The sequence below is a fragment of the Vibrio sp. D420a genome (genome assembly GCF_030248625.1).
Classification (GTDB): Bacteria; Pseudomonadota; Gammaproteobacteria; order Enterobacterales; family Vibrionaceae; genus Vibrio; species Vibrio fortis_A.
Genome location: NZ_JAHGAN010000009.1, coordinates 1 through 45,909 on the forward strand (window position 1 = coordinate 1; position 45,909 = coordinate 45,909).

The following is a 45,909-nucleotide window of genomic DNA, read 5'->3' on the forward strand; positions in this document are numbered from 1 at the left end:
TCCCTATTCTTACAAATAGTGACTGTGAATTGACTGTGCTCTAAATTGGTTTTCACTTTAAAAAGTGAAATCAAACAGCTCAAGGCTGTACCAATTCGAATTGGTCACTCAGTTCATTGAAATCATTTTGATACCTAAGTATCTGTTTGCCTTTGCTTATAAAAGCGAAAACAAACTTAGTGATATTCATCAACGAGTGCCCACACAGATTGATAGGTTTAAATTGTTAAAGAGCTTCTCTTCGTTGTGACTTACATCACTTCGGAAGAGGCGGCCATTCTAGCGACTTAATTCTCAGTGTCAAACACTTTTTGAAAATTAATTTCTACTTTCTAAAAGTAGAAGCGAAATATCGCTTTAAGCTAGTTGCCGAACTAACATTCTTCGCTGAAGCCTTGTGGCGTCTGCCGTGTCAGTGAGGCGGCATTATAGAGATGTTCCTCACATTGGCAAGCATTTATTGAAGAAAAATAGAAAAATAGAGGCTAAGAGACCAAATAACGCTCAAAGGTTTATTTGTACAAAAATATACGCACTTTTATACAAAATACTCACAACACCCTGTGGATAAGTTAAGCGTTATTATCGAAAAAGTACGTAATCCTAGCTCTTGGATTTAAGTACTCTTGTACTTGTTGTGGCAATTTACTCGGATGAACCGCACTAGAGATCTTTATATCTTTACTTGCTAGATCGATGATAGGAGCTTGAGTACTAGGTACACTCGGGTCATAAATCAAAACATTAGGGTAAAGGATATGATCTGCATTTACTGAGATAACAATACCGATAGAGTCATTGGATAACTGGACTACCGTTCCTGGAGGATACACTCCCATTAACTTAACCAAGTGATTCAAGTTCTCCTGACTATATAGGTGCTTACAACTCTTATATAGATGAGACAACGCTAAGTATGGAATTTTTTGTTCCGCTGGAATCCTATTGTGGCACAGAGAATCAAAAGCATTCGCCACAGCGACAACTTTGGCGAACTCATCGATCTCATTTTCTTTGAGCCCTTCAGGGTATCCAGAACCATCATTCATTTCGTGATGCTGAGCAATCACTTTATGAACGCTTTCAGGCATACCTTCTATAGCACCCACAATATCTACACCGTATTTGGTATGCAGCTTTAAGTAGTTTGCTTCTGGCACAGTCAGAGCTGTTTGCTTTCGAAGAATCGCCACTGGGATTTTCACTTTGCCGATATCATGGAAAAGTGCACCCAACGCCAACTCTTTTAATTGCTCACTACTATACCCTTTAGCTTTACCGATCATCAAAGCAATGACCGAGACATTAAGTGAGTGAAAATAGAGATCTTCAAATTCACCCTTACCCGTCATTAAGTGCAGTGAAACATTATCATCACTCAAAAACTTATCGACGATATCATCAACTAAAGACTTTACTTCTTCAGCGGCATCTAAAGGACGATTTCTGATTTTGGTCATAATGGCGCGCATTCGAGCGAGAGAGCGTTCAAACTCTTTTTCACAATGACTCACTTTACGACGGTAAGAGCTCAAAGTTTCGATTCGCTCACGCTTATGTTTCCACATAGCCTCAGCTTCTAACGAAACGTCTGACATTTCATCTAGAGGTTCTAAAGCGGCTTGTTCTACAGGTAGAGGGGTCGTATCGCTCTGACTAGGGTTTATATAGACGTGCTTAATACCGAGATGGCGAATGACTCGAACTTGTTCTTCATCTTTGATTTTAAAGCTATTAAATAAAAATGGGTGTTCATTCCACTTAACCGGTAATCGTATGTGTAGGCCCGGCTGAATACGGTCCACTGTAATCTTTATGCTGCCCATTTTATATATAACTTTGATTATAAAACTCTATTTATAATTCTAATCAAATGGGACAGCAATTTCATTATGCAACTTTACACATTTAACTCATTGAATCGCAATGTATCATCCAGCGAATACCAAACTTGTCTTCTACTTTGCCAAATCTGGCTCCCCAAAAGGTGTCTGCCAGTGGCATCATTACTCTGCCGCCCTGCTTCAAACTTTCAAAGATCTGCTCCTGCGTGGCAGTATCGTCCGTCACTAATGAGAGCGCGAGGTTATTGCCTTGTAATTCCTTAGCATGAACGCCATCGGACATCATTAGCTTCATACCAAAGGCTTCAAATTCTGAGTGCATAATCCAATCAGGTTCTGCCCCTTCGACCACTTGCGGTGCATCTTTAAAATATTGCTTAGATAAGATGACGCCACCAAAACATTTTCTATAAAATTCTAAAGCTTCGTCGCAGCGTCCATCAAAAAAAAGGTAAGGGGTCAGTTTCAGCATAGATATCTCCTTGTTGTCTATTTAAAACATAGACAACAGAAGACAAATTGAAAGGTAATCTTATGATTTATTTAGGATAAAATTAGTATTACTTAGGGAAATCTATTCGAAAGGGAACAAAGACGTTTGATTACGCCCAGATTGCTTCGAACGATAGAGTGCCTTATCTGCAGATTCCAACCACTCCAAATGGCTAGCAATACAAGAAGAAAGCTCACATACACCCAAGCTAACAGTAAAATTAATCGGACCAGATGAGGTGTCAACCACGTACTTTTCGACTCTTTTACGCAGTCGCTCAGCAAAATAAAGTGCCTGATCAGCCGTCGTACCAGGAAGCAGCACCGTAAACTCTTCTCCTCCATAACGACCACATAAGTCTGAGTTTCTTGCTGTTTTTTTCAGTAACCGCGCTGTTTGTCGGATAACCTCATCGCCAGCACCATGACCATAGGTATCATTAACATTCTTAAAGTGGTCGATATCAAAGATCACTAATGCAGACGGCTGAGAAAGCAACTTTGCGCTTTCATACTCTCGAGCTAAGCAAGACTCCCAATATGCTCGGTTGAATAACCCCGTTAGTCCATCTGTACGACTCATCGTTGACAAGCGCTCATTTGAATCACGTAGTTGCAGTTTGCTACTCGCCACATCCGATACATCCTGTACCATCAGACAGACGTGAGATACCCGACCATTCAACGACGTTAAAGGCGTCATCACTAGGTTTTGATACATATTGATACGTTGATGTGACAGCGGAGAGTAGTTTTTGAAATCAAAGATATGTGGTCTATCTTCCCAGTTTGAAAATATTCGACTTTTTAGTTCACTGCAGGCGGATATTTGAGCCTTAAGCCACTCTTGAGGAAGGTTAGGGACGACATCAAATAAGTTTTGATGAAGGATTCTGTCACCGTTGATGCCGCTGTAGCTCTGCATAAAGCTATTCCACAAACAAACATTATGCTCGAGATCTAGCACCACCAGCCCGACATCAATAGTATCCATGACTTGCAAAGCCCAATGTAACTCATCCATTTCGAAGGTGATTTGACTCATTACAACACCTCCATTAAACGGTATAAAGTCTCAACTGACTCACCGTCTAAAAGCAGTAGCACTTCACATTCAAAATCTAAATGCTCTGCCAGGTAGGTAAACTCCACCGTGAATGCACTTTGCTCTACATGATGGATCGACAAAAATTCATCTTGCTCATTTTTAGAAACGGTAACAGGTTGACGCAGAGAAAAGTCGACCACCAACTGGCTTGCCAAAGAGTTCAAATAAGTCGAAACCAACAAATTAGCGATGTTGAGAATCATCTCATTGTGGTTTGATTCGCTCGTCGGAAAGCCTAACGCATGCCCTAGTCCACCAATGTCTTGTCCTCGCATACATACCAAGGACTCACCATGAATACCATTACCCACAAACCGCTGAGTCACCGCATGTACCGAGTCTCTATGCAAAGCATCAGCAATGATCATATTCAGCTCACTCGCTTCAACAATCCCGACATTCGGCACTGGTAGATCGATAAATTTACCAATACGATCGGAAATCACTGCAGCACCGCGCCCAAGAGCAATATTAGTAACCTCTCGGAACTTACTGAGCGGATCGATATCTGGCTCTTCTTGAATCGAATGTTGAGATTGGACTGCGGTAGGATTTTTGAAGACGTAGCTTTGAATAAGTTGAGTCACTTCGTCTTGATTAAATGGCTTAGCGATAAACGAAGAAGCGCCAAGCTCCATGCATCGCCTTTTCGCTTCTTGCTGAACATCCCCAGAAATCACCACTACATCGGTACTTATCCCGTAATCTTGCAAATACTGGAGTACTTCATAACCGTCCATCTCTGGCATAGTTAGATCAAGAAACATCAGATCGATACTATTTTCAATGACAGTCGCAATCGCTTCACGTCCGTTTGAACACATGAAGGTAACGATGCCGAAAGCTGCTGGCGAGATACAACGCTGAAGAGACTTTCTTGCTAGAGATGAGTCGTCACAAATGACTATGTTCATGCCAATACTCGTATTTTACGCGTAAGATTGAGAGCTTGTAGCAGAACAAGACTCGCGATTGGATCTATCTGTTGTTCAAACAATGCAAATATCAGCTTCAAAAGCTATTGTTTATACAAACGCCAAACTCTCGAGCATTATTTAAAGAAGTTATGACAGCATTATTATGATACAAAGCACGAATGATACCAGTTTCACCCCTCCCCTTCTAAAGCGCACCTCTTAGTTTTCCCCTTCATTAATTATAAAACTGTCAATAATTAGCAAGATCTTGCTTCCATTTATTAAACGAATGAAGAATCAATAAAAACTCATGGGTGAAAAAAAAGTCTAAGCGACCCACGCCTAGACTTACTATTTTGATATACCGTTTAAAAACCATATTTTTGTTTGATTGGCTCGCAGACCAATTTGTATCTCGCATCGGCAGCTTCAGCCCCGGCAAACTCTACCATTGCTTCTGAATACCCCATAGCAGTGCCAAACTCTTCCATGATATATGGATCTTCTTTAACGCTCTTAGTTCGCTCTTTGGATAGCTCAACAATAAATTTTGCGTAATCTTGGTTTTTATCTAGCCCTGCCGCCCAACCAAAGCAATGCGCTGCATCTTGCTTCGGAAATTCATTGAAGTCTTCACCCTTTACTTCTGCCATAGCGGTACCAGCTGTTAGTACTGCGATTAGATAAATGCCCATAACTCGTTTTTTCATCTTGTTTGCCTCATGTCTGAATATAAAGCGATGCTATCTCCCAGCGTATGAATCCGGCCTGAACACATTTGTTATGTTTATCTTTTGCCCCCTGTACTTCCATGCTTTCCATATTGACCCTATGAATCAATTTTCAATTTGTTGGAACTGTGATGAATCTAGAGTATTTACACTTAATTTAACAAAAAATTAACAAATGGAAATGCAATTGTCATAACTAGCTTCTAAGTTAATGTTTTTTAGAGTAATTAACCAAACACCTTCAATACCTAAATTGGCTCATTATTCCGCGCTGGAAAACGCGCATCAATAAAAACACAAAAACAAAGGAAGTTACTATGTCATTGTCTCGCAGAGAATTTATAAAAGTCGTCTCTTCAGGAGCCGTTGCTACTACGCTGACTGCTTGTGGGAGTGACGATAACAACACCGCCGCTGCATCTTCATTCGAGCATGGTATTGCCAGTGGTGACCCAACTCAAACTCAAGTGATTATTTGGACTCGAGTAACCACAGCTGCCAGCTACGTAGACGTAACATGGCAGATCTCAAGATCTGAAGATTTTTCAATCATTGAGCAAAGCGGTACTTTTGCCACGGACACGAGTCGAGATTTTACGGTTAAGGTCGATGTGCAAAACCTCAACCCGAGTACTCAGTATTACTACCGCTTCATGGTGGGCGAGAACACCAGTAGCGTTGGGGTGACACAGACTCTACCTGAGGGCAGTGTAGATAAAGCTTCCATGGCTGTCGTGTCTTGCGCAAATTATCCCGCCGGTTATTTCAACGTCTATAAAGAGATTCTTAAGCAGAATCAAACAGAGTCGTTCGATGTAGTTTTGCATCTTGGTGACTACATCTACGAATATGGCGCCGGTGGTTATGCCAGTGACGATGCCGCTAAGTTGGATCGTGAGCCAAGTAAAGGCACCGAATGCATTACTATAGATGACTATCGAAAGCGCTATGCTCAATATCGCCAAGATCAAGACCTCCAGGCTTTACATGCTGCATTACCAATGATTGCGGTTTGGGATGACCATGAACTCGCGAATGACGCATGGAAAAATGGTGCAGAAAACCACCAAGATGATGAAGGCAATTTTATCGACAGACGCGCCGCCGCCGCTGCAGCGTGGACTGAGTGGTTACCAGTTCGCGAGAATACCTTCTCGAATATGTTAATTTATCGTCAGTTCTCGTTTGGTGATTTGATCAACCTAATGATGCTCGATACTCGCTTAGTTGGGCGAGATCAGCCATTGGACTACTTTTCGCTTAGCGCACCGACGATGGAGGCGATTGGCGGACTCGTTGCACAATCACGCAGTGCTGATAGGGAGTTACTTGGCACTGAACAACTGGCTTGGTTGATGAATGCGTTTAACAGCCAAGATGCCAAGTGGAACGTTCTTGGGCAACAAGTTCTTATGTCCCGTATGGAACTTCCGAGCTCGGTTATGTTAGCAATGTTTCAGCTATTCAATGCCACAGACGAGCAGAAAATGGATGCACTTCTCGCGGTGAACAATGCGATTTCAAATTACCTTGCAGATCCAAGCTCAGATACGATTAAGCTGCCATATAATCTCGATTCTTGGGATGGGTACTATGTTGAGCGAGAACGAGTGTATCAGATAGCCAAAGCGAGTGAGGGTCATTTTGTTTGCTTAGCAGGTGATACACACAATGCATGGACCAGTGAGTTAAAGGATGTGTCCAATAACTCTGTTGGTGTTGAGTTTGCGACAAGTTCGGTTAGCTCTCCAGGCTTAGAAGAATATTTAGCGCTAGACCCTGTTGCGATCGCACAAATGGAGTACACATTGCCGCATTTGGTCTCTGAGTTGCAATGGACAGACATTAAACAGCGCGGCTTTATGCGTGTAACCTTTACACCAGACAAAGCACAATCTACTTGGTACATGCTCTCTAGTGTTAAAGATAAAAACTATCAAGTGACCACAAAGACGGCATCAACAGCAGATGGTGTCACACTCACTCTTGAATAAGATCTTAACTCATTTTTCTTGAACACTTTCCATACGCCAAATACAACAAAGCCCCGACGTGCGTCGAGGCTTTGTCATTTAAATATGGTACCGGTAGGCGAATTGACTGGGCTTGCATTCAAGCCGACACGCTGGATTTCAAATTCACAAACGCCCAAAACGACGAAAGGTCGCTATAAAAGCGACCTTTCTATATATGGTACCGGTAGGCGGACTGATTGGACAGGCATTCCTGTCGCCACCGCGAAGGCAACGCTTTCTAGGCTCCAGATACAACAAAGCCCCAACTTTCGTTGAGGCTCTGTTTTAAAATATGGTACCAGTAGGTGACTTGACTGGGCTTGCACTCAAGCCGACACGCTGGATTTCAAATTCACAAACGCCCAAAACGACGAAAGGTCGCTATAAAAGCGACCTTTCTATATATGGTACCGGTTAGGCGGACTGATTGGACAGGCATTCCTGCCGCCACCACGAAGGCAACGCTTTCCAGGCTCCAGATACAACAAAGCCCCAACGTTCGTTGAGGCTCTGTCTTAAAATATGGTACCGGTAGGCGGACTTGAACCGCCACGCCCGAAGGCAACGGATTTTGAATCCGTCGTGTATACCAATTTCACCATACCGGCATTATCTGGGGGCTATTGCCCTTTCGATGCTTGGCATTATACGTATGCTTATGAATGTCGCAAGTATAAAAACTTGAAATTACGTGTGTTTGCCGATAATTTCGCCACTAAGTTATAAGCTGTGCGCAATGTCTCTTTCCACTTTTGGGCTTAGCCTATATTCTGACGCCAAATTTTTAAAAGAAGTATTGTCATGACCTCTACTAATACACTACCACCAGCTGGTATGTTTCGCCGTTTAGGTGCTCTGTTCTATGATGCGCTGATTGTCCTTGCTATTGAGATGATGGCAGGTGGCGTAGTTGTTGCTCTGCTCCACGCCCTTATGGCAATGGGGCTGTTTAGCCATGTAGGTTACGCAGACGTGAGCGACTTCTTGACTAACCATCCCGTCTGGAGCCCAGCTTATACCTTTTATCTCGTAGCCGTTTGGTGTTACTTCTTTGTATTCTTCTGGACTCGCGCAGGACAAACTCTCGGCATGCGCGCTTGGAAGCTTCGCGTACAAAACAGTGATGGCTCTGCAATTAGCGTCACTCAGGCTCTGATTCGTTTAGCTACCTCAGGATTTGGATTGGCCAACTTGTGTGTTCCGTTTGATCCTAAAAAGCGTGGCTTCCATGATATCTGGGCTAAGACCCAAGTTGTGGTACTGCCGAAAGCACAGTAAAAAAATCGCTCCAGAAACAAAAAAAAGGGAAGGCACTCGCCTTCCCTTTTTCTCATCTATAACTTTCGCCTTAGTAGCATCAAAGCAATACCAAAGAACACGATACTTGGTGCGACCGCCCCAAACACAGGAGGTATCTGGTATACCAAGCTGACAGGCCCAAAAAACTCACTGGATATATAGAAAGTAAAGCCCGCAATCACACCCGATAAGATCCTCGCGCCCATGGTGACGCTTCGCAGTGGCCCAAAGATAAACGAAAGTGCCATCAACATCATTACGGCGATCGACAGAGGCTGCGTTACCTTACGCCAGAAAGCGAGCTCATAACGCGACGCATCTTGTTCAGAAGCTTGCAAATAAGAGACGTAATCATATAAACCACTTAATGAAAGTTCTTCTGGCTTCACAGTTACAATCGCCAGTTTGTCTGGAGCAAGCGAAGTTTGCCAAGAGTAACTCGGTAGGCTCTCTTTGGTAATTTGAACATCATCCTCGAATGAGGTGATCTGCACATCCGACATTGTCCAAGTATTATTACCGTCGTAATCAACCTGCTCAGCGAAGATGGTCGACTGAAGCTCTTTGTTTTGGTCAAAGCTCCACATGTTCATGCCATAAAGTCTTTCATCATCGACCTTGGCAATAAAGATAAAGTCATTGGCGTCACGAGCCCAAACACCACTTCGCGTCGAAACAATACTACCGCCAGAGATAGAGATGGCTCTTAAATCACGAGCCATCTTCTGCGCTTGCGGTGCACCCCATTGACCAAGCAAGGTTACGATGATCATCAAAGGTACTGCTGTTTTAAGTACCGATAGACCGATATCCAACTTAGAGAAGCCTGCAGCTTGCATAACGACTAGCTCAGAACTGGCAGCTAGCATACCTAAGCCGATCAACGCCCCTAATAGCGCCGCCATTGGGAAGAACATTTCGATATCACGCGGGATACTGAGAAGAACAAAGTACAAGGCCTGAAGCAAATCGTAAGTACCGCGACCGACCTTTCTTAACTGCTCAACATATTTGATGATCCCAGATAGACCAACAAAAGTCACAAGCACCAAAGCAGTGGTAGAGATAATGGTTCTGCCAATATATAAATCGAGAATCTTAAACACGGCTTAGGCCAACCTTTTCTTCTTGAATTTTTCTTTCATGCGCCTTACTGGCACGCTATCCATAAAGTTTGCAGAGACAGCCACAATCAACAACAAGGCATTGATTGGCCACATACCAATAGTGGCTGGGATGCTGCCCTCTTCTATTGACGACTTCGTTGCACTGATCGCTAAGAAGTACGTTAGATAAATCAGAATCGCTGGCCCCATTTTGGCAAAACGACCTTGTCGCGGGTTTACCGCAGACAACGGCACAACCAACATAGTTAGCAGCGGAATACAGATAACCAAAGAGATACGCCATTGCAGCTCTGCCTTGGCATTATTGTCTGGGTGGTTAATGAGCTCCAGAGTCGGAATTGCTTCCCAGTCACGTCCTTTCTTCTTAACATCTCGCTGACCAATCAGGCCTTCGTACTCGTCGAAGTGCGTCATCATATAATCAACACGCGTCGGAACTCCCTCATAGCGCGTACCATCATACATAGCGATCACTTGTCGGCCATCACTTAGCTCTTTTACATCACCAGAGGACGAGAACATCACGCTTGGTAGAATCGAATCGCGAGGCGTAATCTGCGCAACAAAGACATTTTCCAGCTTATTACCTTTAATATCATCAATGAAGACAACTGAAGAACCGTCAGGGGTGCTTTCAAATTTGCCTTTAGGTAATAGATCGACACTATTTTCTGCCGCTACTTTTTCGTAGAGCTGCTCAACCTTGTCTTGCGACCAAGGTGATAGCCATAGCGAGTTGAATGCCGCAACGCTCGCTGTAATCAAGGCTAGGTAGAGTGCAGCCTGAATTAAAAACTTATTACCGATACCAGTGGCGTTCATCACCACAATTTCACTTTCAGCGTAAAGTCGTCCAAATGTCAGCAAGATACCGATATAAATACTCAGCGGTAACATCAACAGCCCCATCGCAGGCATGTTCAGGCCAACAATCGATAAAATGAGACTTGCGGGAATATCACCGTCCGAAGCGTCAGCCAAAACACTGATAAATTTTTGGCTAAGAAATACAAGAAAAAGGACAAAAAAGATCGCAAATTGGCTCTTGATTGTCTCGCGGATCAAATATCTAACAATAATCACGCTGAAATTACCTATACAAAACTTGTTTTTTTGATTGAATCACTATAATTTCCCGTTGAACCTTTTATTTTTTAAATTTTTAGCTAAGTGTTAGCGCTCTTCTATAAGGTTAGTTCCATTGTAGGATCCAACAAGTAAGATCGCATTATCTAACATTTAGTTCTATTTGTCTTCAGGATGTAGGAGTACGCATGGAGTTCAGTGTAAAAAGTGGCAGTCCAGAGAAACAACGCAGCGCATGTATCGTTGTCGGTGTATTCGAACCACGCCGCCTTTCTCCTGTAGCCGAACAGCTAGATAAGATCAGCGATGGCTACATCAGTTCACTACTTCGCCGTGGTGACCTAGAAGGTAAACCAGGCCAGATGCTACTACTGCATCAAGTACCAGGTGTACTTTCAGAACGAGTTCTATTAGTAGGCTGTGGTAAAGAGCGTGAACTAGGTGAGCGCCAATACAAAGAAATTATCCAAAAAACCATCAGCACGCTTAACGAAACAGGTTCTATGGAAGCAGTATGTTTCCTAACTGAACTGCACGTTAAAGGCCGCGATACTTACTGGAAAGTTCGCCAAGCGGTTGAAGCGACTAAAGATGGCCTATACACATTTGATCAGTTCAAGAGCAACAAGCCTGAGACTCGTCGCCCACTACGTAAGCTGGTATTTAACGTACCAACGCGTCGTGAACTAAGCCTAGGCGAAAAAGCGATCTCTCACGGTCTAGCTATTGCTTCAGGTGTAAAAGCGTCGAAAGACCTTGGCAACATGCCACCAAACATCGCGAACCCAGCGTACCTTGCATCTCAAGCTCGTCGCCTTGCTGACGACTTCGACACAGTGACGACTAAGATCATTGGTGAAGAAGAGATGGAAAAGCTAGGCATGACTTCTTACCTAGCGGTAGGTCGTGGCTCTAAGAACGAATCTATGATGTCTATCATGGAGTACAAGGGCGCACCAGATTCTGATGCAAAACCAATTGTACTTGTAGGTAAAGGCCTAACGTTCGATTCAGGTGGTATCTCACTGAAGCCAGGCGAAGGCATGGATGAGATGAAGTACGACATGTGTGGTGCTGCATCTGTATTCGGTACGATGAAAGCGCTCGCTAAACTGAACCTACCAATCAACGTTGTTGGTATTCTTGCTGGTTGTGAAAACATGCCAGGCAGCAATGCTTATCGTCCAGGTGACATCCTAACAACGATGTCTGGTCAAACTGTTGAAGTACTAAACACTGACGCGGAAGGCCGTTTGGTTCTTTGTGATGCACTCACTTACGTTGAGCGTTTCGAACCAGATTGCGTGGTTGACGTAGCAACGCTAACAGGCGCATGTGTTATCGCTCTAGGTCACCACATCAGTGGCGTTCTATCGAACCACAACCCACTTTCTCACGAGCTAGTTAACGCTTCTGAGCAAGCAAGTGATCGTGCATGGCGTCTACCGATGGCAGACGAGTACCACGAGCAACTAAACAGCCCATTTGCTGACATGGCAAACATCGGTGGCCGTCCAGGCGGTACTATCACTGCAGGTTGTTTCTTGTCTAAGTTCACTAAGAAATACAACTGGGCACACATCGACATCGCAGGTACTGCGTGGAAGTCTGGTGCAGCGAAAGGCTCGACTGGTCGTCCAGTCTCAATGCTAGTCCAATTCTTATTGAACCGCAGCGGCCATGAGACTGAAGAGTAATCTTCAAAATAATAAAAAGGGCCTACGGGCCCTTTTTTAGTAACTTATGATGGGAAATTAGTCCCTAGCTTTTATCGAGTTTGAGTAGCGTTATGCAGACAGCCACTTTTTACATTGTGTCGCCAGACAGCCCTCAAGCAGAGCCACAAGGTTTTGCCGAGTACGTGCTGTTTCTCGCTCATCACTTTGCTAAGCAAGGCGCAAAACTCTACCTGAACTGCAACGACAAAGCCCATGCCGAGAGCCTTGCAGAAATCTTCTGGCAAGTCGAACCCGAGCAGTTTATAGCACACAACTTGGTTGGTGAAGGTCCAAAGTATGCCACCAATATTGAAATAGGTTACGAGGGCGTTAAGCCCAATTGGAACCGTCAATTGGTAATAAATGTGGCCGATAATCATACAACCTTTGCGAACGCCTTTGCTCAGGTGATAGACTTCGTGCCTTGCGAAGAAAAAGCGAAGCAACTCGCGCGCGAAAGGTATAAAATTTACCGTCAAGCTGGGTATCAATTACAAACAATTGAGATTCAGCATCCATAGTCAAACCTCATAGTTAAAGCTATCTTTGAATTAAGGTTCAAGAAGCTTCACTTATGAAGTTTGACCAAGATTAACCATTCACAGTATCCGTAAAAGAGCACTATGGAAAAGACATATAACCCAACATCAATCGAACAAGCCCTGTATCAGGCTTGGGAAGAGAAAGGCTACTTCAAGCCACACGGTGACACATCAAAAGAAGCTTACAGCATCATGATCCCGCCACCGAACGTCACTGGTAGCCTACACATGGGTCACGCGTTCCAAGACACTATCATGGATACTCTGATCCGTGCTGAACGTATGAAGGGCAAAAACACCCTTTGGCAAGTAGGTACGGACCACGCTGGTATCGCAACTCAAATGGTTGTTGAGCGCAAGATTGCTGCTGAAGAAGGCAAAACTAAACACGACTACGGCCGTGACGCTTTCATCGACAAAATCTGGGAATGGAAAAACGAATCTGGTGGCACAATCACCAAGCAGCTACGTCGCCTAGGCGCATCGGTAGACTGGGACCGTGAGCGCTTCACAATGGATGATGGCCTATCTAACGCTGTTCAAGAAGTGTTTGTTCGTCTATACGAAGAAGACCTAATCTACCGTGGTAAGCGTCTAGTAAACTGGGATCCAAAACTGCACACTGCAATTTCTGATCTTGAAGTTGAAAACAAAGACAAAAAAGGCCACATGTGGCACTTCCGCTACCCGCTAGCAAATGGCGTGAAAACAGCTGAAGGTAAAGACTACATTGTTGTTGCGACAACTCGTCCAGAAACCATGCTTGGTGATACTGGTGTTGCTGTAAACCCAGAAGATCCACGTTACAAAGATCTTATCGGTAAAGAAATCCTACTTCCTATCGTAAACCGTTTAATCCCTATCGTAGGCGATGAGCACGCGGATATGGAAAAAGGCACAGGTTGTGTAAAGATCACTCCTGCTCACGACTTTAACGATTACGAAGTTGGTAAGCGCAACAACCTACCAATGATCAACATCCTAACGTTCAACGCAGACATCCGTGATGCGGCTGAAGTATTCACTACTAACGGTGAAGCTAGCGATGTTTACTCTACTGAGCTACCTGCTAAGTACCACGGCATGGAGCGTTTTGCTGCTCGTAAAGCGATCGTTGCTGAGTTTGAAGAGCTAGGCCTTCTAGACGAAATTAAAGATCACGACCTAACGGTTCCTTACGGCGACCGTGGTGGCGTGGTTATCGAACCAATGCTAACTGACCAATGGTACGTACGTGCGGCACCTCTTGCTGAGCCTGCAGTTAAAGCGGTTGAAGATGGCGAAATCCAATTCGTTCCTAAGCAGTACGAAAACATGTACTTCTCTTGGATGCGTGACATTCAAGACTGGTGTATCTCTCGTCAGCTTTGGTGGGGTCACCGTATCCCAGCATGGTACGACAACGACGGCAACGTATACGTAGGCCGTACTGAAGAAGAAGTACGTGCAAACAACAACCTTGCACCAGTAGTTGTTCTTCGCCAAGACGACGACGTACTAGATACATGGTTCTCTTCTGCACTATGGACTTTCGGTACTCAAGGCTGGCCTGAGCAAACTGAAGATCTGAAGACATTCCACCCTTCAGATGTTCTAGTAACAGGCTTCGACATCATCTTCTTCTGGGTTGCGCGTATGATCATGATGACCATGCACTTCAACAAAGATGAAAACGGTAAGTCGCAAGTACCATTCAAGACAGTTTACGTTACTGGCCTAATCCGTGACGAAAACGGCGACAAGATGTCTAAGTCTAAAGGTAACGTACTTGACCCTATCGACATGATCGACGGTATCGACCTTGAGTCTCTAGTAGAGAAGCGTTGTGGCAACATGATGCAACCTCAGCTAGCGAAGAAGATTGAGAAGAACACTCGTAAGACTTTCGAAAACGGTATCGAACCATACGGTACTGACGCGCTACGTTTCACACTTGCTGCTATGGCTTCAACTGGCCGTGACATCAACTGGGACATGAAGCGTCTTGAAGGTTACCGTAACTTCTGTAACAAGCTATGGAACGCAAGCCGTTACGTACTGATGAACACAGAAGAGCATGATTGTGGCATGTCACTATCTGCGGAAGATCGTGCAAACATGGAATTCTCTCTAGCAGATAAGTGGATTGAATCTCAGTTTGAGCTAGCAGCGAAAGAGTTTAATGCTCACCTAGACAACTACCGTCTGGACATGGCAGCAAACACGCTTTACGAATTCATCTGGAACCAATTCTGTGACTGGTACCTAGAGCTAACTAAGCCAGTTCTATGGAAAGGTACAGAAGCTCAGCAACAAGCGACTCGCTACATGCTGATCACTGTTCTAGAGAAGACACTACGTCTTGCTCACCCAGTACTTCCTTACATCACTGAATCTATCTGGCAGAGCGTTAAGCCGCTAGTAGACGGTGTTGAAGGCGACACTATCATGACTCAAGCGCTTCCTCAGTTTAACGAAGAGAACTTCGACGCTGAGATCGTAGAAGACATCGAATGGGTTAAGACTTTCATCACTGCTATCCGTAACCTACGTGCGGAATACGACATTGCACCTAGCAAAGGTCTAGAAGTAATGATCAAAGTTGCTAGTGAGAAAGACGCGGCACGTATCGAAGCAAACAAAGTAGTTCTAAACTCTCTTGCTAAGCTAGATAGCCTAACGGTTCTTGCAGACGACGCTGAGACGCCTGCATGTGCGACTAAGCTAGTTGGTCAATCTGAGCTGATGATCCCAATGGCAGGTCTTATCGATAAAGATGCAGAACTTGCTCGTCTTGATAAAGAAGTGAAGAAAACTCACGGCGAAATCAAGCGTATCGAAGGTAAGCTAGGTAACGAAGGTTTCGTTGCTAAAGCACCTGAAGCGGTTATCGCCAAAGAGCGTGAGAAGCTAGTAGGCTACCAAGAGACACTAGCTAAGCTTGAAGAGCAGAAAGCGACTATCGCTGCACTGTAATTGGTTAATTAACTTACCAATTCGAGCATATAAAAAGGGCAGATAATTCTGCCCTTTTTTGATCTTGTCGTTTATCGCTAATGAGCACTTTTTAGCGAATCTATACGCTCGGTTAACTCTGGATGGGTGCTTAACCACGCAGGTATTTCAGCCTCATTTTCAGAGCTCTCTCGTAACAACTCAAACATCTCAATCATAGGCTGATTGGTGCCGTGTATCTGCCACATTGAATCCGACGCAAACCTATCCGCTTCTCGTTCTGCCTGCTGCGACTGACCATTATTGGCGACGAAAACCCCGACCCCAGCTAAGTTATCGATCACACCTGAGCTCTCACCTGTCAACATTGCGACAGAGAGTGAAAGCAAGCTAGAACGAACAATCGCTTTCATGACGTGTTGTTGCTCAATATGCCCCAACTCATGCATCAGGATACTATCCAATTGCTGCTCGGTTTCCGTTAGCGCGACCAAGTCATCAAGCACGATGATGGTACTGTGGCTCAAGGCAAAAGCATTCGCACCGAGCTCAGAGGAGCGAAACAGCAAACGGACGTCCTCATCAATACCGATCGCTACCAAATGACTTTCAAAACGCTGGCGAATCATAGTTTGCTGCGACAGTGTTAAGTTCGATGGCTCAAACAATTGCTCATCCAAAGAGACTAACACCCTATCCTCTACCATCTTTGAGGCTGAGTCAGGAAGGTAAGCAACGACTTTCTCTGTTAGCCAAGGAATGCCGTGGGTAAACGTTCCAATGGTCAGCGCCAGTATGACGATACAAGATAGCAGAATCGCCGTAACATTCTTTTCTAGCTTGCCCATCCAATCATGCTGACCATGCTGTTTTAAAAACGCCGTCAGTTCATCACTCGGTTGCGCCACAAACAGCCAACCGTCAGGAAATGCGATCTTACTTGGCGTTGAACCAATACCGACACTGATTTTCACGTCAGCAACGTTGGCCGAACTGCGTTGATTGCAGGCATTAATCACCAACATACCGTCGAGCGATATCTCTAATGTTGCCTCACAGCGTTCAGAGCTGCGAGGCGGATGAGCGACACCAGATAACATTAGCCAATACCAAGATCGACATCAAAGGCTTGTGCAACCTCATCAGAAACCGCTGACTTCACATCAGAGTCTTGGTCAGTAGCGACCAGTAAGTCGAGATCGCCGTACACAGAAGTATTGTCTGCTAAATAGTTCATCGTTCTTACCATAACCCAAGGACGAGCAAGACCTAGCGTGACGACTTGCAGTAAGAAGTTAACCACAACCAAGCTGACGTAACCCTTAACCGTTAGAGTCGAAGCAAAAGTAAACTTAGGCTCACTCTCAGCTTCACTAGATTGAAGAACCAGTTGCGAGAATGTGTAGTTTCGAACACGCACTTTCAGGTACGCGCCTACGGCTAGACCGATAGCAATGAAGCCAAAGTAGTAGCCAATCATGATAACGGCTAGATCACTATGTCCCATGAGATCAAGATACGATTCTGGGTTACTCATCAGATTAACGCCAGCCATCATAAAGAAGGCACCGACTAAGACCGCAGTGATAACAAGCCACGCTATCGTCGCGATCATATAGGTCTTGAAGTAAAACGCGTTTTTGTAATTTGCGCTAAATTGGCGCTCACCATAACGGTAGCCATTCGAGAAATAATTAGCCATACCAACCAAAGACCAAGCCTGTAGGTAAACATAAGCAGGCAAGAGTATAAGAATGGCTGCTACACCAGCAGTCATATTAAGACTCATGGTAAAGATCACGGCAGCCATAGCTGCAACAAAACCAAGCATGGCAAGCATACCACGACCTAATATAGACCAATAAGCACCAGCAACTGTGCCGTGAAACGAAAAGTGTACATTACGGAAGCTCGTCATTGCCGCGTCAAAGCGTGCATTGCTGCGAGCGAGTAAAGGTAGCAGCAGAACAAAAGCCACTATTAATCCCAAAGAAAGCTCAGGAGAAAACTGTTCTGCAATCGACCATACTAAGACACAAACAAGCGCAATAGCACGGCCTTTAAGAATCTGCATTGGCTGTCCATGGTACTCGAAGCTATCACCAGCTATCGATGTATGACCGTAGAAATAGCGTTTATTACGTACCTTGGCCCACGCTGAATAAATTCCAAGCGTAATCACTGATAGCAAGATATTGACAATCCATATGCCAAAGTACTCTTTACCTTTGCCACTAAAGTGAACTTTAGTTTCTAACCCTTTGGTTTCCATTTTTTACTCCATCTGACGTTTATCATTAAACCATGTACATCTAAGTGCACATTGGGAGAGAGCACGCTATAGAAACACGCCATGCTGATCAATCAGCTGAATTGATAAATCAAAGGAAGTTATCATAATTTTTACAAATAATTACAATTAGTTAGATTAGTATTAATGAGGTATTTATCACTAATAAACGCATCCTATTTTTAAGACTCCTTCTGCTTGTTCTTCTTTGATAGCTTCTACCTATCAAAACAATATTAACTTTCCATTAGATTTAATGATAATTATTCTCAATAATAAACCTATCGAAACACATCAACGATTGAGTATTTATCATGAAAAAGACACTAACCTTTGCAGCACTTCATTTTACTATCGCGTTTAGTGTCGCTTACGTTCTGACTGGCGACATTCTAATTGGTAGTTTAATTGCCATGATTGAGCCTTCAGTGAATACCGTCGCTTTCTATTTTCATGAAAAGGCGTGGGCTCAGGTTCCAGCGCTAAAAGCTCGTCAATGGATGACCAAATTAAAAACGGCCAGCTTTGCTACCATTCACTTCAGCGTCGCGTTTACCGTAGTCTACTTACTAACAGGTGATGCCTTTGTGGGCGGCGTGATGGCGATGTTAGAACCAACATTGAATACAGTCGCTTACTACTTTCATGAGAAAGTTTGGCAGCGTAAATCAGAGGTCAATGTTCCTCAGTTCTGTCACCACCAGCACGCTTAAAGTAGAGAGATGTGTCTAAGGAAAAGTCGATAGTCTACTGGTGAATAAATGGCTGCCCTTGACAAAGTTGCGTACCGCAATTAATTTAATTGCGGTACGCAACTTTATTTTAAGGAACAAGTCATCATGAATGCTCGTCAACTAAGACATTATTCTCGCCAAGCTGTGCGTTTGCTGGGGATGCTTGATAAACAGTGTGGCGAGATTGCGCTCACTCCAGTACAGGCACATGCACTTGGAGAGATCCAACTGCAGCCGTTAACCATCAATCAACTGGCACAACGACTGAATGTCGATAAATCTAATGCAAGTCGTACTGTGTCTGGGTTAGGTAAACTTGGGCTTGTGACAGGTATTGAGAATCCTCGCGACAAGCGCAGCCAAAATATAGCGCTGACTCCTCATGGTGCGTCCACCCTCTCGCAACTCGATCAACAACAAGACAGTTTCTTCGATTCTCTACTAAAGACACTTAATGAGGACGAACAGCAACAGCTCAAGCAGGGCTTAGAGGCATACCTCAAAGGCCTAACAAAAGTCTGCCAAAAGGATGAATTTGTGCTTCGTCCGATGACAAAAGCCGACAACTCACAAGTCGCTGAGGTTATTCGACAGGTGTCGGCCGAGCATGGCTTAACTGCTGACAAAGGATATGGTGTTGGAGATCCAACTCTGGATGATATGTATTCGGTCTACGCCCAAGACAATGCGATGTATTGGGTCATCGAGTACCAAGGTAAGATTGTTGGCGGTGGCGGTTTTGCGCCATTAGCAGGTAAGCCTGAAGTGTGTGAACTACAAAAGATGTATTTCTTAGAGCAGACGCGTGGTCAAGGGCTAGCCAAACGTATTGTTGCCCTGAGTCTTCAGCTAGCGAGGCAACAAGGGTATAAGCAGATGTACCTAGAAACGACAGAGTGTTTGGGAGCAGCTATCAAGCTCTATGAGTCTTTAGGTTTTGAGCACTTGGACGGCGCTTGGGGAGAAACCGGCCATGACGCATGCGAAGTTGTTATGGCCAAAGCGCTTTAATATAGGGGTAACCAAATTACCCCTATCGAGATCAGCGCAGAAAGTTGCTCACACACGAAGCTGGGTTAAGGGCAACAAAAGAGCTCTCTTTCTGCCCATCAAGCTCAACCTCTAACTCATACAAGTGCTTAGGGTTGGGCTTATTGATGTCAAATATCACCGGCGCTTCTACCTGAAAAACCACACCGGTGTGTTCAGCCCGCACATCAATAGGCATCACTAATGTCATCCCATTGAATTTGATCGATGCAGACACTAACCCAGATTTGAGAGTCTGGTAAATCACATCGACCTTGAACTCACAACCACCACCGTGGTGCCAGATCTGCTCTGTAACCACCTGTTCTAGTTTGATATGGCGAACAAACTGCAAGTAAGGAGCCTGCCAAATCCCAATACGTGAATCAGATTTAGCAACAGGCGTTGTTGGAGCGACTTCTTCCATATCCTCTTCCAACAATAATCCTTCTTCTTCCTCAAGGAATAAGATTTCAAAGCGATTACGGCCAGCTTGCATATATGGGCGGATATCTTTGCGATACTCTTCTTGGCTACCATCACAATCGAACACGGCCACACCGTTAAGGCGAACCTCGGCAAAGTAATCGACGCCAGCCATCACTAGCTCAACGAAGGGACACGCTAACATTGCGTCATCGACTTCGATATCGTGCATTAAGTGCCACTCTTGAGCCGCAATCTCTTCTTCACTTAGCGTGTCTGGGAGTTTTGCGCTCAGCGGTGCAGGGAAAGTAATGTCATCTTGAGGTATAGAAAGGTCCGTGAGTGGCGATATTTGCCAAAGACCATCAAGTTGCAGCCGCATATCATTCCTTGAGCTAGATCAATTTTGACCGCATTATAATGAATACACGCACATAAAGACATTGGTTTTTATATGGGCAAAAAAATACCAGCAACTAGGTGCTGGTATCTTTCAATTCAGTAACGAGATTACTCTTCGTCTTCATCATCTTGTGGGTAGATAGCATCTTCACCTTCGTAGTAAGTGCCCCAACCGTCGTAAATGATGTCAAATTTTTCCGCTAGATTAACCAGCTTCTCAACTTGCTCGTCAATTGCTTCTGCATTAAGAGCCGACTGCATAGTCGCGTCGCAGCAAAGCAGCTTGTTGCCGTCTTCGTCTTCTGTCTCTTCTGCTTCTAATACTTCAAAGCCCATCTTGAATGCTTCAACAACCGCTTTCTCAAGTACATCGAAATCTTCAGCAAATAGGTGATGCTCAATTTCGTAAAGTGCATCAGGATCGCTACCGTCTTCGATCAGTGCTGCAATGATATCGCGAGTCTCTTCCTTTTGAATCTCAATTAATTCTTCTACTGATAGATATTCATCTTCGTGAGACATGTTTCTGCTCCAGAGTGTTGACTATGAAAGGATCAAATTTGATTGCCACGAAATATGGCATGGATCGCGCAGAAAAGCCACCTAGATCATCGGGCAACAGCAAACTTTATCCCTTATTAAAGACACTCAAACAGAGCCAAAAGTAAAATCGCAATCACAGAAACAAATATTCAACATATTATTAACCAAAAGCACTTTTAGCATTTCATTTCATCAGCTGATCAGGTTGTACTTGATTCGAAATGCCTGATTAATCACTGTAAATGCATACATACAATTTGTGTTACTTGCATAAGATCTCGCTCTATTCAATTAAAGTGCATATTAGTGAATAAAAAATCACTTTACCGATGTTTTTAATTTCTATTTCCTAGATGAATAGCAGCATAGAAACGCAGAAATCGATGATTTGTTTCCAAGCGGGGAAAATAGTCAAAAAATAACAAATGTGAACATATAGTAGGATTTTCATCCAAATTTAATCAAATAACCTATTTTTTCTATCTTTCACTGGGCTTGCATAATGCGATCAAGCTTGTCATAAATAGACGCTGGATTAAAAGTAAGGATGCAAAATGAGTAAGCTGTACGTTGGCTCCGAAGTCGGTCAATTAAGACGAGTTCTATTAAATCGACCAGAAAGAGCACTCACCCACCTCACCCCTTCAAACTGTCACGAACTTCTTTTTGATGATGTACTAGCAGTAGAAGCTGCGGGTGAAGAGCACGATGCCTTCGCATCAACACTTCGTAACCAAGGTGTCGAGGTATTATTGCTGCACGACCTATTGGTCGAAACACTGGATGTTTCTGAAGCTCGTGAGTGGCTACTCAATACCCAAATTTCAGATTTCCGCTACGGCCCAACCTTTGCGCGCGACCTAAGAAACTACTTAGCACAAATGGATAACGAACACCTCGCCACTATCTTGCTTGGCGGTTTGGCTTATTCAGAACTGCCAATTGCTTCATCGTCGATGCTGCCAAAGATGCACCGTCCATTGGACTTTGTGATTGAGCCGTTACCAAACCACCTATTTACCCGCGACACCTCTTGCTGGGTATATGGTGGTGTGTCGCTCAACCCAATGATGAAACCAGCGCGTCAGCGTGAAACTAACCATCTGCGTGCTATCTACCGTTGGCACCCAGTGTTCGCGGGCCAAGATTTCATTAAGTACTTTGGCGACGAAGACCTTCACTACGACAATGCCAATATTGAAGGCGGTGACGTATTAGTGATTGGTAAAGGCGCGGTTCTTATCGGTATCTCCGAGCGAACTAAGCCACAAGGTGTAGAAAACCTTGCTGCGAGCCTATTCAAGTCAGGCCAAGCAAAAGAAGTTATCGCGATCGATCTGCCTAAACACCGTTCGTGCATGCACTTAGATACCGTAATGACACACATGGATATTGATACCTTCTCTGTATACCCAGAGATCGTGCGCAAAGATCTTGATACATGGCGCCTCACGCCAAAAGAGAATGGTGAGATGCGTGTTGAGAAAGCGGATAACTACTTGTCAGCAATCGAAGGCGCGCTAGGTCTGGATCAACTGAAGATCATCACGACAGGTGGTGACAACTATGAAGCGGAGCGTGAGCAGTGGAACGACGCGAACAACGTTCTAACAGTAAAACCAGGCACAGTGATTGGCTACGAACGCAACGTTTATACTAATGAGAAGTATGACAAAGCCGGTATCGAGGTTCTGACAATTCCTGGTAATGAATTAGGTCGTGGACGTGGTGGGGCTCGTTGTATGAGTTGCCCAATCGAGCGCGACGGCATCTAATTTCAACCTCCTCCCTTCCCTTCTTAAAAGGTCAGCCAATATGTGCTGGCCTTTTTTATCAAATTAATAAAATAAATATTCACAAATATAGCATTTTTATGTTTAACTAAAGCCTTCATTGATTCTATTTGCTCAAGGAGCGAGATATGGCTTTTAATCTTCGCAATCGTAACTTTCTAAAATTGCTCGACTTTACTCCAAAAGAGATTCAATTCTTACTGGATCTGTCAGCAGATCTAAAGAAAGCTAAGTATGCAGGTACTGAACAGAAAAAACTGCTCGGTAAAAACATCGCACTGATCTTTGAAAAAGCCTCTACTCGTACTCGATGTGCCTTTGAAGTTGCCGCGTTTGATCAAGGAGCTCAAGTCTCTTACATCGGGCCATCTGGCTCCCAGATTGGTCAAAAGGAATCAATGAAAGATACGGCTCGAGTACTGGGTCGTATGTACGACGGCATTGAATATCGTGGCTTTGGTCAGAGTATTGTTGAAGACTTAGGTGCCTACGCAGGTGTTCCCGTTTGGAATGGCCTTACTGACGAATTCCACCCAACTCAGATCTTAGCTGACTTCCTGACCATGCTAGAACATGGTCGCGGAAAACAACTGCACCAAATCAGCTTTGCTTACTTAGGTGATGCACGCAACAACATGGGTAACTCGCTACTAGTTGGCGCAGCAAAGATGGGTATGGATATTCGCCTCGTGGCTCCGAAAGCTTTTTGGCCTGAAGAACAACTGGTTGAAGAGTGCCAAGCCATCGCACAAACAACAGGCGCGAAAATCACCTTAACGGAAGACGTAACTGAAGGCGTAAAAGGTTGTGACTACCTATACACTGATGTATGGGTCTCTATGGGTGAGTCACCTGAAGCTTGGGATGAGCGTGTTGCGGTGATGAAACCTTACCAAGTCAATATGGATGTGATTAAGCTTACTGGAAACCCACAAGTGAAGTTTATGCACTGCCTTCCAGCTTTCCATAATAACGAGACCGTGATTGGCCAGCAGGTCGCTGATAAGTACGGTATGAATGGATTGGAAGTGACCGACGAAGTCTTTGAGTCAGATTACTCTATTGTCTTTGATGAAGCAGAGAACCGCATGCACACCATCAAAGCGGTGATGGTTGCTACGCTTGGATAGGCCATTAATCTCATAACAATAAAAGGTTGATGTAATCGCTTGCGCTCACAAATTGAAAGCGTATAATTCTCGGCAATTTGTCTGAGAGTAGTGAAAATGACACCTATCAATATTATGACATCGTTGAATATTGCGCGTAAGCTGGCTGGCTTACAAGGTCGTCTATTCTGCTCAGAAACCTCTTTTTAAAGCCTCCCATTATGGGGGGCTTTTTTATGGTCATTACATTATTGTGGGGAAGAAGATCATGGCGAACTCGCTCTATCAAAAGCACATCATCTCAATTCCAGAGCTTTCTCGTGAAGAGCTAGAATTGATTGTTCAAACAGCTGGTCAGCTAAAAGCAGAACCGAATCCTGAGCTGATTAAAAACAAAGTTGTCGCGAGTTGTTTCTTTGAGCCTTCTACACGAACTCGCCTCTCTTTCGAAACGGCGATTCAACGTATCGGTGGCGACGTAATCGGTTTTGATAGCGGCGGTAACACCTCTCTAGCGAAGAAAGGTGAAACCCTAGCTGACTCTGTACAAGTTATCTCTTCTTACGTGGACGCTTATGTCATGCGCCACCCTCAAGAAGGTGCAGCACGACTGGCTTCTGAGTTCTCTAACAGTGTACCTGTGATTAACGCAGGTGACGGTGCTAACCAACACCCAACACAAACGCTTTTAGACCTATTCTCTATCGCTGAAACGCAAGGCCGTCTTGATAACCTTAACGTCGCGTTCGTCGGCGACCTAAAGTATGGCCGTACCGTTCACTCTCTGACTCAAGCTTTAGCTAAGTTCAATAACATCCGTTTCTACTTCATCGCTCCTGAAGCTCTAGCCATGCCAGACTACATCTGTGAAGAGTTAGACGAGGCTGGCATTGAGTATCAACTTCTAACTGATATGGACTCTGTGATTCCAGAACTGGATGTCCTGTACATGACACGTGTGCAGAAAGAGCGTTTCGATGAGTCTGAGTACGCACATATTAAGTCGGCTTACATCCTAACGGCTGCGCTGCTAGAAGGTGCAAGAGAAAACCTTAAGGTTCTTCACCCACTGCCACGCGTCGATGAAATCACTATCGACGTCGATAAAACGCCACACGCTTACTACTTCCAGCAAGCTGAGAATGGTGTTTACGCACGTGAAGCACTACTAGCCCTTGTTCTTAACGAAACGCTGTAATAGGAGAGATATCATGTCTAAAGGAACTCAGTTAAAAGTTGAAGCGATTAAAAACGGCACGGTAATCGACCATATTCCAGCAAACGTGGGTATCAAGGTATTAAAGCTGTTTGATCTGCATAACTCTCACCAGCGCGTGACTATCGGCCTTAACCTTCCCTCTTCTGCTCTAGGTGGCAAAGACCTACTGAAGATTGAGAATGTGTTCGTAACAGAAGAGCAAGCAAACAAGCTAGCCCTTTACGCGCCGCACGCAACCGTGAACCAGATTGAAGAATACGAAGTAGTAAAAAAGCTAGCTCTAGAGCTGCCAGACCAGATCAACGATGTATTTGAATGCCCGAATACCAACTGCATTACTCACAATGAGCCGGTCGAAAGCAGCTTTAAGATCTTTGAAAAGAATGACGATATTCGCCTGAAGTGCAAATACTGTGAAAAGGTTTTCTCTCGCGAGATCGTTACTGAGAGATAACATCTCCTTGTAGCACGTAAAGAATATGAAAACTATGAAATACCTCGCCTGTGCGGGGTATTTTATTCTTTACCTAATGCCGCTTTGAAGGCACACTGAATTTCGCTTTTTATCTAATAAAATGATGGAACCTATAATGACTAAAGTACTTCACACAGAATCAGCTCCAGCAGCAATCGGCCCATATGTACAAGGCGTTGACCTAGGCAACATGGTACTGACTTCAGGTCAGATCCCAGTAAACCCAGCTACTGGTGAAGTGTCTTCTGACATCGCAGAACAAGCTCGTCAATCTCTTGAAAACGTTAAAGCCGTTGTTGAAGCGTCTGGCCTAACAGTAAAAGACATTGTTAAGCTAACTGTATTCGTTAAAGACCTTAACGACTTCGGCACAGTAAACGAAGTTTACGGTAAGTTCTTCGATGAGCACGACGTAGCAAACTACCCTGCACGTTCATGTGTTGAAGTAGCACGTCTTCCTAAAGATGTTGGTATCGAAATCGAAGCTATCGCAGTTCGCAAATAGTCTCGCTCAGATACAAAAAAGGTTGCCACTGCGGCAACCTTTTTTAATATCTGAAAAACGCTAAAGCGATTGGTATTACTTGCTGTTGAGAGCTTTTACTTCTTCATCAAGCTCTGCCAGTTTTGCTTTCATCTGCTCGCGGCACTCATTCGCTAGTTCACGAACATTCGACTTATCAAAGCCTTCAACGCTAACTGGTGGTAGCATCTCCACGATAACATGACCATTATTCCAACGGTTCAGTTTGATTCCACCCGTCGAGCTACATACGATTGGGATAATTGGTAAGCCAGCACCAATTGCTGCGTGGAATGCACCGGTTTTAAACGGCAATAGACCACGACCACGAGAGCGAGTTCCCTCAGGGAACATCCACACCGAAACATCACTGCCTTTTAGGTTATCAACCACTTGATCAATCGTACCAACAGCTTTACTGCGGTTAGCGCGGTCAATTAGGATGTTGCCCGTTAGCCAGTAAAGCTGACCAAACAGTGGCATCCAAGCTAGGCTCTTCTTACCAACAGTAACCACTTTCGGTGTTACCGCCGAAGAAACTGTAAATAGGTCCCAGTTGTTTTGGTGGTTAGCAATGTAGACATGTTGACCACGAGAGTACGCGTCCTCTGGAATACGTAAGTCCAGGGTGATACCGAAGATCTTTGACATACGGCCAAAGTAGCGACCGAAAGTGAATACGTGCTTTGGATTACGTGGGCTTAACAAGCAGTAACCACAACCAAACACAAACATGAAAATCGCAAATATTGCTACAGCGAAAATACGTAATATTGCTATCATTTTGTTCCTCAACAACCGCTTAACTAGGTCTGTTTTTATTACGCATGATGGTAACAGAGTCGTAAGCGGCAAAATACAATAAAAAAGCCGAAACCAAAGTTTCGACTTTCTTTTTTATTATCTCGTCATACGTCGTGGTATCGAGGCTTAGTTCGATTCACGAAAACGCGTGATGTTAGCGCCCAGTGCCGACAACTTATCTTCAATCTTATCGTAGCCACGATCGATGTGATAAATACGGTCAACAATGGTTTCACCTTGAGCGATACAGCCAGCAATCACTAAGCTTGCTGATGCACGTAGGTCCGTTGCCATCACTTGTGCACCACTCAGTTTTTCAGTCTCACCACAGATCGCAGTATTACCTTCAATCTCAGCTTTTGCGCCCATACGTTGTAGTTCAGGGATGTGCATGAAACGGTTTTCGAAAATCGTTTCAGTGATCACGCCACTGCCCTTCGCCATCATGTTTAGCAGCGTAAACTGAGCCTGCATATCAGTCGGGAAGCCAGGGTGTGGTGCTGTTACGATCTTAACCGCTTTCAGTTCACGGTCAGTCATATCAAGACTGATCCAATCTTCACCAGTTTCAATCTTAGCACCCGCTTCTTCAAGCTTAGCAAGAGCCGCTTCAAGTAGATGCGCGCTAGTATTACGACAAACCACTTTACCGCCCGAAACAGCAGCCGCCACTAGGAAAGTGCCCGTCTCAATGCGGTCAGCAACCACAGCGTGCTTACCACCACCAAGGCGTTCAACACCTTCAATTGTGATGGTGTCCGTACCAGCGCCAGAAATCTTCGCGCCTAGCTTGTTTAGGAATTCTGCAGTATCGACAATTTCAGGCTCACGCGCTGAGTTATCTAATACTGTTGTACCTTCTGCCAATGTTGCTGCACACATAATGGTGATGGTTGCACCAACGCTAACCTTATCCATTACGATGTGAGCGCCTTTTAGCCGACCATCAACATTCGCTTTCACATAGCCGTCTTCTAGAGTGATTGTTGCACCTAGCTGCTCTAGACCGTGAATGTGAAGATCCACCGGACGAGCACCAATCGCACAACCACCAGGCAGTGAAACTTGGCCTTGACCAAAACGTGCCACTAGTGGACCCAAAGCCCAAATTGAAGCACGCATTGTTTTTACTAAATCGTACGGAGCGCAAAACTCGTTAATTTCGCTACCGTCGACATGTACGCTCCCGTTACGTGACACTTTTGCACCTAGGCGCTTAAGTAGCTCCATCGTGGTGTCGATATCACGTAGGTGAGGAACATTACTTACTTCAACTGGCTCTTCCGCCAAAATTGAAGCAAACAAAATAGGTAGTGCAGCATTTTTTGCACCAGAGATCGTCACTTCACCGTTTAACGGCTGATCCGATCCAATAACTCGAAACTTTTCCATCATAAACCTTAAAGTGACATCAGTTTCTTATCACGTTCCCACTCTTCTGGCGTATATGCCTTGATAGAAAGAGCATGGATGTCATTGCGTTGAATGTATTCCATTAGTGGGCCGTAGATCAGCTGCTGCTTCTTAACACGGTTCATGCCGTCAAAACATGCATCCACTGCAACAACTTCGTAATGGCTGCCTTCACCCTTCACAATAATCTCTTGAAGGTTAAGTGCCTCTGCTAATAATTCTTGTACTTTTGTGCTGTCCACAAATAGCTCCTGCCTAATCTTTTAAGTGTTCTGCCATCATTGGCTGGATATTGCTCAATTGGAACAACGTTCGTAATTGTTCTGGCACGAAACTGAGCATTATATGACAGTTTTGATTTTTTGCATGCTCTATTAAGTGAATTAGCATCACCATTCCTGATGAATCGATGCGCTCAACCGTGTTGAGGTTCACTTGCACGCGAGATTCTGTCGTTTTCCATGCCTGTAATGTGCGCCAAATTGCAGGCACGCTGTCGCGGTCTAAATCGCCACTCAGCTGAAACTCGACGGAGCTAAGCTTGCTCCATTGCGTTTGACTCATTTCTTCGAGCTCTCAAAACGAATAGGTTGTGCCGCTAGCTGCTCTAATTCTTTAGCAACGGATAGAATTCCTTGTTGGCGAATCTTAGTGTTCCATTCTGACTGCTTACTTGAAAGTAGACTAATTCCCTCAGCAACCATATCAAAGGCTTTCCACTCACCGGTTTTCTTATCTTTGCGTAGCTTGAATTCAAGCTTGATGTTCGGTCTTGGCGAATCAATGATGTCGACCTTGATGCTGGTAATACGGCTATCAGGTTTGATCTTCGGCTCTGGGCCAAACTGAATGGTTTGATCCGTGTATTGCGTTAGTACCTGAGCGTAAGAAGAAACGAGATATTTACGAAACGCACCAATGAAAACACGCACGTCATCTTTCTTGGCACCTTTCAGGTTTGGGCCCAATAGTTTCAGCGCTGCGTATTGTGCGTTGACATAAGGCATCAGCTCTTCTTCAACAATCACCTTCAACAACTCAGGGTCTTGTTTGATGTTCTCTTGCTCCGCCTTTAGACGATTAAATGCCACCTCAGACACCTGAGTCATCATTTGATAAGGTTGTGTACGGTCGATGCTCTCTTCTGCCACAACATTGGTCGCAAAAATCATAGCTACGACCATCATAAACATTCTTTTTAACATGAATCTATTCCTCAGTTGTCGATTCATCAGAGCCGCCAACGCTGTAAAGCACTTGGCCAATCAGATCTTCTAATACTAATGCAGATTTGGTGTCTTCGATAACATCACCATCAACCAGCATCTCTTCATCTTCAAAGACAAAGCCTGGTACAAGGCTAATGTACTGCTCACCAATCAAACCTGATGTCAAAATCTGTGCACTTGACGTTTCAGAGAATTGATCATATTTCGCATCAATCGATAGCTCGACGACAGGCAGATAGCTTTCTGCATCTAGCTGAATGCTGTTTACACGACCAACAACAACCCCACCCACTTTAACAGGAGAGCGCACTTTCAAGCTGCCGATATTATCGAACGTCGCTTTTAGTGTGTAAGTATGGTTGGAACCTAGCCCTTTCACGTCAGCGACTTGAAAGATCATGATTAAGATTGCGCAAATTCCCGCGATAACAAAGCTACCGACCCATAATTCTAATTTTCGAGTTTGTTGCATGATTAATTCCCGAACATCAATGCTGTAAGAACAAAATCTAGCCCTAGTACTGCTAGAGAAGAGTGCACCACGGTACGCGTGGTTGCACGGCTAATACCTTCCGAGGTTGGTATTGCGTCATAACCATTAAACAGAGCAATCCAAGTCACGGTAATCGCAAACACCATGCATTTGATCATGCTGTTGCCAATATCTCGACCTAGCTCTACTGAAGATTGCATTGCCGACCAGAAGCTGCCGTGGTCGATGCCTTTCCAATCCACACCAACCAGTTGACCGCCCCAAATACCGACCGCCATAAAAATCATGGCCAACAGTGGCATTGAAATAAGACCAGCCCAAAGTCGCGGTGCGATAACGCGTTTTAGAGGATCAACTGCCATCATTTCAAGGCTGGAGATCTGCTCGGTCGCCTTCATCAAGCCAATCTCGGCCGTTAACGCAGAGCCTGCTCGTCCTGCGAAAAGTAGAGCTGTCACCACTGGTCCTAATTCACGTAACAGTGATAGCGCGACCATCTGGCCGAGGTTACCTTCTGCACCATAATCAATCAGTACCACGTAGCCTTGTAGGCTGAGTACCATACCGATAAACAGTCCAGAAACGACGATGATCGCCAGCGACTGAACCCCTACGCTATATAACTGCTTCACCAACAGCGGGAAGTTTTTTAAGCGCGGAATGCCGAAGAAAGCGCCCCACAACATTAAGCTTGCACGACCAAATGCTTCGCACATAGCTAATGTTCGGCGACCGACTACAGCGATATAATTTACAAACATCTAGAATAGATCCTTCTCTAAACTTTGAGCTGGGAAACGAAACGGCACAGGGCCATCTGCTTCACCATTTAAGAACTGCTGTACTCGTGGATCTTCATTTTTTCGCAGCTCTTCAGGTGTCCCTTTCGCAATAATCTTGCCATCGGCGAGCAAGTAAACCCAATCGGCAATGCTCATCACCTCTGGAACATCGTGTGAAACAACAATCGAGGTGAGGCCTAGCGCTTGATTAAGATTACGAATCAGTTCAACCAGAACACCCATGGTGATAGGGTCCTGCCCCACAAAGGGTTCGTCGTACATAATAAGGTCGGGATCGAGAGCGATTGCTCGCGCCAACGCCGCACGCCTTGCCATACCACCAGATAGTTCACTCGGCATCAACTGTGCTGCGCCACGCAGTCCAACGGCCTCAAGTTTAAGCAGCACAATGGTACGAATCAGCGATTCATCCAGTTCAGTGTGCTCACGCAGCGGAAAGGCAACGTTATCGAAGACATTGAGATCAGTAAAAAGTGCCCCGGACTGGAACAACATGCTCATTTTTTTACGAGCTTGGTAGAGCTTACGGCGCGACAAACTAGGAATGTTCTCGCCATCAAACCAAATTTCACCATGGTCTGGAGGGAGCTGACCACCAATTAAGCGCAGCAAGGTCGTTTTACCGATCCCTGATGGTCCCATGATGGCTGTCACTTTTCCTTTAGGAACTTCGAGATCGATATTATCGAAGATCACTCGTTCCCCTCGAGAAAAGCTGAGGTTCTTAACTTTCACAAGCTCATTCTTTAGCATGCTTTTGTTATTTCCTTGCTCTAAAAAACGCCAATAATTGTGCTCATGATAAGTAGTCTGAATGAGAATTAAAAGCACTGTTCGATTAATTGTAGCAAATCAAAACATCGAGCAGGGAATTGAAAGTATTAAGAAATATCCCTACAAATGCACTTTCTTTACAACTTAGTCAGAATTAATTGAATCCGTGACTTCCCTTTTATCTAGCAACACGTCAAAATTAGCGGTTAATTGTCCATTTTTTATTAATTTTTAGGAATCATCATGCTTGAAGCGATTGCGTTTCTTATTATCGGCCTAGGTTTTTTGGTGTGGAGTGCAGATAAACTGGTTTACGGTGCTGCGGCATTGGCTCGCAACTTCGGAATCTCTCCCCTAGTTATCGGTATGACGATTCTTGCAATGGGTTCTTCTGCCCCTGAAATGATGGTTTCTGCAACCGCAGCACTTGACGGAAAAACTGATACCGCCGTAGGTAACGTGCTTGGCTCAAACATCGCCAACATCGCGCTGATTTTAGGTATTACTGCGCTTATCAAGCCGCTTTCAATTAGTTCTGCAGTGATCCGCCGTGAACTGCCGTTAATGATTGGTGTCACACTACTAGCTGGTGCACTTCTTTGGGATAGCTACCTTGGCTTCTACGAAGGTATTCTTCTATTTGTACTGTTTGCAGCATTCTTGTTTGCAATGCTGCAGATTAGCCGTCGCGAAAAAAGCAACGGCGATGCCTTTATCGAAGAGCAAGAATCTGAGATTCCTGAAGGTGTTAGCAACATCAAAGCCGCAATGTGGGTGGTTGTTGGTCTAATTGTCTTGCCTATCTCAGCGGATATGTTGGTGAACAACGCCGTCGTTATCGCGAAATACTTTGGTATGAGTGACCTTGTTATCGGTCTAACCATTATCGCGGTGGGTACGAGCCTTCCTGAATTGGCCGCTTCACTTGCAGGCGTAATGAAGGGTGAAGATGATATGGCTGTCGGCAACATCATCGGCTCTAACGTATTCAACATCCTTGCGGTTATGGGTATCCCTGGCATCCTAAACCCTTCTATTCTAAGCGAATTTGCAATGGGTCGTGACTTCTGGGTCATGCTCGGTGTTTCTCTGCTATTGGTTGTTATGGCGCTTGGCAAGTCACGCAGCGTCAACCGCATTGAAGGTGGCGCACTTGTGGTTTGCTTCTTGGCATACCAAGGCTACCTGCTGATGAACATGTCAGCGTAATCACAAACCAAGTATTCCTTTTATAAGACTCTGGAGTATCTGATGTCTCAGTCATTCGATTACCGTAGTGTTGCGAAACAAGTACTAGAGATTGAGGTTGCTGGCCTCAATCAACTAGACCAGTACTTTAATGAAGACTTCTGTCGCGCGTGTGACCTCATCCTCAACAACCAAGGCAAAGTGGTTGTGATGGGCATGGGTAAATCTGGCCACATTGGCAATAAGATTGCTGCGACACTGGCGAGCACAGGCACCTCTGCGTTTTTTGTTCACCCAGGTGAAGCCGCACATGGTGATTTGGGTATGGTTGAACCGGGCGACATCGTACTTGCGATCTCTAACTCCGGTGAATCAGATGAAATTCTTAGCCTATTTCCAGTGCTAAAACGCCTGAACATCAAGATTATCAGTATGACTGGCAAGCCAAAGTCAAACATGGCGACCCTGTCAGATATCCATCTTCAAATTACCGTACCGGAAGAAGCGTGCCCACTTGGTCTTGCGCCAACCAGTAGCACAACAGCGACTCTCGTTATGGGTGATGCACTGGCTGTCGCTCTGCTGCAAGCGCGTGGCTTTACAGCGGAAGATTTTGCTCTGTCACACCCAGGTGGTGCACTTGGCAGACAACTACTATTGAAGCTTGAAGATATTATGCATACCGGTGATGCACTACCTATGGTATCTCCGAATGCTCTCGTCCGTGACGCCCTGCTTGAGATCTCTCAGAAAGGCTTAGGCATGACCGCTGTTGTTGATGACCAAGGCAAAATGCTCGGTATCTTTACCGATGGGGATTTACGCAGAATCCTCGACAAACGCATCGATATTCACACTACTCAGATTGGCGATGTGATGACTCAAAACCCAACTGTAGCTGATCCAAACATGTTGGCAGTCGAAGGCCTTAACTTAATGCAAGAAAAAAGCATCAACGGGTTAATGCTTTGCCAAGATGGTGCGCTTGTTGGTGCGCTAAATATGCACGACCTACTGAAAGCAGGAGTAATGTAATGACTCAGACAGTATCAACACTTTATGGCTCAGTAGATGCGGACGTTTTTCAGATCGCGAAAGAGATAAAGCTGCTAATCTGTGATGTAGATGGTGTGTTTTCTGATGGCCTTGTTTACATGGGTAACCAAGGTGAAGAGCTTAAAACCTTTCATACCCGCGACGGCTACGGTGTTAAATCTCTAATGAATGCAGGGATTGAAATCGCCATCATTACCGGGCGCCAATCACAAATTGTCGAAAACCGCATGACAGCTCTCGGTATTAAGCTGATCTATCAAGGTCAAGACGACAAGGTTAAAGCTTATCAAGATATCTGCGATAAACTGAATATAGCTCCAGAACATACTGGCTACATCGGCGATGACCTGATTGACTGGCCAGTGATGGAAAAAGTGGCATTGAAAGTGTGTGTCGCGGATGGACACCCACTACTGGTTCAACGAGCAAACTACGTTACCAATATCAAGGGGGGTCATGGCGCGGTACGTGAAGTCTGTGACCTTATTTTACAAGCAAGGGATGAGCTAGACGTGCACAAAGGTCTAAGCATATGAGTTTAACTCGTATTATCTATTTAATTCTGTTGTTTATTGCTTCTTGGTCAGCTTATTACCTGTATGACAAAGAGCAAAGCACCGCAATTCAGGTTGCTCCTAATCTGGAATTGCCTGTATTCAGCGGAAGAAATCTAGATAATATCAGCTACGACCAAGCAGGCATTCGTAGCTATCAAATAGAATCAAGTCATCTAGAACACTACTCCAAAAGTGGCGATACCATTTTTGAAAACCCGGTGCTCTCGGTATTTCGTGATGGCCACACAATCGAGTGGCAGATGACCGCAAGGCGTGCTGTACTCGACGACGACCAAACGTTGACACTTTATGATAATGTAATAGTGAAAAACCTATTACCAGAAGCCAGCTTCGACAACATGACTATGGATAAGTTGGTTGTTGAGCTCACTAGCCGAGACTTTCATTCCGAAAGTACAGTTCGTCTGATCGGCCCATTATTTGAAACTGAGGGACAAGCTATGAAGGGCAACTTCGATAGCAACACTGCAACCCTCTTTGAAACTGTTCAAGGTAGATATGAAACTCTTACACCTTAGTTTACTTGCTTTCGCGTTTGCAGCGCCAAACGCCCTTGCTCTGTCATCAGATACGGAGCAGCCTGTTTACATCGATTCAGACAGCCAACAGCTCGATATGAAGAGCAACAAGGTGACGTTTGAAGGCGATGTGAAACTTAAGCAAGGCAGCATTAATATTAACGCTGACAAAATCATCGTTACGCGTAATGCAAGCAGCGGTGAAATCGAGGCGATTCAAGGTTTTGGTAAACCAGCGCTTTTTTCACAGCTTACCGACGATGGTAAAACGCTAAGCGGACAGGCGTTTGAGCTGAATTATCAGCTGAGTACAGACAAGCTGATCATGACCAAAGAGGCACAACTGTCTCAAGACGGTAACCTAATTCGTGGTTCTAAGATCACCTATCAGATCTCTTCACAAAAACTGGTTGCTGACAGCGATAAAAACGAGCGTGTTTCAACCGTTCTTCAACCAGCACAAGTGAACAAATAACTATGGCAGTCTTAAAAGCGCAAAACTTGGCTAAGACCTACAGCAAACGTAAGGTTGTAACAGACGTAAGCCTGCAAGTTGAATCTGGACAAATCGTCGGCCTGCTGGGCCCTAACGGTGCCGGTAAGACCACCTCTTTCTACATGATCGTTGGTTTGGTTGCGCGTGATGAAGGCACCATCAGCATCGATGATAATGACATCAGTATTCTACCGATGCATAGCCGCTCACGTTTAGGTATCGGCTACCTACCTCAAGAAGCGTCGATCTTCCGTAAGCTCTCAGTTGAAGACAACATCATGTCGGTGCTGCAAACGCGTAAGGAATTAACGCCAGAAGAGCGCCAAGATAAACTAGAAGACCTGCTTGAAGAGTTCCATATCCAACACATTCGTACCAGTAACGGTATGGCACTGTCTGGTGGTGAGCGACGTCGTGTTGAGATTGCTCGCGCTCTGGCTGCGAACCCTCAGTTTATTCTGCTCGATGAACCGTTCGCGGGTGTAGACCCAATCTCAGTTATCGATATCAAGAAAATCATTGAACACCTACGCGATCGCGGTCTGGGTGTATTGATCACTGACCATAACGTTCGTGAGACGTTAGACGTGTGTGAAAAGGCTTATATTGTGAGCCAAGGACACTTGATTGCGGAAGGTTCACCGGAGGATGTTCTCAATAACGAACAGGTGAAACAAGTTTATCTAGGCGAACAATTCCGTCTATGATTATATAGAGCGTATCGAGAATTCTAAGAATAATAACTAGGTAAGTAATACTGAATGAAACCCTCATTACAACTTAAGCTAGGCCAGCAATTAGCAATGACCCCTCAGCTACAACAAGCGATACGTTTGTTGCAGTTGTCTACGTTGGATTTGCAACAAGAGATTCAAGAGGCTTTGGAATCGAACCCACTTCTCGATGTAGAAGAAGGGAATGATGACGCTCCTGCAAACTCTGAAGAAAAGCCGAGTCGTGACGAGAAAGAAGCAGCAGAAGCCACTGCTGAACCAGACTTACCTGACAGCTCAGATCTGATTGAAAAATCTGAGATTGGCAACGACTTAGAAATCGATACCACTTGGGAGGACGTCTACAGTGCCAACACCGGTAATACAGGTATTGCTATCGATGATGATATGCCAGTTTACCAAGGCGAGACCACCCAAAGCCTGCAAGATTACCTGCTATGGCAATTAGACCTGACGCCATTTTCAGAAACAGACCGTACTATTGCGTTAGCCCTGATTGATGCTATCGACGACTACGGTTACCTCACTGTTTCAAGTGAAGACATTCTTGAGAGCTTCGACAACGAAGAGATTGAGCTCGACGAGATTGAAGCCGTTCGCAAACGCATTCAACAGTTCGATCCACTTGGTGTGGGCTCGCTGAACTTGCAAGACTGTCTACTGCTACAACTTGCGACCTTCCCTGAAGATACACCATGGCTTAAAGAGGCTAAGTTAGTACTTACTAGCCATATCGACCAGCTGGGTAATCGTGATTACAAGCTGATCATCAAAGAGACTAAGCTTAAAGAGGCAGAACTACGTGAAGTTCTGCAGCTTATACAGCAACTAGACCCGCGTCCAGGCAGCAAAATCACTCCGGATGAAACCGAATATGTGGTGCCTGATGTCTCAGTGTTTAAAGACCTAGGTAAGTGGTTAGTTACCATTAACCCAGATAGCGTACCAAAGCTGAAAGTGAACCAGCAGTACGCCGATCTAGGCAGTAAAGGCAACAGTGCTGACAACCAATACATTCGCTCCAACTTGCAAGAGGCAAAATGGCTAATTAAGAGCCTAGAGAGTCGAAATGAGACGCTACTCAAAGTTGCGCGATGCATTGTTGAACATCAGCACGATTTCTTCGAACATGGTGAAGAAGCCATGAAACCTATGGTGTTAAATGACGTTGCACTTGCAGTCGACATGCATGAATCCACAATCTCTCGTGTTACGACACAGAAGTTCATGCACACACCACGAGGCATCTTCGAACTGAAATACTTCTTCTCTAGTCATGTCAGCACTGACAATGGCGGAGAATGTTCATCAACAGCAATTCGCGCTCTGATCAAGAAACTGGTGGCCGCTGAAAACACAGCTAAGCCGCTCAGCGATAGCAAGATTGCTGCTTTACTGGCTGACCAAGGAATTCAGGTAGCTAGAAGAACCATAGCAAAATACCGTGAATCTTTAGGCATTGCCCCTTCGAGTCAGCGTAAACGCCTACTGTAGGGCACCAACTGAAAAGGAAAGTCTATGCAAATCAATATTCAAGGCCATCACGTTGATCTTACCGATTCAATGCAAGACTATGTTCACACCAAATTTGAAAAGCTTGAACGCTTTTTTGAGCACATTAATAACGTTCAAGTTGTATTAAAAGTTGAGAAAATTAACCAGATTGCAGAAGCAACACTGCATGTTAATCAAGGCGACATTCATGCGACAGCTACCGATGAAAATATGTATGCTGCAATTGATTCATTAGTTGATAAACTCGTCCGCCAACTCAACAAGCACAAAGAAAAGCTAAGTAGCCACTAACATGCAATTAAGCGAAGTACTTTCATTGGACTGCACCAAAAGTGCAGTCCAATGCACGAGCAAAAAAAGAGCCCTAGAAATCATCAGCCAGATTGCAGCCGAGAGCTGTGGTCAAGACTCAACAGAACTGTTCGAGTGCATGCTGAGCCGAGAGAAAATGGGCAGTACCGGCATCGGAAATGGTATCGCTATTCCCCATGCCCGTATGAATGTCAGCGACAAAGCGATCGCTGTTCTATTGCAGTGCCAAGACCCTATCGAGTTTGATGCAATCGATAACCGCCCTGTCGACCTACTATTTGCACTTTTGGTTCCTAGTGAGCAATGTAAAGAGCATCTAAAAACCCTTTCTTGTATGGCAGAGCGACTCAACGACAAACAAACACTGAAACAACTGCGTAATGCGCAAAGCGATCAAGAGCTTTACGACATTATGATCCAAGTGCCGACTTGCGAGCAATAACATGCGCCTTATCGTAGTTAGTGGTCAATCAGGAGCTGGTAAAAGTGTCGCTTTGCGAGTTCTTGAAGATCTCGGTTATTACTGCGTTGATAACTTACCTGTCAACCTGCTCGGCAACTTTGTTGAGTCAGTCAAAGAGAGCAACCAAAACGTTGCAGTAAGCATCGATATACGCAACCTGCCTAAAGAGCCTCATCTTGTCACAGAGACGCTGGTTCAATTAGAAGATGCCGCCAATATCGATGTTAGCGTATTGTTCTTGGATGCAAGCAAACAAACCCTGCTCAAGCGCTACAGCGAGACTCGTCGTATCCACCCGCTTTCGCAAGGTGACGACAAACTCTCTTTAGAGCAAGCCATCGACCTCGAGAAACAACTGCTTTCTCCACTGTCTGATCAAGCCGATATCTTGATCGATAGTAGCGATTGCAACCTCTATGAATTGAGTGAGCAAGTACGCCTAAAAATTGAAGGCAAAGAGAAGCAAGAGCTGATCATTGTTTTCCAATCCTTTGGTTTTAAGTACGGTTTACCTAGCGATGCTGACTATGTGTTTGATGTTCGCTTCTTGCCTAACCCGCATTGGGAACCCGACCTAAGACCGCTCACTGGACTTGATGCTCCGATTCACTCTTACCTAGAGAAACATCAGGAAGTGATCGAGTTGAAGCAGCAGATTCAAGGCTTTGTCGAGCAATGGCTACCGATGTTAGAAAAGAACAATCGCAGTTACCTCACGGTAGCGATTGGTTGTACTGGTGGTAAGCACCGCTCAGTATATCTGACTCAAAAAATTGGTGAGTACTTTGACCAACTGGGTCACCAAGTACAAATTCGACACGCTTCATTAGAAAAAAACCAACAGGCCTAAATCATGGAATTGACCCGCACTGTACTCATTCAAAACCGTTTGGGGCTTCATGCTCGCGCAGCAGTAAAACTGGTGGAGCTTGCCCAAAGCTTCAATGCAACCCTGACGATTCATAGTGAAGATGAGAAAAGCGCAACAGCAGACAGTGTCATGGGGTTACTCATGCTTGAATCGGCCCAAGGTCAACACATTCGCATTCAGGCAGAAGGCGATGATGCCCAGCAGGCACTTGATGCCGTGTGTCACCTAATCGAAGACAAATTTGACGAGGGCGAGTAACTGGAACGGGGTAATGCCCCAACTGTTATCTCGCTATACAACGCCTACCCAGCCTAAATCTTAGTTCTCTATAAGTTAATGATTTAAATACGTCATAGAATTAAGTTACTATTCCTAGCATCCATAGAATAATGAGAAGAGGAGGAAAACATGGCAGAGCAATTAGAATTTGACCAAGCTCACCAAACCCTCCAAGAAGTCAGCGAAGCCCTTGAAAACGGCCGATTTGTTCACGTACGTCGACAACTTCAGGACATGGAACCTGAAGATATTGCACACCTTTTAGAAGCCTCCCCTCGCAAGAGTCGTGACGTACTTTGGCAACTTACCGATCCTGAAGACTACGGTGAAATTCTTGATGAGCTGAACGAAGACGTTAAGGATGCATTGGTGTCAAAAATGGCACCAGAGACCCTCGCAGAAGCAACCGAAGGCATGGAGACCGATGATGTCGCCTACGTACTTCGAAGCCTGCCAGATGACGTTTCTCGTGAAGTTCTATCACAGATGGACTCAGCAGACCGAGCCTTGGTTGAGAATGCCCTTTCTTACCCAGAGGACTCTGCAGGTGCATTGATGAACACCGACGTGATCACCATTCGTGGTGATGTCGACGTCGACGTAGTTCTACGTTATTTACGCATTCGAGGCGAACTGCCAGATGCGACCGATGCTCTATATGTTATTGATGAAGATGAGCGCTTAATCGGCAATCTCTCTCTAACAACGCTGATTACCACGCAACCTGAAACCCTTGTCTCTGAAGTGATGGATGACGCTGATGAAGCGATCGCTGTTGAGACCAGCGCCTCTGACATTGCAAGCCTGTTTGAACGTCGTAACTGGGTATCGGCTCCGGTTGTTGATGAAAACCAACACCTTGTTGGCCGTATCACCATCGATGACGTGGTTGACGTGATTCGTGAAGATGCTGAGCACTCAATGATGAGTATGGCGGGTATGGACGATGACGAAGATACCTTCGCACCGGTTGTAAAGTCTGCACGTCGTCGTAGTGTCTGGCTTGGTGCAAACGTGTTAGCCGCACTGGCAGCAGCATCAGTATCAAATATGTTTGAGGCAACCCTCGACCAAATGGCAGCAATTGCGGTACTGATGACCATTGTGCCTTCAATGGGTGGTGTGGCAGGTAACCAAACCGTTGCTCTGGTTATCCGCGGCCTAGCGCTTGGTCACATCGGTGACAGTAACAAGCGAGAGCTATTACTAAAAGAAGCTGCGATCGGCTTCCTTAACGGTATTCTGTGGGCATGTATCATCGGCGGTATTGTGGTTGCTTGGAAAGGCAATTGGATACTCGGCGGGATCATCTCAGCAGCAATGATGACCAACCTAATCGTGGCAGGTATCGCCGGGGTAACCATCCCTGTGATGCTGAAGAAGATGAATATCGACCCGGCATTGGCTGGCGGTATGGCGTTGACTACCGTGACCGACGTGATTGGTCTATCGGTGTTCTTGGGCTTAGCTACGATACTTATCTAGTTTGAAAAATAACTTGCTTGAAGTAAGAAGACAGATAACAAAAGGGAGCCTGCGGCTCCCTTTTTAATTATTCAGATTTGCGAGAGTTGAATTACTCACCCGCTACTTTCATAGATTCTAATAGGATAGAGCCAGTTTGAATCTGTGAGCGTGTCTCTACGTCGCTACCAACCGCAACAATTTGATTGAACATATCTTTCAGATTACCTGCAATCGTCACCTCAGACACTGGGTATTGGATTTCACCATTCTCAACCCAGAAGCCAGCTGCGCCGCGAGAGTAATCACCCGTCACAGTGTTCACGCCTTGTCCCATCACTTCGGTCACAAGAAAACCTGTGCCTAACTCTTTCAGCATTTGCTCGAAGCTTTGACCCGTAGACTGTACAAACCAGTTATGGATACCACCAGCATGACCTGTTGGCGTCATATCCATCTTGCGAGCTGCGTAGCTAGTCAACAGGTAAGTCGCAAGCACACCGTCAGTAATAATCTCGCGGTCTTGTGTATAGACACCTTCACTATCAAATGGGCTTGATGCTAAGCCGCGTAAGATATGAGGACGCTCAGAGATATTGAACCATTCTGGTAAGATTTTCTCGCCTAGGTGATCCAACAGGAATGACGCTTTACGGTAAAGGTTGCCACCACTGATCGCCATAACGAGGTGTCCAATAAGGCCCGTTGCGACATCGGCTGCAAACATGATTGGGTATTGACCTGTTGGTAGCTTCTTAGCATCCAAGCGACTAATGGTCTTCTCTGCCGCCTCTTGACCAACACGCTCAGGCGTCCACAGCTCGTCACGGTGACGTGCAACGGTGTAGCTATAGTCTCGCTCCATTTCACCGTTAAAGCCCTGTCCAATCACACAACAGCTGGTGCTGTGGCGGCTTGAAGCATAGCTTGCAAGCAGACCGTGACTATTACCATATACCTTTACGCCGTAGTGGCTATCGTAGCTAGCACCATCGCTTTGCTTGATCTTATCGCTGTACGCGAGTGCTTGCTTCTCAGCCGCAATCGCGATCTCAGCTGCGTAGTCAGGGTTTGGCTCATCAGGATGGAATAGATCCAAGTCTGGAATCTCTTTTACCATGAACTCTTTAGGAGCAGGTCCTGCGTGAGGATCTTCAGATGTGTATTGAGCGATATCTAAAGCCGCAGCTACGGTTTGGGCAATCGCCTGTTCACTCAAATCAGATGTAGATGCACTGCCTTTTTGTTGGCCGCGATAAACAGTAATACCAAGGGCACCATCACTATTAAATTCAACGTTTTCAACCTCACACATGCGTGTAGAGACACTCAAACCCGTTGATTTAGTAATAGCCACCTCTGCAGCATCCGCACTGACTGAAGCCATATCTAACGCTTTTGCTACTGCTGCTTCTAACTCAACACGTTGCTGAGCGACTTGCTGTTTTACATCCATATCTATTCTATTTTTGAAGGTCAATATTACGTAGGATAACAAGAATTTCGCTTTCTCCCCAAGATTCTTGCTAAAATAGCGGATATATTCGATTGAGATAGTGATATAGGCAGAAAAGATGGCTCGCAAAAACCAAAAAGCCCCATGGGAACCAGAAGAAGAAATCATCTGGGTAAGTAAGACGGAAATGAAAGAGGACATGGAAGCGCTACAAAAGTTGGGCGAAGAGCTCGTAGAACTTAAGCCTTCTGTACTAGAGAAATTTCCTCTGTCTGAAGATTTGGCGGAAGCGATTAAAGATGCACAACGCTTTAAAAATGAAGCGAAACGTCGTCAACTGCAATACATCGGTAAAGTGATGCGTAACGAAGATCCAGAGCCAATTCAAGCGGCTCTAGATAAGGTTCGCAACAAACACTCTCAAGCAACAGCCGAGCTGCACAAGCTTGAGCAATTGCGCGACCGTATTGTTGAAGACGGTGATGCGGCTATCTCTGAAGTTGTTGAAGCGCACCCTGAAGCAAACCGTCAGCGTCTACGTCAATTGGCGCGTCAAGCAAACAAAGAGAAAAAAGCAGGTAAGCCAGCGAAAGCGTACCGCGAGATCTTCCAAGTTCTTAAGGAACTTAAGCAAGACGAGCTATAAGACTCATCACGCGATCAAAAAGGCCTAGCTTCTGCTAGGCCTTTTTCATATCTGCGTATTTATTACCGAACCGCATTTTAGGACCCGTATTTTAGAACTAGGGGTTACTCACCGGCTCGGACAAAGGCGGCTAATTCAGGCTGTGAATGCTGCGCAGTCAGCGCATATATCGCATCCGCTACCAACACCTGTCCTTTAGCCACAAAGGCAAATTTATTAGCAATACTGCGAGCATCTCCCAAATGGTGAGTCACCATGATCACTGTAATATTGCGCTCAGCCGCGAGCTGCTTCACCAAGGCTAACATCTCTTCTCGCAACAAAGGATCCAGCGCAGAGAAGGGCTCGTCTAACAACCAAATGGGGTGTGGCTGTACAAAACATCGAGCCAATGCGACACGCTGACGCTGTCCGCCAGAAAGATGCTCCGGCAATCGATCAAGATACTGATCGACACCGACCTGCTCTGCCGCTTGTTGTACTTGTTGTTGCTGCTCTTTGGTTAATTTAAGGTCGGGGTGTAGCCCTAAGCCGATATTCTCTCTAACCGTAAGGTGAGCAAACAAATTGTGCTCTTGGAATAACATAGCAAGTGGGCGCTGGTAAGCATCCAAACCAACAAGCGATTGACCGGAGACCGAAATGGCTCCTGATGACGGTTCAATGAATCCCGCAATCAATGCCAGCAAGGTCGACTTCCCTGCGCCACTCGGCCCCATCAAGGCAACAACATCACCCTGTTCAGCCATAAAATCAAAATGAAACAGCTCCTGATGATAGTGGTAATCAACATCTTGCATCACTAACATTAGGCACCTCTCTGGTTAGATGTTCGAGTAAATAAGAATTCAATTAAACTAAAACTGCCAACGCTCAAGATCAGCAAGCTCACTGAAACCACGGCGGCAGCCTCCATCTGATAACTGCCTAGTAACTGGAATAGATACAAAGGGATAGTTCTAAAATCGGCACTGCCAAACAGTGCAATGGCACTCAAGTCCCCCATCGACAACATGAAACTTATCGAGAAGGCCTGCGCCATAGGTTTACGCAGAGCTCGCCACTCCACCAGCTTAAACCGGTGCCAACCTTTCATACCTAAACTCGCGCACAAATACTGATATTGCTGGGCAACGTGTAGCATCGGCTGAGCTAAATTTTTGATCACATACGGGAGCGCCATTAAGCTATTAACGGCAATCACAACAAAAAAAGCTAAGCTAAACACATCAGTGATTGAACGCAGCAACAAGAAGATTCCAGTGCTCACCACTAAGCCGGGAGTTACCAAAATAATGGTGCCAATAAGCTCAATCTTATCGGCGCGAAATGTCTTGTTTTGCAAGCGCCATGCTCGACTGGTCATCAAAATAGCCACTCCAACTAAAAGCGCAATCACACTCGCACTAAGAGCTACTTTCAATGAGTTAAACAACGCTAACCAAAACGGTTCACTGGTTAACACCGCCATCGCTTCACTGTTTAAGCCACCCACAATTACCATCAACAGTGGCGGTAAAACCAGTAATGAGGCTACGATGATCCAAAAGCTGTCCCAAGCTTTTGACCTATAGGTGTCCTTAACCAAAAACTTCGCTTCAGACAGTTGACCAACGCTGACGGATACTGGCTTAGAAAGGCGTTGAATACTCACCGCTAATACACCACACAGTAGCATCTGCCAGATCGCTAACAGAGTACCAGTTTGAAGATCAAAATCAAATTTAATCGCTTGATAGATAGCAAGCTCGATAGTTGTCGACTTAGGACCGCCGCCCAATGCCATCACAGTCGCAAAACTGGTAAAGCAGAGCATAAAGACTAAACCACACACATGCGGTAGCTGTTGCTTAAGACGTGGCCATTCAACCCACTTAAATTTATCCCAGTGACTCATTCCAAGGTGTGCACATAACTTGTGTTGCTCCACCGGAACCGTGTCCAAGGCTTGCAACAACAATCGACTTGCATAGGGTAAATTGAAAAAGACATGCGCAAGCAAAATGCCATTCAATCCATAAATGGAGAATGGCAGCTCAACGTCAATAGCTTGAAGCAGTTTTGCCAGCCAACCACTATTGCCATAGATAGCTAGGATACCAAAGACACCGACCAACACGGGCAGAACCAAGGTAGAAGCAAACAGTCTTAGCAGCAGAGAACGCCCTGGGAACTGGCGGCGAGATAAGGCATGAGCGACAGGAACTGCAAATACAACGCTCAATAACATAGATAGCGTCGCTTGGTAGAAACTGAATTTGGTAACGTGCCAATAGTACGGATCAGACCATACTTGGCTGATATCAAGAGAAGGGGCATTGCTTAGCAATGCCCCTACCGATGAAAACACAAAGGCGGTAATGATCAACGCGACCCAAATACCCACCTTAGGTGTATTTTTTAACATAAAGAGTGATTGTCTCGATGTTTAGCCCCTAATTGGGATAGAGGCTTAATGCCC

At 45.1% G+C, this 45,909-nt stretch carries 47 protein-coding genes and 1 tRNA gene; 25 read left to right on the forward strand and 23 right to left on the reverse strand.

Going from position 1 to position 45,909, the window contains the following annotated elements:
- Positions 1–572: 572 nt before the first annotated feature.
- From KI743_RS08795 to KI743_RS08815, 5 genes are all read right to left on the reverse strand, one after another.
- Positions 573–1,826: an HD-GYP domain-containing protein gene (locus KI743_RS08795; protein ID WP_285466038.1), complete on the reverse strand. Its 1,254-nt coding sequence runs from the start codon at positions 1,824–1,826 to the stop codon at positions 573–575.
- A gap of 82 nt (positions 1,827–1,908) precedes the next feature.
- Positions 1,909–2,316: a VOC family protein gene (locus KI743_RS08800; RefSeq protein WP_150893370.1), complete on the reverse strand. Its 408-nt coding sequence runs from the start codon at positions 2,314–2,316 to the stop codon at positions 1,909–1,911.
- Between the two features lie 102 nt (positions 2,317–2,418).
- Complete coding sequence (locus tag KI743_RS08805; protein ID WP_032553230.1) at positions 2,419–3,381, reverse strand: diguanylate cyclase; 963 nt, start codon at positions 3,379–3,381, stop codon at positions 2,419–2,421.
- Positions 3,381–4,358 carry a response regulator gene (locus KI743_RS08810; protein ID WP_285466039.1) on the reverse strand — a complete coding sequence of 326 codons (978 nt, stop codon included), beginning with the start codon at positions 4,356–4,358 and terminating at the stop codon, positions 3,381–3,383. The genes KI743_RS08805 and KI743_RS08810 overlap by 1 nt, the downstream gene beginning before the upstream one ends.
- Before the next feature lie 371 nt (positions 4,359–4,729).
- Positions 4,730–5,071: a hypothetical protein gene (locus KI743_RS08815; RefSeq protein ID WP_285466040.1), complete on the reverse strand. Its 342-nt coding sequence runs from the start codon at positions 5,069–5,071 to the stop codon at positions 4,730–4,732.
- Between the two features lie 338 nt (positions 5,072–5,409).
- Between KI743_RS08815 and KI743_RS08820 the strand changes: the two genes are divergently transcribed.
- A complete protein-coding gene (locus KI743_RS08820) occupies positions 5,410–7,086 on the forward strand; it encodes an alkaline phosphatase (RefSeq protein ID WP_285466041.1) in 1,677 nt (558 codons plus the stop codon).
- 544 nt (positions 7,087–7,630) lie between these two features.
- On the opposite strand, the gene KI743_RS08825 is transcribed toward KI743_RS08820, so the two are convergent.
- Positions 7,631–7,715, reverse strand: a tRNA-Leu gene (locus KI743_RS08825).
- A 193-nt stretch (positions 7,716–7,908) separates the two neighbouring features.
- On the opposite strand from KI743_RS08825, the gene KI743_RS08830 reads away from it, so the two are divergent.
- Positions 7,909–8,385 (forward strand): RDD family protein, encoded by a 477-nt coding sequence (locus tag KI743_RS08830; RefSeq protein ID WP_285466042.1) that lies wholly within the window; start codon positions 7,909–7,911, stop codon positions 8,383–8,385.
- A 56-nt stretch (positions 8,386–8,441) separates the two neighbouring features.
- Here the strand turns inward: KI743_RS08830 and lptG are convergent, their stop codons facing one another.
- Together lptG and lptF are read right to left on the reverse strand one after the other, a co-directional pair.
- Positions 8,442–9,512 carry an LPS export ABC transporter permease LptG gene (gene lptG / locus KI743_RS08835; protein WP_285466043.1) on the reverse strand — a complete coding sequence of 357 codons (1,071 nt, stop codon included), beginning with the start codon at positions 9,510–9,512 and terminating at the stop codon, positions 8,442–8,444.
- Between the two features lie 3 nt (positions 9,513–9,515).
- A complete protein-coding gene (gene lptF, locus KI743_RS08840; RefSeq protein ID WP_285466045.1) occupies positions 9,516–10,616 on the reverse strand; it encodes an LPS export ABC transporter permease LptF in 1,101 nt (366 codons plus the stop codon).
- Between the two features lie 191 nt (positions 10,617–10,807).
- On the opposite strand from lptF, the gene pepA reads away from it, so the two are divergent.
- From pepA to KI743_RS08855, 3 genes are all read left to right on the forward strand, one after another.
- A complete protein-coding gene (gene pepA, locus KI743_RS08845) occupies positions 10,808–12,316 on the forward strand; it encodes a leucyl aminopeptidase (RefSeq protein WP_032553239.1) in 1,509 nt (502 codons plus the stop codon).
- A 92-nt stretch (positions 12,317–12,408) separates the two neighbouring features.
- Complete coding sequence (locus tag KI743_RS08850) at positions 12,409–12,858, forward strand: DNA polymerase III subunit chi (RefSeq protein ID WP_285466046.1); 450 nt, start codon at positions 12,409–12,411, stop codon at positions 12,856–12,858.
- 102 nt (positions 12,859–12,960) lie between these two features.
- Positions 12,961–15,834 (forward strand): valine--tRNA ligase, encoded by a 2,874-nt coding sequence (locus tag KI743_RS08855; RefSeq protein WP_285466048.1) that lies wholly within the window; start codon positions 12,961–12,963, stop codon positions 15,832–15,834.
- 77 nt (positions 15,835–15,911) lie between these two features.
- Here KI743_RS08855 and KI743_RS08860 read toward each other — a convergent pair whose 3' ends face one another.
- Together KI743_RS08860 and KI743_RS08865 are read right to left on the reverse strand one after the other, a co-directional pair.
- Complete coding sequence (locus tag KI743_RS08860) at positions 15,912–16,913, reverse strand: M48 family metallopeptidase (RefSeq protein WP_285466049.1); 1,002 nt, start codon at positions 16,911–16,913, stop codon at positions 15,912–15,914.
- On the reverse strand, positions 16,913–18,085 hold the full coding sequence (locus tag KI743_RS08865; RefSeq protein ID WP_285466050.1) for a YjgN family protein: 1,173 nt from the start codon (positions 18,083–18,085) through the stop codon (positions 16,913–16,915). Before KI743_RS08865 ends, KI743_RS08860 begins: the two co-directional genes overlap by 1 nt.
- Positions 18,086–18,417: 332 nt before the next feature.
- Here KI743_RS08865 and KI743_RS08870 point away from each other — a divergent pair, with 332 nt between their 5' ends.
- On the forward strand, positions 18,418–18,816 hold the full coding sequence (locus KI743_RS08870; RefSeq protein ID WP_150893351.1) for a DUF2061 domain-containing protein: 399 nt from the start codon (positions 18,418–18,420) through the stop codon (positions 18,814–18,816).
- A 126-nt stretch (positions 18,817–18,942) separates the two neighbouring features.
- Positions 18,943–19,848, forward strand: coding sequence for a bifunctional helix-turn-helix transcriptional regulator/GNAT family N-acetyltransferase (locus tag KI743_RS08875; RefSeq protein WP_285466051.1), 906 nt, complete (start codon positions 18,943–18,945; stop codon positions 19,846–19,848).
- A gap of 31 nt (positions 19,849–19,879) precedes the next feature.
- On the opposite strand, the gene KI743_RS08880 is transcribed toward KI743_RS08875, so the two are convergent.
- Both KI743_RS08880 and rraB read right to left on the reverse strand, forming a co-directional pair.
- Positions 19,880–20,674, reverse strand: coding sequence for a hypothetical protein (locus KI743_RS08880; protein WP_285466052.1), 795 nt, complete (start codon positions 20,672–20,674; stop codon positions 19,880–19,882).
- 128 nt (positions 20,675–20,802) lie between these two features.
- Positions 20,803–21,216 (reverse strand): ribonuclease E inhibitor RraB, encoded by a 414-nt coding sequence (rraB, locus tag KI743_RS08885; RefSeq protein WP_032553248.1) that lies wholly within the window; start codon positions 21,214–21,216, stop codon positions 20,803–20,805.
- A 575-nt stretch (positions 21,217–21,791) separates the two neighbouring features.
- Between rraB and arcA the strand changes: the two genes are divergently transcribed.
- The 5 genes from arcA (at position 21,792) to KI743_RS08910 (ending at position 26,338) form a co-directional block, all read left to right on the forward strand.
- Positions 21,792–23,012 (forward strand): arginine deiminase, encoded by a 1,221-nt coding sequence (arcA, locus tag KI743_RS08890; RefSeq protein ID WP_032553249.1) that lies wholly within the window; start codon positions 21,792–21,794, stop codon positions 23,010–23,012.
- A 146-nt stretch (positions 23,013–23,158) separates the two neighbouring features.
- Complete coding sequence (locus KI743_RS08895) at positions 23,159–24,160, forward strand: ornithine carbamoyltransferase (protein ID WP_285466054.1); 1,002 nt, start codon at positions 23,159–23,161, stop codon at positions 24,158–24,160.
- A gap of 247 nt (positions 24,161–24,407) precedes the next feature.
- A complete protein-coding gene (gene pyrB, locus KI743_RS08900) occupies positions 24,408–25,337 on the forward strand; it encodes an aspartate carbamoyltransferase (RefSeq protein ID WP_285466055.1) in 930 nt (309 codons plus the stop codon).
- A gap of 13 nt (positions 25,338–25,350) precedes the next feature.
- The gene (pyrI, locus tag KI743_RS08905; RefSeq protein WP_032553254.1) at positions 25,351–25,812 is read left to right on the forward strand and encodes an aspartate carbamoyltransferase regulatory subunit; all 462 of its coding nucleotides are present in this window, start codon (positions 25,351–25,353) and stop codon (positions 25,810–25,812) included.
- A 136-nt stretch (positions 25,813–25,948) separates the two neighbouring features.
- Positions 25,949–26,338, forward strand: a complete 390-nt coding sequence (locus KI743_RS08910) for a RidA family protein (protein WP_032553255.1) — start codon at positions 25,949–25,951, stop codon at positions 26,336–26,338.
- A 75-nt stretch (positions 26,339–26,413) separates the two neighbouring features.
- Here the strand turns inward: KI743_RS08910 and KI743_RS08915 are convergent, their stop codons facing one another.
- The 8 genes from KI743_RS08915 to mlaF form a co-directional block, all read right to left on the reverse strand.
- Positions 26,414–27,139: a 1-acylglycerol-3-phosphate O-acyltransferase gene (locus tag KI743_RS08915; protein WP_032553256.1), complete on the reverse strand. Its 726-nt coding sequence runs from the start codon at positions 27,137–27,139 to the stop codon at positions 26,414–26,416.
- A 147-nt stretch (positions 27,140–27,286) separates the two neighbouring features.
- Positions 27,287–28,552 (reverse strand): UDP-N-acetylglucosamine 1-carboxyvinyltransferase, encoded by a 1,266-nt coding sequence (gene murA / locus KI743_RS08920; RefSeq protein WP_152469338.1) that lies wholly within the window; start codon positions 28,550–28,552, stop codon positions 27,287–27,289.
- An 8-nt stretch (positions 28,553–28,560) separates the two neighbouring features.
- Positions 28,561–28,815, reverse strand: a complete 255-nt coding sequence (gene ibaG, locus KI743_RS08925) for a BolA family iron metabolism protein IbaG (protein ID WP_032553259.1) — start codon at positions 28,813–28,815, stop codon at positions 28,561–28,563.
- Between the two features lie 13 nt (positions 28,816–28,828).
- Positions 28,829–29,137, reverse strand: coding sequence for a lipid asymmetry maintenance protein MlaB (locus KI743_RS08930; RefSeq protein ID WP_285466059.1), 309 nt, complete (start codon positions 29,135–29,137; stop codon positions 28,829–28,831).
- Positions 29,134–29,766: an ABC transporter substrate-binding protein gene (locus KI743_RS08935; protein WP_373417827.1), complete on the reverse strand. Its 633-nt coding sequence runs from the start codon at positions 29,764–29,766 to the stop codon at positions 29,134–29,136. The genes KI743_RS08930 and KI743_RS08935 overlap by 4 nt, the downstream gene beginning before the upstream one ends.
- 16 nt (positions 29,767–29,782) lie before the next feature.
- Positions 29,783–30,274, reverse strand: a complete 492-nt coding sequence (gene mlaD, locus KI743_RS08940; RefSeq protein ID WP_285466061.1) for an outer membrane lipid asymmetry maintenance protein MlaD — start codon at positions 30,272–30,274, stop codon at positions 29,783–29,785.
- A gap of 2 nt (positions 30,275–30,276) precedes the next feature.
- The gene (mlaE, locus tag KI743_RS08945; RefSeq protein ID WP_285466062.1) at positions 30,277–31,056 is read right to left on the reverse strand and encodes a lipid asymmetry maintenance ABC transporter permease subunit MlaE; all 780 of its coding nucleotides are present in this window, start codon (positions 31,054–31,056) and stop codon (positions 30,277–30,279) included.
- Positions 31,057–31,851: a phospholipid ABC transporter ATP-binding protein MlaF gene (mlaF, locus tag KI743_RS08950; protein WP_285466064.1), complete on the reverse strand. Its 795-nt coding sequence runs from the start codon at positions 31,849–31,851 to the stop codon at positions 31,057–31,059.
- A 264-nt stretch (positions 31,852–32,115) separates the two neighbouring features.
- Between mlaF and KI743_RS08955 the strand changes: the two genes are divergently transcribed.
- The 12 genes from KI743_RS08955 to mgtE all read left to right on the forward strand — a co-directional run bounded on the left by KI743_RS08955 (position 32,116) and on the right by mgtE (position 41,367).
- A complete protein-coding gene (locus tag KI743_RS08955) occupies positions 32,116–33,081 on the forward strand; it encodes a calcium/sodium antiporter (RefSeq protein ID WP_032553265.1) in 966 nt (321 codons plus the stop codon).
- A 42-nt stretch (positions 33,082–33,123) separates the two neighbouring features.
- Positions 33,124–34,095: an arabinose-5-phosphate isomerase KdsD gene (gene kdsD / locus KI743_RS08960; RefSeq protein WP_285466065.1), complete on the forward strand. Its 972-nt coding sequence runs from the start codon at positions 33,124–33,126 to the stop codon at positions 34,093–34,095.
- Positions 34,095–34,652 (forward strand): 3-deoxy-manno-octulosonate-8-phosphatase KdsC, encoded by a 558-nt coding sequence (gene kdsC, locus KI743_RS08965; RefSeq protein ID WP_150869337.1) that lies wholly within the window; start codon positions 34,095–34,097, stop codon positions 34,650–34,652. Before kdsD ends, kdsC begins: the two co-directional genes overlap by 1 nt.
- The gene (gene lptC, locus KI743_RS08970; RefSeq protein WP_032553268.1) at positions 34,649–35,212 is read left to right on the forward strand and encodes an LPS export ABC transporter periplasmic protein LptC; all 564 of its coding nucleotides are present in this window, start codon (positions 34,649–34,651) and stop codon (positions 35,210–35,212) included. The genes kdsC and lptC overlap by 4 nt, the downstream gene beginning before the upstream one ends.
- Positions 35,193–35,687 carry a lipopolysaccharide transport periplasmic protein LptA gene (gene lptA / locus KI743_RS08975; RefSeq protein WP_032553269.1) on the forward strand — a complete coding sequence of 165 codons (495 nt, stop codon included), beginning with the start codon at positions 35,193–35,195 and terminating at the stop codon, positions 35,685–35,687. Before lptC ends, lptA begins: the two co-directional genes overlap by 20 nt.
- 2 nt (positions 35,688–35,689) lie before the next feature.
- Positions 35,690–36,415: an LPS export ABC transporter ATP-binding protein gene (gene lptB / locus KI743_RS08980; protein WP_032553270.1), complete on the forward strand. Its 726-nt coding sequence runs from the start codon at positions 35,690–35,692 to the stop codon at positions 36,413–36,415.
- Between the two features lie 54 nt (positions 36,416–36,469).
- Positions 36,470–37,936: an RNA polymerase factor sigma-54 gene (locus tag KI743_RS08985; protein WP_150869338.1), complete on the forward strand. Its 1,467-nt coding sequence runs from the start codon at positions 36,470–36,472 to the stop codon at positions 37,934–37,936.
- 24 nt (positions 37,937–37,960) lie between these two features.
- Positions 37,961–38,248: a ribosome hibernation promoting factor gene (gene hpf / locus KI743_RS08990; RefSeq protein WP_032553272.1), complete on the forward strand. Its 288-nt coding sequence runs from the start codon at positions 37,961–37,963 to the stop codon at positions 38,246–38,248.
- Position 38,249: 1 nt separating this feature from the next.
- On the forward strand, positions 38,250–38,711 hold the full coding sequence (ptsN, locus tag KI743_RS08995; protein WP_032553273.1) for a PTS IIA-like nitrogen regulatory protein PtsN: 462 nt from the start codon (positions 38,250–38,252) through the stop codon (positions 38,709–38,711).
- Position 38,712: 1 nt separating this feature from the next.
- Positions 38,713–39,582 (forward strand): RNase adapter RapZ, encoded by an 870-nt coding sequence (rapZ, locus tag KI743_RS09000; protein WP_285466066.1) that lies wholly within the window; start codon positions 38,713–38,715, stop codon positions 39,580–39,582.
- 3 nt (positions 39,583–39,585) lie between these two features.
- A complete protein-coding gene (locus tag KI743_RS09005) occupies positions 39,586–39,861 on the forward strand; it encodes an HPr family phosphocarrier protein (protein ID WP_150893324.1) in 276 nt (91 codons plus the stop codon).
- A gap of 150 nt (positions 39,862–40,011) precedes the next feature.
- The gene (mgtE, locus tag KI743_RS09010; RefSeq protein ID WP_032553276.1) at positions 40,012–41,367 is read left to right on the forward strand and encodes a magnesium transporter; all 1,356 of its coding nucleotides are present in this window, start codon (positions 40,012–40,014) and stop codon (positions 41,365–41,367) included.
- Between the two features lie 91 nt (positions 41,368–41,458).
- Here mgtE and pmbA read toward each other — a convergent pair whose 3' ends face one another.
- The gene (gene pmbA, locus KI743_RS09015) at positions 41,459–42,802 is read right to left on the reverse strand and encodes a metalloprotease PmbA (protein ID WP_285466068.1); all 1,344 of its coding nucleotides are present in this window, start codon (positions 42,800–42,802) and stop codon (positions 41,459–41,461) included.
- Between the two features lie 118 nt (positions 42,803–42,920).
- Between pmbA and yjgA the strand changes: the two genes are divergently transcribed.
- Positions 42,921–43,448, forward strand: coding sequence for a ribosome biogenesis factor YjgA (gene yjgA, locus KI743_RS09020; protein WP_285466070.1), 528 nt, complete (start codon positions 42,921–42,923; stop codon positions 43,446–43,448).
- A gap of 104 nt (positions 43,449–43,552) precedes the next feature.
- Here yjgA and thiQ read toward each other — a convergent pair whose 3' ends face one another.
- A complete protein-coding gene (thiQ, locus tag KI743_RS09025; protein WP_285466071.1) occupies positions 43,553–44,257 on the reverse strand; it encodes a thiamine ABC transporter ATP-binding protein in 705 nt (234 codons plus the stop codon).
- The gene (thiP, locus tag KI743_RS09030) at positions 44,257–45,855 is read right to left on the reverse strand and encodes a thiamine/thiamine pyrophosphate ABC transporter permease ThiP (protein WP_285466072.1); all 1,599 of its coding nucleotides are present in this window, start codon (positions 45,853–45,855) and stop codon (positions 44,257–44,259) included. The genes thiQ and thiP overlap by 1 nt, the downstream gene beginning before the upstream one ends.
- Positions 45,856–45,909 lie beyond the last annotated feature (54 nt).

Coding starts and splice junctions, on each gene's coding strand:
- KI743_RS08795 (WP_285466038.1), bottom strand. CDS start 1,826: ATGGGCAGCATAAAGATTACAGTGGACCGTATTCAGCCGGGCCTACAC.
- KI743_RS08800 (WP_150893370.1), bottom strand. CDS start 2,316: ATGCTGAAACTGACCCCTTACCTTTTTTTTGATGGACGCTGCGACGAA.
- KI743_RS08805 (WP_032553230.1), bottom strand. CDS start 3,381: ATGAGTCAAATCACCTTCGAAATGGATGAGTTACATTGGGCTTTGCAA.
- KI743_RS08810 (WP_285466039.1), bottom strand. CDS start 4,358: ATGAACATAGTCATTTGTGACGACTCATCTCTAGCAAGAAAGTCTCTT.
- KI743_RS08815 (WP_285466040.1), bottom strand. CDS start 5,071: ATGAAAAAACGAGTTATGGGCATTTATCTAATCGCAGTACTAACAGCT.
- KI743_RS08820 (WP_285466041.1), top strand. CDS start 5,410: ATGTCATTGTCTCGCAGAGAATTTATAAAAGTCGTCTCTTCAGGAGCC.
- KI743_RS08830 (WP_285466042.1), top strand. CDS start 7,909: ATGACCTCTACTAATACACTACCACCAGCTGGTATGTTTCGCCGTTTA.
- pepA (WP_032553239.1), top strand. CDS start 10,808: ATGGAGTTCAGTGTAAAAAGTGGCAGTCCAGAGAAACAACGCAGCGCA.
- KI743_RS08850 (WP_285466046.1), top strand. CDS start 12,409: ATGCAGACAGCCACTTTTTACATTGTGTCGCCAGACAGCCCTCAAGCA.
- KI743_RS08855 (WP_285466048.1), top strand. CDS start 12,961: ATGGAAAAGACATATAACCCAACATCAATCGAACAAGCCCTGTATCAG.
- KI743_RS08860 (WP_285466049.1), bottom strand. CDS start 16,913: ATGTTATCTGGTGTCGCTCATCCGCCTCGCAGCTCTGAACGCTGTGAG.
- KI743_RS08865 (WP_285466050.1), bottom strand. CDS start 18,085: ATGGAAACCAAAGGGTTAGAAACTAAAGTTCACTTTAGTGGCAAAGGT.
- KI743_RS08870 (WP_150893351.1), top strand. CDS start 18,418: ATGAAAAAGACACTAACCTTTGCAGCACTTCATTTTACTATCGCGTTT.
- KI743_RS08875 (WP_285466051.1), top strand. CDS start 18,943: ATGAATGCTCGTCAACTAAGACATTATTCTCGCCAAGCTGTGCGTTTG.
- KI743_RS08880 (WP_285466052.1), bottom strand. CDS start 20,674: ATGCGGCTGCAACTTGATGGTCTTTGGCAAATATCGCCACTCACGGAC.
- rraB (WP_032553248.1), bottom strand. CDS start 21,216: ATGTCTCACGAAGATGAATATCTATCAGTAGAAGAATTAATTGAGATT.
- arcA (WP_032553249.1), top strand. CDS start 21,792: ATGAGTAAGCTGTACGTTGGCTCCGAAGTCGGTCAATTAAGACGAGTT.
- KI743_RS08895 (WP_285466054.1), top strand. CDS start 23,159: ATGGCTTTTAATCTTCGCAATCGTAACTTTCTAAAATTGCTCGACTTT.
- pyrB (WP_285466055.1), top strand. CDS start 24,408: ATGGCGAACTCGCTCTATCAAAAGCACATCATCTCAATTCCAGAGCTT.
- pyrI (WP_032553254.1), top strand. CDS start 25,351: ATGTCTAAAGGAACTCAGTTAAAAGTTGAAGCGATTAAAAACGGCACG.
- KI743_RS08910 (WP_032553255.1), top strand. CDS start 25,949: ATGACTAAAGTACTTCACACAGAATCAGCTCCAGCAGCAATCGGCCCA.
- KI743_RS08915 (WP_032553256.1), bottom strand. CDS start 27,139: ATGATAGCAATATTACGTATTTTCGCTGTAGCAATATTTGCGATTTTC.
- murA (WP_152469338.1), bottom strand. CDS start 28,552: ATGGAAAAGTTTCGAGTTATTGGATCGGATCAGCCGTTAAACGGTGAA.
- KI743_RS08930 (WP_285466059.1), bottom strand. CDS start 29,137: ATGAGTCAAACGCAATGGAGCAAGCTTAGCTCCGTCGAGTTTCAGCTG.
- KI743_RS08935 (WP_373417827.1), bottom strand. CDS start 29,766: ATGTTTATGATGGTCGTAGCTATGATTTTTGCGACCAATGTTGTGGCA.
- mlaD (WP_285466061.1), bottom strand. CDS start 30,274: ATGCAACAAACTCGAAAATTAGAATTATGGGTCGGTAGCTTTGTTATC.
- mlaE (WP_285466062.1), bottom strand. CDS start 31,056: ATGTTTGTAAATTATATCGCTGTAGTCGGTCGCCGAACATTAGCTATG.
- mlaF (WP_285466064.1), bottom strand. CDS start 31,851: ATGCTAAAGAATGAGCTTGTGAAAGTTAAGAACCTCAGCTTTTCTCGA.
- KI743_RS08955 (WP_032553265.1), top strand. CDS start 32,116: ATGCTTGAAGCGATTGCGTTTCTTATTATCGGCCTAGGTTTTTTGGTG.
- kdsD (WP_285466065.1), top strand. CDS start 33,124: ATGTCTCAGTCATTCGATTACCGTAGTGTTGCGAAACAAGTACTAGAG.
- kdsC (WP_150869337.1), top strand. CDS start 34,095: ATGACTCAGACAGTATCAACACTTTATGGCTCAGTAGATGCGGACGTT.
- lptC (WP_032553268.1), top strand. CDS start 34,649: ATGAGTTTAACTCGTATTATCTATTTAATTCTGTTGTTTATTGCTTCT.
- lptA (WP_032553269.1), top strand. CDS start 35,193: ATGAAACTCTTACACCTTAGTTTACTTGCTTTCGCGTTTGCAGCGCCA.
- lptB (WP_032553270.1), top strand. CDS start 35,690: ATGGCAGTCTTAAAAGCGCAAAACTTGGCTAAGACCTACAGCAAACGT.
- KI743_RS08985 (WP_150869338.1), top strand. CDS start 36,470: ATGAAACCCTCATTACAACTTAAGCTAGGCCAGCAATTAGCAATGACC.
- hpf (WP_032553272.1), top strand. CDS start 37,961: ATGCAAATCAATATTCAAGGCCATCACGTTGATCTTACCGATTCAATG.
- ptsN (WP_032553273.1), top strand. CDS start 38,250: ATGCAATTAAGCGAAGTACTTTCATTGGACTGCACCAAAAGTGCAGTC.
- rapZ (WP_285466066.1), top strand. CDS start 38,713: ATGCGCCTTATCGTAGTTAGTGGTCAATCAGGAGCTGGTAAAAGTGTC.
- KI743_RS09005 (WP_150893324.1), top strand. CDS start 39,586: ATGGAATTGACCCGCACTGTACTCATTCAAAACCGTTTGGGGCTTCAT.
- mgtE (WP_032553276.1), top strand. CDS start 40,012: ATGGCAGAGCAATTAGAATTTGACCAAGCTCACCAAACCCTCCAAGAA.
- pmbA (WP_285466068.1), bottom strand. CDS start 42,802: ATGGATGTAAAACAGCAAGTCGCTCAGCAACGTGTTGAGTTAGAAGCA.
- yjgA (WP_285466070.1), top strand. CDS start 42,921: ATGGCTCGCAAAAACCAAAAAGCCCCATGGGAACCAGAAGAAGAAATC.
- thiQ (WP_285466071.1), bottom strand. CDS start 44,257: ATGTTAGTGATGCAAGATGTTGATTACCACTATCATCAGGAGCTGTTT.
- thiP (WP_285466072.1), bottom strand. CDS start 45,855: ATGTTAAAAAATACACCTAAGGTGGGTATTTGGGTCGCGTTGATCATT.